Origin of the sequence: Pseudomonas bananamidigenes, assembly GCF_001679645.1 — a bacterium.
Taxonomy (GTDB): domain Bacteria; phylum Pseudomonadota; class Gammaproteobacteria; order Pseudomonadales; family Pseudomonadaceae; genus Aquipseudomonas; species Aquipseudomonas bananamidigenes.
Genome location: NZ_LRUN01000086.1, coordinates 1 through 41,065 on the forward strand (window position 1 = coordinate 1; position 41,065 = coordinate 41,065).

General features: G+C 60.3%; 32 protein-coding genes and 2 pseudogenes. 14 read left to right on the forward strand and 20 right to left on the reverse strand.

The window, feature by feature from the left end:
• Positions 1-421: 421 nt before the first annotated feature.
• Positions 422-793: a DUF6124 family protein gene (locus BBF94_RS25020; RefSeq protein ID WP_065261613.1), complete on the forward strand. Its 372-nt coding sequence runs from the start codon at positions 422-424 to the stop codon at positions 791-793.
• Positions 794-895: 102 nt separating this feature from the next.
• On the opposite strand, the gene BBF94_RS25025 is transcribed toward BBF94_RS25020, so the two are convergent.
• A complete protein-coding gene (locus BBF94_RS25025; RefSeq protein ID WP_065261614.1) occupies positions 896-2,206 on the reverse strand; it encodes an MFS transporter in 1,311 nt (436 codons plus the stop codon).
• Positions 2,207-2,376: 170 nt separating this feature from the next.
• Here BBF94_RS25025 and BBF94_RS25030 point away from each other — a divergent pair, with 170 nt between their 5' ends.
• From BBF94_RS25030 to BBF94_RS25045, 4 genes and pseudogenes are all read left to right on the forward strand, one after another.
• Positions 2,377-3,489, forward strand: coding sequence for a sugar diacid recognition domain-containing protein (locus tag BBF94_RS25030; RefSeq protein WP_065261615.1), 1,113 nt, complete (start codon positions 2,377-2,379; stop codon positions 3,487-3,489).
• A gap of 229 nt (positions 3,490-3,718) precedes the next feature.
• Positions 3,719-4,857: pseudogene (locus tag BBF94_RS25035) on the forward strand (glycerate kinase).
• Between the two features lie 224 nt (positions 4,858-5,081).
• On the forward strand, positions 5,082-6,707 hold the full coding sequence (locus tag BBF94_RS25040; protein ID WP_065261616.1) for a methyl-accepting chemotaxis protein: 1,626 nt from the start codon (positions 5,082-5,084) through the stop codon (positions 6,705-6,707).
• Positions 6,708-6,748: 41 nt separating this feature from the next.
• Positions 6,749-7,936 (forward strand): pyridoxal phosphate-dependent aminotransferase, encoded by a 1,188-nt coding sequence (locus BBF94_RS25045; RefSeq protein ID WP_065261617.1) that lies wholly within the window; start codon positions 6,749-6,751, stop codon positions 7,934-7,936.
• Positions 7,937-8,067: 131 nt separating this feature from the next.
• Here BBF94_RS25045 and BBF94_RS25050 read toward each other — a convergent pair whose 3' ends face one another.
• From BBF94_RS25050 to BBF94_RS25070, 5 genes are all read right to left on the reverse strand, one after another.
• On the reverse strand, positions 8,068-9,027 hold the full coding sequence (locus tag BBF94_RS25050; protein WP_065261643.1) for a 2-hydroxyacid dehydrogenase: 960 nt from the start codon (positions 9,025-9,027) through the stop codon (positions 8,068-8,070).
• Between the two features lie 21 nt (positions 9,028-9,048).
• Positions 9,049-10,347: an MFS transporter gene (locus tag BBF94_RS25055; protein ID WP_065261618.1), complete on the reverse strand. Its 1,299-nt coding sequence runs from the start codon at positions 10,345-10,347 to the stop codon at positions 9,049-9,051.
• Positions 10,348-10,405: 58 nt separating this feature from the next.
• Positions 10,406-11,428, reverse strand: a complete 1,023-nt coding sequence (locus tag BBF94_RS25060; protein WP_065261619.1) for a sugar kinase — start codon at positions 11,426-11,428, stop codon at positions 10,406-10,408.
• A complete protein-coding gene (locus BBF94_RS25065) occupies positions 11,421-12,203 on the reverse strand; it encodes a sugar phosphate isomerase/epimerase family protein (protein ID WP_065261620.1) in 783 nt (260 codons plus the stop codon). Before BBF94_RS25065 ends, BBF94_RS25060 begins: the two co-directional genes overlap by 8 nt.
• Before the next feature lie 64 nt (positions 12,204-12,267).
• Positions 12,268-13,293 (reverse strand): LacI family DNA-binding transcriptional regulator, encoded by a 1,026-nt coding sequence (locus BBF94_RS25070; RefSeq protein ID WP_065261621.1) that lies wholly within the window; start codon positions 13,291-13,293, stop codon positions 12,268-12,270.
• A gap of 277 nt (positions 13,294-13,570) precedes the next feature.
• Here BBF94_RS25070 and BBF94_RS25075 point away from each other — a divergent pair, with 277 nt between their 5' ends.
• Both BBF94_RS25075 and BBF94_RS25080 read left to right on the forward strand, forming a co-directional pair.
• Positions 13,571-16,339: a hypothetical protein gene (locus BBF94_RS25075; protein WP_176704505.1), complete on the forward strand. Its 2,769-nt coding sequence runs from the start codon at positions 13,571-13,573 to the stop codon at positions 16,337-16,339.
• A gap of 215 nt (positions 16,340-16,554) precedes the next feature.
• Positions 16,555-19,086 (forward strand): autotransporter outer membrane beta-barrel domain-containing protein, encoded by a 2,532-nt coding sequence (locus BBF94_RS25080; RefSeq protein ID WP_065261623.1) that lies wholly within the window; start codon positions 16,555-16,557, stop codon positions 19,084-19,086.
• 53 nt (positions 19,087-19,139) lie between these two features.
• Here BBF94_RS25080 and BBF94_RS25085 read toward each other — a convergent pair whose 3' ends face one another.
• The 3 genes from BBF94_RS25085 to BBF94_RS25095 all read right to left on the reverse strand — a co-directional run bounded on the left by BBF94_RS25085 (position 19,140) and on the right by BBF94_RS25095 (position 24,219).
• Positions 19,140-19,781, reverse strand: coding sequence for a DUF1345 domain-containing protein (locus tag BBF94_RS25085; RefSeq protein WP_065261624.1), 642 nt, complete (start codon positions 19,779-19,781; stop codon positions 19,140-19,142).
• A 166-nt stretch (positions 19,782-19,947) separates the two neighbouring features.
• The gene (locus tag BBF94_RS25090; RefSeq protein WP_065261625.1) at positions 19,948-23,046 is read right to left on the reverse strand and encodes an efflux RND transporter permease subunit; all 3,099 of its coding nucleotides are present in this window, start codon (positions 23,044-23,046) and stop codon (positions 19,948-19,950) included.
• Between the two features lie 15 nt (positions 23,047-23,061).
• The gene (locus BBF94_RS25095) at positions 23,062-24,219 is read right to left on the reverse strand and encodes an efflux RND transporter periplasmic adaptor subunit (protein ID WP_065261626.1); all 1,158 of its coding nucleotides are present in this window, start codon (positions 24,217-24,219) and stop codon (positions 23,062-23,064) included.
• Between the two features lie 274 nt (positions 24,220-24,493).
• Between BBF94_RS25095 and BBF94_RS25100 the strand changes: the two genes are divergently transcribed.
• A complete protein-coding gene (locus BBF94_RS25100) occupies positions 24,494-25,195 on the forward strand; it encodes a response regulator transcription factor (protein ID WP_065261627.1) in 702 nt (233 codons plus the stop codon).
• A 4-nt stretch (positions 25,196-25,199) separates the two neighbouring features.
• Positions 25,200-26,501, forward strand: coding sequence for an ATP-binding protein (locus BBF94_RS25105; protein WP_065261628.1), 1,302 nt, complete (start codon positions 25,200-25,202; stop codon positions 26,499-26,501).
• Positions 26,502-26,622: 121 nt separating this feature from the next.
• Here BBF94_RS25105 and pncA read toward each other — a convergent pair whose 3' ends face one another.
• From pncA to BBF94_RS25125, 4 genes are all read right to left on the reverse strand, one after another.
• Positions 26,623-27,249 carry a bifunctional nicotinamidase/pyrazinamidase gene (gene pncA, locus BBF94_RS25110; protein WP_065261629.1) on the reverse strand — a complete coding sequence of 209 codons (627 nt, stop codon included), beginning with the start codon at positions 27,247-27,249 and terminating at the stop codon, positions 26,623-26,625.
• A gap of 51 nt (positions 27,250-27,300) precedes the next feature.
• Entirely contained in the window at positions 27,301-28,059 is a 759-nt protein-coding gene (locus BBF94_RS25115; RefSeq protein ID WP_065261630.1) for an anti-sigma factor family protein, read from the reverse strand.
• Positions 28,056-28,541, reverse strand: coding sequence for an RNA polymerase sigma factor (locus BBF94_RS25120; RefSeq protein ID WP_082302464.1), 486 nt, complete (start codon positions 28,539-28,541; stop codon positions 28,056-28,058). The genes BBF94_RS25115 and BBF94_RS25120 overlap by 4 nt, the downstream gene beginning before the upstream one ends.
• A gap of 62 nt (positions 28,542-28,603) precedes the next feature.
• Positions 28,604-29,137 (reverse strand): tetratricopeptide repeat protein, encoded by a 534-nt coding sequence (locus BBF94_RS25125; RefSeq protein WP_065261631.1) that lies wholly within the window; start codon positions 29,135-29,137, stop codon positions 28,604-28,606.
• Between the two features lie 157 nt (positions 29,138-29,294).
• Between BBF94_RS25125 and BBF94_RS25130 the strand changes: the two genes are divergently transcribed.
• From BBF94_RS25130 to nudC, 3 genes are all read left to right on the forward strand, one after another.
• On the forward strand, positions 29,295-30,068 hold the full coding sequence (locus BBF94_RS25130; protein WP_065261632.1) for a class I SAM-dependent methyltransferase: 774 nt from the start codon (positions 29,295-29,297) through the stop codon (positions 30,066-30,068).
• Positions 30,069-30,150: 82 nt separating this feature from the next.
• Positions 30,151-30,963 (forward strand): crotonase/enoyl-CoA hydratase family protein, encoded by an 813-nt coding sequence (locus tag BBF94_RS25135; RefSeq protein WP_065261633.1) that lies wholly within the window; start codon positions 30,151-30,153, stop codon positions 30,961-30,963.
• Between the two features lie 6 nt (positions 30,964-30,969).
• Positions 30,970-31,800 (forward strand): NAD(+) diphosphatase, encoded by an 831-nt coding sequence (nudC, locus tag BBF94_RS25140; protein ID WP_065261634.1) that lies wholly within the window; start codon positions 30,970-30,972, stop codon positions 31,798-31,800.
• On the opposite strand, the gene BBF94_RS25145 is transcribed toward nudC, so the two are convergent.
• The 3 genes from BBF94_RS25145 to BBF94_RS25155 form a co-directional block, all read right to left on the reverse strand.
• On the reverse strand, positions 31,768-32,547 hold the full coding sequence (locus tag BBF94_RS25145; RefSeq protein WP_065261635.1) for a TSUP family transporter: 780 nt from the start codon (positions 32,545-32,547) through the stop codon (positions 31,768-31,770). The genes nudC and BBF94_RS25145 overlap by 33 nt on opposite strands.
• A 177-nt stretch (positions 32,548-32,724) precedes the next feature.
• Positions 32,725-33,204, reverse strand: coding sequence for a nuclear transport factor 2 family protein (locus BBF94_RS25150; RefSeq protein WP_065261636.1), 480 nt, complete (start codon positions 33,202-33,204; stop codon positions 32,725-32,727).
• 52 nt (positions 33,205-33,256) lie between these two features.
• A complete protein-coding gene (locus BBF94_RS25155) occupies positions 33,257-33,823 on the reverse strand; it encodes a TetR/AcrR family transcriptional regulator (RefSeq protein ID WP_065261637.1) in 567 nt (188 codons plus the stop codon).
• A gap of 246 nt (positions 33,824-34,069) precedes the next feature.
• Here BBF94_RS25155 and pssA point away from each other — a divergent pair, with 246 nt between their 5' ends.
• Positions 34,070-35,413 (forward strand): CDP-diacylglycerol--serine O-phosphatidyltransferase, encoded by a 1,344-nt coding sequence (gene pssA / locus BBF94_RS25160; RefSeq protein ID WP_065261638.1) that lies wholly within the window; start codon positions 34,070-34,072, stop codon positions 35,411-35,413.
• A gap of 150 nt (positions 35,414-35,563) precedes the next feature.
• On the opposite strand, the gene efeO (BBF94_RS25165) is transcribed toward pssA, so the two are convergent.
• The 4 genes and pseudogenes from efeO (BBF94_RS25165) to efeU all read right to left on the reverse strand — a co-directional run bounded on the left by efeO (BBF94_RS25165) (position 35,564) and on the right by efeU (position 39,781).
• Complete coding sequence (gene efeO / locus BBF94_RS25165) at positions 35,564-36,388, reverse strand: iron uptake system protein EfeO (RefSeq protein ID WP_065261639.1); 825 nt, start codon at positions 36,386-36,388, stop codon at positions 35,564-35,566.
• A 21-nt stretch (positions 36,389-36,409) separates the two neighbouring features.
• Positions 36,410-37,708, reverse strand: a complete 1,299-nt coding sequence (gene efeB, locus BBF94_RS25170; RefSeq protein WP_065261640.1) for an iron uptake transporter deferrochelatase/peroxidase subunit — start codon at positions 37,706-37,708, stop codon at positions 36,410-36,412.
• Between the two features lie 17 nt (positions 37,709-37,725).
• Positions 37,726-38,925 (reverse strand): iron uptake system protein EfeO, encoded by a 1,200-nt coding sequence (gene efeO / locus BBF94_RS25175; protein ID WP_065261641.1) that lies wholly within the window; start codon positions 38,923-38,925, stop codon positions 37,726-37,728.
• 8 nt (positions 38,926-38,933) lie between these two features.
• Positions 38,934-39,781: pseudogene (efeU, locus tag BBF94_RS25180) on the reverse strand (iron uptake transporter permease EfeU).
• 221 nt (positions 39,782-40,002) lie between these two features.
• Here efeU and BBF94_RS25185 point away from each other — a divergent pair.
• Positions 40,003-41,019: an AraC family transcriptional regulator gene (locus tag BBF94_RS25185; RefSeq protein WP_065261642.1), complete on the forward strand. Its 1,017-nt coding sequence runs from the start codon at positions 40,003-40,005 to the stop codon at positions 41,017-41,019.
• Positions 41,020-41,065 lie beyond the last annotated feature (46 nt).

Sequence of the window (41,065 nt, forward strand, 5' to 3'; positions counted from 1 at the left end):
CGGCTCCCTTTCCCCCTCGCCCCCTGGGGGAGAGGGCTGGGGTGAGGGGGTAGGTTCTCAAGCACACCGCAGTGTTTAAGCCATGCGTTTAAAGGACACTTCCAGACACGCACCCCAGGCTACACAACCTTGCGCCGCTGCCTACGACTGCGCCAGAATCCGCCGGCTTGTGCGCTTATAGACCGGGTTTTATCGTTGTTCCGTCGCTGAAAAACAGCGATCGGGTTTGGTAGCCCGGGTCTTTAAATGCAGAGTGCTCCATTTTGTAGAGACTTTTTGTCTCTGTTTTATGGTGGTCATTCGCAGGGCACCTTCGGGTGCGCCGTTTCTCCTAAGGCCCGGTCTACCAACCTGCGTCTGGCCACCACCATCGTTTGGTAGCGAGAGTGGTGGCTCCAATAAGCGCCTTAGGAGTTTTGCCATGATCAAACCAACACCCAACCCACCCGAAGCCGATTCAACGTCCCCCTACGAAACCCTCGACTCCAAGAAATTCCACGAAGCCGCCGAACGCGCCCTCGATCACTACCTCAATCCGTTCCACCCCAGAAAACCGCTGCTCAAACCCGGCACCCGCTACCTTATCGCTCCCGGCATCGCGAACGAAGAACTGCTGGCCGACGCCTGCGAGACCCTGACCTCGGCCAAAACCATGGCCAGCGATTTCGCCGGGATGATCGATACGCCGCAGCGGCATGTGCTGCTGGGCATCGGGCAGTTGATCATGCTGGGGGAACTGGCGGTGAATCGGGTGCTGGATAATCTGGAGATGAAGGCCGAGGCGCCGCTCTAGCCAGATCGTTCCCACGTCGAGGCGTCGAACCGTCTGCGTGGGAACGATCCAGCGCCAATAAAAAACGGCCCGAAATGGGCGTTTTTGTGTGTCTGCCAAAAATCAGGCCCGCAACGTCCGCGTCATCCGCAACGCCAGAAGACTCCCGCCAACGATCACACCCGCCAGCAGATACAGCGCCGCATCGGTCGACCCGGTGCTGTCCTTCACCCAGCCGACGAGGTAAGGGCTGAGGAACCCGGCCATCTGCCCCATGGAGTTGATCAACGCCAGACCACCCGCCGCAGCGCCCGCGCTCAACATCGCTGTCGGCACCGGCCAGAACATCGGCAAACCGGTCAACGCGCCCATGGTCGCGATGGTCAGGCCGAGAATCGCAATCGCCGGATTCGCTGCAAAATTCACCGCGATCAGCAGGCCGATGGCGCCCATCAACATCGGCACCACCAGGTGCCAGCGACGCTCTTTACGCAAGTCCGCCGAGCGACCGACCACCAGCATGAAAACCGCCGCCAGCAGATACGGAATCGCGCTCAACCAGCCAATCACCAGGTTATCGCTGAAACCGAGGTTCTTGATGATCGACGGCAGCCAGAAGTTGATCGCGTAGACGCCGCTCTGGATGCAGAAGTAGATCAGTCCGAAGGCCCAGATCGCCGGGTTCTTGAACACAGCGATCAGCGAATCGGAAGTGGTTTTCGGTTTGTTCGCCAGGTCTTCCGCCTGATCGGCTTCCAGCACCGAACGCTCGTGCGGGGTCAGCCATTTGGCAGCGGCGAAGTTGTCGCTCAACAGGAAGTAGGCGAGTGCGCCGAGGACTACAGTCGGAATGCCTTGCAGCAGGAACATCCACTGCCAGCCGGCCAGACCGCCCTGGCCCGCAGCGAAATGATTGAGGATCCAGCCGGAAAACGGGCTGCCGAGCAGGCCGGACACCGGGATCGCTGACATGAACAGCGCCATGATCCGGCCACGGCGGAAGGTCGGGAACCACTGCGAGAGATACAGCACAACGCCCGGGAAGAACCCGGCCTCGGCTGCGCCGGTGAACAGGCGCAAGGTGTAGAACTGGGTCGGCGTGGTGACGAACAGCAGGCAGGTCGACAACGTGCCCCAGGTGATCATCATCAGCGCAATCCAGCGCCGTGGGCCGAATTTGGTCAGCGCCAGGTTGCTCGGTACGCCGCACAGCACGTAGCCGATGAAGAAGATACCGGCACCGAGGCCGTACACGGTTTCGCTGAATTTCAGCGCGTCAAGCATCTGCAGTTTGGCGAATCCGACGTTGACCCGGTCGAGGTAGTTGAACAGGTAGCAGATGAAGATGAAGGGGATCAAACGCAGGGTGATGCGTTTGTAGACGGCGTTTTTACCGTCGTCGATGGTCTGGGCGGCAGCGGCGCTCTGCGACATGGCGGCTCTCTCTTTATTATGATTTTTTGCGATGCAAAGGGTAACGTTGATCGCCCTGAGAGTCTCGGTCACCTTTGGCCGGATTGTCTTTGTGCCTGAGCACAGGGTTTGCCGGCAGACCCTGTGCGGGTGAACAACCGTCCGTGCCTGTTTTCAAGGATTTTCCCCTTATGTTCGAACTCGATCACGACCTCGCCCAGGACATCGTCGACCGGGCCATGGCCATATTGCCGTACAACGTCAACGTCATGGACAGCCAAGGCTTGATTCTCGGCAGTGGCGAGCCGGAGCGCATCAACACCCGCCACGAAGGCGCGCAACTGGTGCTGGCCAACGGGCGGGTGGTGGAGATCGACGCGCAGACGGCGGTGCATCTGAAGGGCGTGCAGCCTGGGATCAATTTGCCGTTGTTGCTTGATCAGCGCTTGATCGGGGTGCTCGGCATCACCGGCGAGCCGGAGCAACTGCGCACTTACGCCGAGCTGGTGCGCATGACCGCTGAAATGCTGGTCGGTCAGCGCAACCAGCAATCCGAGCAGCAATGGCGGCGGCAACGTTGCGACGACTTGCTGGCGCTGCTGTTGAGTGAATCAGGGGATTCGCCAAGGCTGGTCGACGAAGCTCAACAGCTCGGGCTGAAACCGCAATTGACGCGGGTGCCGTATCTGTTCGAACTGGGTCTGGAACATGGTCCGGGGCAAACCGTCGAGGCGCTGAGTGCCTGGCTGATGTCGCGTTATCCGGACAGTTGGTGCGTGAGTTCGGCCAAGTCCTCGCTGCTGTGGTGCCGTCCGGCGAGCCAGAATGTCGAGCATGATCGCCTGCTGGAAAAACTCGGTGGCCTGGGCTGGAACATCTTGCGCATCGCCGTCGGCGGGCAGGCCGATGGACTGGCCGGACTGCGCCGTTGTTATCGGCGGGTCGGCGACTTGCTCGCCTATGGCCGCGAGGTGTTGCCGCGCTCACGGCTGCTGACCCTCAATCGCTATCGCTTGCCGGTGATGCTCTGGCGCCATCGCAACGACGATGCGCTGGATGAATTGCTCAAGCCGTTGCGCAAGGTCATCGCCAAGGACAGCAACGGCCAGTTGCTCGCGACCTTGCGCAGCTGGTGCGATCACGACGGGCAGAGCCAGGCCTGCGCCGATGCGTTGGGGATTCATCGCAACAGCTTGCGTTATCGAATGGAGCGGATTGCCGAGTTGAGCGGGGTCGATCCGCTGAAGCTCGACGGCATGCTGGCGCTGTATCTCGGGGTGCAATTGCTGCCGCAGACTGACTGAAGTTTATTCGGCGCCTCGGATAATGCTATCGCGAGCAGGCTCGCTCCCACATTGAGATTCCATTTCCCTGAGGGAGCGAGCCTGCTCGCGAAAGGGGCGGGACATTCAACATCAACTTCAGAGCCTTTGTGAAAATGAACAATAAACGCCAATCCAACTTGTGCAGCGGACAGGCGTCAACGTTACAAGCGACTGGCAGCATGAGGGGCATTGGAACTGGAGAATTCGCATGAAAATCGTCATCGCCCCCGATTCGTTCAAGGACAGCCTGAGTGCCAAGGGCGTCGCAGAGGCCATTGCGCTGGGTCTGGCGCAGGTCTGGCCACAGGCGACGCTGGTCAAGTGCCCGATGGCCGACGGTGGTGAAGGGACGGTGGAGTCGATTCTCGATGCCTGCGAAGGGAACTGCGCCGCACCCGTGTGCGCGGTCCGCTGGGCGCAACGGTCGAAGCCGCGTGGGGCTGGCTGCCGCACAACCACACCGCGATCATCGAAATGGCCGAGGCCAGCGGTTTGCAGCTTGTACCGCCGGGTCAGCGGGATGCGTGCATCAGCAGCACGTTCGGCACCGGTGAGCTGATCCGCGCCGCGCTGGATGCCGGCGCACAACGGGTGATTCTGGCCATCGGCGGCAGTGCCACCAACGACGGCGGTGCCGGTGCGATGCAGGCGCTGGGCGTGAAACTGCTGGATGCTCAAGGCCAACCATTGGTGCCGGGCGGTCTGGCGCTGGCGCAACTTGCACGACTGGACTTGAGCGAACTCGACCCACGTCTGGCACAGGTGCGTTTCGACATCGCCGCCGACGTCGACAATCCGCTGTGTGGCCCCCACGGCGCCTCGGCGATTTTCGGTCCGCAGAAAGGCGCCTCCCCGGAGCAAGTGCAGCAACTGGATCACGCCCTCGGCCACTTCGCCGAACTCTGTGCGCAAGCGCTGGGCAAGGATGTTCGGGACGAACCGGGCAGCGGTGCGGCGGGTGGACTGGGCTTTGCCGCCAAGGCGTTTCTCGGCGCACGGTTCCAGGCCGGGGTTGAAGTGGTCGCGGAACTGGTCGGTCTGGCGCAAGCCGTGAAAGGCGCCGATCTGGTGATCACCGGAGAAGGGCGCTTCGATGCCCAGACCCTGCGCGGCAAAACCCCGTTTGGCGTTGCACGGGTCGCCAGACAACACGGCGTGCCGGTCATTGTCATCGCAGGCACGTTGGGCGAGGGCTATCAGGCACTCTACGAACACGGCATCGATGCGGCTTTCGCCCTCACCGGCGGCCCGATGACCCTCGAACAAGCCTGCGCCGAAGCCCCGCGTCTGTTGCGCGAGCGCGCCACCGATATTGCCCGCGTCTGGCGCATGGCGGCCTCGGGCTGACCTGTCACCCATTATCTGAAGCGTCGAGTGTTTCAACTGGGAAACACTCGCAATCATTTGAAAAATATTTACTCTTGACCTGAAAAATTCCTCAAGCCTGGCCGATATAAGGATCAGGCGCGCACAAGACTTCCACCATCAGTGACGCCGGACTGAAGCCCGCCATCGCGGGTCAGTGATTACGGCATGGATGCTCTTAGCTTCGACTACCCGAGAGCCTTCCTATGTCTTTGCGTAATCTGAACATCGCGCCCCGTGCCTTCCTCGGTTTTGCCTTTATCGCCCTGTTGGTGATCGTGCTCGGCGTCTTTGCCGTCAACCGCATGTCGGTCATCCGCCAGGCGTCTGTCGAGATGCAGACCAATCAGTTGCCCAGCGTCGCCTACCTTGGCGTAGTGACGGAAAACGTCCTGCGCCTGCGGATCCTCTCGTTCCGCATTCTGGTCAACCGTGACGCCGCCGGCCTGCAGGAGGCACAGACCCGCATCGGGGTTCTTGTCGACAAGGTGCGCACTGCCCAGGCCGCTTACGCCGCATTGCCGGCAGAGAGTGAAGAACGCGCGCAATATCAGGCATTCGCCACGACACTGGACAACTACCTGCAAGCGCAGAACCAGATGATGGAGCTGTCGCGTCAGGACAAGGTCGATGAGATGCGCACCCTGATCAACACGAAGATCAAGGACGGCACCGACCAGATGGGCGAACAGCTCAACAAACTGATTGCGATCAATGCCGCCGGTGCCAAGGAAGCTTCCCTTCAGGCCGGAGAGCATTACGACAGCGCCATCACCGGCGTGGTGATCGTGGCGGTCATCGCTGCTGTGGCTACGGTGCTGCTGGCCTTGTTGTTGACCCGCAGTATCGTCACCCCGCTGAACCGTGCCGTGGCCGCCGCGCAAACCATCGCCGGTGGCAACCTGACCAAACCCATCGAAGTCGACGGCAAGGACGAACCGGCGCGTCTGCTCGAGGCGCTCGCCGCGATGCAGGCCAACCTGCGCAAGACCATCGAGCAGATTGCCGGCTCCGCCACGCAGTTGGGCGCTGCTGCCGAAGAACTCAGCGCCGTGACCGAAGAAGCCTCCCGTGGCCTGCAACAGCAGAATGACGAAATCGAACAGGCCGCCACCGCCGTCAACGAAATGACCGCTGCGGTGGAAGAGGTGGCACGCAACGCGGTGTCGACCTCTGAAGCGTCGAATCAGTCGACCCACGCAGCCCGAGAAGGTCGCGATCAAGTGGTGAAAACCGTCGATGCGATCCAGACCATGACTCAGGACGTGCAGAACACCGCACAAATGATCGAAGGCCTGGCTGCGCAGGGCCGCGACATCGGCAAGGTGCTGGACGTGATCCGTGCCATCGCCGAACAGACCAACCTGCTGGCGCTCAACGCAGCCATCGAAGCGGCCCGCGCCGGTGAGGCCGGACGTGGCTTCGCCGTGGTGGCGGACGAAGTCCGTGCGCTGGCCCACCGTACCGCGCAATCGACCCAGGAAATCGAAAAAATGGTCGCCGGCATCCAGAACGGCACCGGCGAAGCGGTGGAATCGATGCAACAAAGCAACCAGCGCACCCAGACCACACTGGAAATGGCCCGCGCCGCCGGCGTCGCGCTGGAGCAGATCACCCAATCGATTCACCAGATCAACGAGCGCAACCTGGTGATCGCCAGTGCATCCGAAGAGCAGGCACAAGTGTCCCGCGAGGTGGATCGCAACCTGGTGAATATTCGTGACCTGGCCACGCAATCGGCCGCCGGGGCCAACCAGACCAGCGCCGCGACCCATGAGTTGTCGCGCCTGGCGGTGGATTTGAATGCGATGGTGGCGCGGTTTGTGATTTGACCTAGGGTGAAGGCTGGACACCGCGCAATCAGGAGACGTACATGCGCTATTCAGCCTTGACCCAACGAATCGCCGGGGAGGGAGCAGCGGCCTGGCGGATTCACGACCGAGCGCTGGAACTGCGCGCCGAAGGGGTCGATGTGTTGCTGCTGTCGGTGGGTGATCCGGATTTCGACACGCCGCTGCCGATCATTCACGGCGCCATCGACAGCCTGCTGGCGGGCGATACCCATTATTCCGAAGTGCGCGGCCGGCTGGAGCTGCGCACGCGGATCGCCGAACGCCATCGGCGCAATAGCGGCCAGCCAGTGGACGCTGACCATGTGATCGTGCTGCCCGGCGCGCAATGCGCCGTGTATTCGGTGGCGCAATGTCTGCTCGATCCGGGCGATGAAGTGATCGTTGCCGAGCCGATGTACGTCACTTATGAAGGTGTTTTTGGTGCCTGTGGTGCGACGGTCGTACCGGTGCCCGTTCGCCCGGAGAACGGCTTTCGTGTCGATCCGGCGGATGTCGAAGCGCGAATCACACCCAAGACTCGGGCCATGCTGCTCAACAGCCCCAACAATCCGTCCGGCGCCAGTCTGTCATTGCTGATCTGGCAGGAGCTTGCGGCGCTTTGCATTCGACATGACCTGTGGCTGATCAGCGATGAGGTCTACAGCGAATTGTTGTATGAAGGCCGGCACGTCAGCCCGGCGAGCCTGCCGGGCATGGCCGAGCGTACGGCGACCATCAACAGCCTGTCGAAATCCCACGCGATGACCGGCTGGCGCATCGGCTGGATGATCGGACCCAAACCCTTGGCCGGGCATTTGGTGAATCTGTCGCTGAGCATGCTGTTCGGTCTGCCGGACTTCGTGCAGAAAGCCGCGCAGGTTGCACTGGAGAAGGATTTGCCGGAAGTGACACAGATGCGCGAGGAATACCGGTTACGCCGGGATCTGGTGTGCGAGCGCTTGCGCGGCTGTCCGGGGTTGTACCCGATCAGGCCGGATGGCGGGATGTTCGTGATGGTCGACGTGCGCCAGACCGGGTTCGGTGCACAAGCGTTTGCCGAGCGCCTGCTGGAAGGCTATGGGGTTTCAGTGCTGGCGGGGGAGGCGTTCGGGCCGAGCGCGGCGGGGCATATCCGCATCGGACTGGTGGTGGATCGGGTGAAGCTGGCGGACGCGTGTTCGCGGATTGCCCTTTGTGCTGCGCAGCTTCTCCAGGTGCGCAGCGCTTGAAGGTTTTGTGTTGTCGTTGCTGGCCCTTTCGCGAGCAGGCTCGCTCCCACAGTGCTACGCGGTGTGTGGGAGCGAGCCTGCTCGCGAAGACGGCCTGACAGGCGTTGAATATTTCAGCCTTGCCAGGCTGATTAATTCACCAGATTCTTCGGCTTCTCCCCACCCAGCGCCGCCAACAGATTCTCCACCGCACACCGTGCCATCGCTTCGCGCGTCTCATGGGTTGCCGAACCCATGTGCGGCGTCGCCACCACGTTGTTCAACTGCAGCAATGGTGAGTCGTGATTGAGCGGCTCGCGCTCGAACACATCCAGCCCCGCCGCGCGAATCCGGTTATGGCGCAAGGTGTCGATCATCGCCGCCTCGTCCACCACCTTGCCTCGGGAAATATTGATGAAGATGCTCTCCGGGCGCATCAACGCGAACTGTTCGGCGCCAATCAAACCTTCGGTCTGCGCGGTCAACGGCAACGTCAGACAGATGAAATCCGCCTGCTGCAACAAATCCTCCAGGCTTCTGTACTGCGCATCGAAACGTGCCTCGACCGCCGGTTTGCGTGATTGACTGTGATAGATCACCGGCATCCCGAATCCGAAATGCCCGCGCTGGGCCAACGCTTCGCCGATCCGCCCCATGCCGATGATGCCCAGCGTCTTGCCATGCACGTCGGTGCCGAAATGCGCCGGGCCGATGCTGCGGTGCCAGTGACCGCCGCGCACCATGTTCGCCAGTTCCACCACCCTTCGAGCGGTGGCCAGGATCAGCGCGAAACCGGTGTCGGCAGTGGTTTCGGTCAGTACGTCCGGGGTGTTGGTCAGCAGGATCCGGCGGCGGGTCAGGTAGTCGATGTCGTAGTTGTCCACGCCTACCGAAACGCTGGATATCGCTTCGAGCTTCGGTGCGAGATCGAGCAGCGTCGCATCCAGCTTCAAACTCGCGCCAAGCAATCCGTGGGCAGCCGGCAGGGCGTCACGCAGTTTCATCAGACCGTCGGCGTCGAGGCTTTCGATCAACGTCACATCGACCTGATCCTCAAGGCGCGCCATCAACGTCGGCGACAGTTTCTTGTACAGCACAACCTGCTTTTTCATCGCAGTCATCTCTCTATCAATTCAGGAATGCGCCGGCAGCGGACGTGGTGCGACGCGCTTGGCGTTCACCCGGTCGCTGGCGCCGGGCTTGAGAAAAATCGTCAGCACCACCGACAGCAGCAACGCGCCGCTCATCAACAGGTACGAAGCGCCGGGTGAGCCGGTGGAACTGTTCAGGTAACCGACCAGATAGGAACCGCCGAACGAGCCGAGGGCGCCCATGCTGTTGATCAGCGCCATGGCACCGCCGGCAACGTTGGCCGGCAGGATCTCCGGGACGATGGCAAAGAACGGCCCGTAAGGCGCGTACATGCAGGCGCCGGCAATCACCAGCAGCGTGTACGACCACCAGAAATGCTCCGCGCCCAAGGCGTACGAGCCGTAGAACGCCACCGAGGCGATCAGCAGCGGAGGCCAGACGAAGCGTTTGCGCTTTTGCAGTTTGTCCGAGCCCCACGACACCAGCAGCATGCCGATCACCGCCGCCAGATACGGCAACGCCGACAGCCACCCGGCCTCGATCATGTCCATTTGCGCGCCGGCCTTGAGGATCGACGGCAGCCACAGCACGAAGCCGTAGACGCCGATGCTCCAGCAGAAGAATTGCAGCGCCAGAATGATCACCTTCGGCGAGCGGAAGGCTTCGGCGTAGTTCTTCACCGCTTTGATCCCGACCTGTTCGGCAGCGAGAGCGCTTTGCAGATCGTGCTTTTCCCGGTCGCTGAGCCACTTGGCCTGGGCCGGGCGATCATCCGCCAGCTTCCACCAGATAAATGCCCAGAGCACCGCTGGCAGACCTTCGATGATGAACATCCAGCGCCAGCTGAAATGCTGCACCAGATAGCCCGAAACCACCGACATCCACAGCATGGTCACCGGGTTGCCGAGGATCAGGAAGGTGTTGGCCCGGGAGCGTTCGGCGCGGGTGAACCAGTGGCACAGGTACACCAGCATTGCCGGCATCACCGCCGCTTCGACCACGCCGAGCATGAATCGGATGACGATCAGCCAATAGGCGTTGGAGACCACGCCGGTCAGCGTGGCGAGCCCGCCCCAGAAAATCAGGCTGACGAAGATCAGTTTCTTCACGCTGTGCTTTTGCGCATAGATCGCGCCGGGCACCTGAAAGAAAAAGTAACCGAGAAAGAACAGCGCGCCGAGCAGCGAGGACAGGCCCGGAGTGATCATCAGGTCGGCGGCCATGCCCGAGGCTGCGGCGAAGCCGTAATTGGCCCGGTCCAGGTACGCCAGGCTGTAGGTGATGAACACGATCGGCATGATGTACCACCAGCGGCGGGTGGCGAGGGTTGCGGTTTTCATGGTCTTGCTCCTGAGCTTGTTGTTTTTGTCGCAGCAGGTTCAAAAATTGTTGCGTCTGTTACGCCCCCTTCGCGAGCAAGCTCGCTCCCACAGTGTCCGTGGCGTACACAAGACTTGTGGGAGCGAGCTTGCTCGCGATGGCGGCCTCGAATTCAGCGGTGAGTTCGGATCGGCTCGGCAAACCCTCCATGTCGCCACGGCTCTGCACCGCCCGGCTGCCAATCCAGTTGGCTCGTCTGACGGCTTCGGGAAAACTCAGGTGCTCCAGCAGGGCACTGATCATCCCCACCGCAAATCCGTCCCCGGCACCGACCGTGTCGACCACGGTTTCAACCGGCACCCCGGCAACAAACCCCTGATCCAGATGCGTGCGGTAATACGCACCCTGCGGCCCGAGCTTGATGGCCACGGCTTCGGCACCCTGATCGAGATAGAACGCCGCGATGTCCGCCGGGTCTTCAAACCCGGTGAGCAGCCGACCTTCGCTCAACCCCGGCAACACCCAGTGGGCGAGGGCGGCGAGGTGGTTGATTTCGGTGATCATCTCCCGCTCGCTGGCCCACAGGCTCGGGCGCAGGTTCGGGTCGAACGACACGCTGTGCCCGGCGTTGCGCATGCGGGTCATCAGTTCACGGGACATTTCCCGGGCCGACGCCGACAGCGCCGGCGGAATGCCAGTGGCGTGCAAATGTCGGGCATTCAATAGCGTCGGGGTAATCGACTGCGACGACAGGTGACTGGCCGCCGAGCCACGACGAAAATACTCGACCGTCGGGTCGCTGCCGTCATCGTTGCGCGACTTGAGCTGGAAACCGGTCGGGTGTGCGTTGTCGACTTCGACATGGCTGCAATCGAGACCTTCGCGGGCCAGGGTCTCGACGACAAACCGTCCCAGCGAATCCGCACCGACCCGGCTCAGCCACGCAACGTTGAAACCCAGTCGAGACAAGCCGATGGCCACGTTGCTGTCCGCCCCGGCAATGCGCCTGTGAAATTGATCGACGAAAGCCAGATCACCGCTCTGTTCGGCGACAAACATGGCCATGGTTTCGCCGAACGACAGAATATCGATCTCAGACATGAGCAGGCTCCAGGCGGGATTGGCCGAGACGGGCGAGGGCGGCCACGTGTTCGCGGGTCAGTTGCACCAGGTCATCGCCCTGCAACGGGTATTCGGCGGCACGCATGACACCTTGGGCCATGTGTCGCAGCAGTTGTTCCCACAGATGCAGGTCAGTGGCAGCCGGCGGCACCGCTACCAGTCTGCCGTCGGCGCGACGGGCCACGGCTTTGCAATGCACGTAGCCAACGTGCCGGCCCAGCAAGCGTGCGGCGGTGGCGGCGGACTGGTCCTGCCACTGCCAGTTGCCGATGTCGAAGGTCATCTTGATCGGCAGATTGTGCTGTTCGACAGCGGCGAAGAAACGCTGGAAGGGTTCGACTCGACCGCCGTGCAGGGTCTGGTCGTTCTCAACCAGCAGATGTACCGGGCTTTGTTGAAGGATTGACGCAAGGCGCTGCAAATCGTCGTTGTCGGTGAAAAAACCAAGGGAAACCTTCAGCCACTTCGAGCCGAACGCTTCGGCGTTTTGCAGTGCGGTGACGAGTTTGGGATTCGGTCGCGACTGACCAGCCAGCCACAGTTCGGTGGGCGAGGAATAAATGCTTCGCAGGCCTGTTGCTCGCGTGGCAGCGGCGAGTTGTTCGGGGACTTCGTTGGTCAGCAGCTCTTCGCGCCATTCGATGCGATTGGCGCCCGCAGCGGCCAGCACTTCGATGAACGAGCCTTGTCCTCGACGGCGCACAAGGTCGGCGCCGTAGCTGGAGAGGCTGATGGAAACGGCGGGTTTATTCATTGTTATTTACCTCTGAAACCGGTTTCATTTTTGTTCAAAAAAATTTGGTTGGCCCCGCAGGGCCTTATTCCGCCTGTCTGCGCGTTGAGCCGCGCTCGATCAGCACCGGAGCAAAATCCAATGTTCGCGCCACTTCATCATCCCCCCGCAACCGCTTAAGCAAACACTCAAACGCCCGCTCCCCAATCTCCTCTGTAGGCTGGGCAAGGGCAGTAATCCCGCTGCCCACCAGCGGATACCAGTCCAGATCATCCAGGGCGATCAACCCGACATCCTCGAACAACTGGCAGCCGATCTCGCGCAGCGCCAGGGTGCAAGCCAGCGCCGCCACGCCGTTGGCGCAGAACAGGGCTTTCGGGCCTGAATCAGATGTGTTCAAAAAGGTTTGAAGGTCGTTCGCAAGACTCGAACCGGTTTCCAGCACCGCGCCACGCATGTCTTCGCGCTGGCTAATCTGTTTTTGAAAACTGCCGACCCGCTCGATCCGCGAACTGGTGCCGTCATAGGGTTCGGTCACCATTAGCACATCGCGATAGCTGCGCTGCTGAAGGTGTTCGAGCGCCATTTCGATGGCCTGCGGGTTGTTGAGTCCGACCATGTCGCCGTCGAGCCCGTCGACCTTGCGATCCACCAGCACCAGCGGCATTTCCCGCTTCAACTCATCCAGTTCATCCCGGTGATGGCCGAGGGTGTTCACGATCAGCCCTTCGATGTTGTAGGAGCGCAACAGCGCCAGATGCTGGCGTTCCTGCTCATCGTCGCGATCGGTGTTGCACACCACCAGGCTGTAGCCGTGCCGCCGGCAAGCGGTTTCTACCCCGTGCATTACGGCAATCGAATATGGGTTGCGGATATCGGCCACCAGCATGCCGATCAGACGCGTGCGGCCTCGTTTCAAACCACGGGCCATTTGATTGGGGCGGTAGCCGAGTTCGGCAATCGACTGCTCGATGCGCCGGGCGATGGCATCGGAGAGCAGGGCACGGTCGTCGCCGATAAAGCGCGAGACGCTGGCCTTGGACACGCCTGCGTGTTCTGCAACGTCGAGCATGGTGACGCGGCTGCGCTGGGCGGCGGAGAAATCGTTCACGGTCGGGTCTTCTTATTGTCTGAAACCGGTTTCAGGAAACACCAGTTTCTTTGGTTGCGTCAAGTGAAGACGTGGTCGCTATTGGAGAAAGAGGGTCCCGAATCCGACAGGCGGTATCGACACCTGTCAGATCTGACAGTTGGCGGATGAGTGGGGGAAGCGCCTAATTTGTTCAACGGTTAAGCCTTCAACTTTCCAGACAGAACTCCAATTTACATTGTGGATGGGAATCATGAGCCCGACTGGTATTTTCAGAAGCAGTCCCTCGAGCGGAGTATTGGCTGCACCACTTTCAGTGGAGGGAGTTGATGACAACGATCTGGATGGAAACATCCCAAGAAACATTCTCGTAAGTGGTACTCGTATCGTTATTCCTCGGCCTGCTGACACATTTCCCAATGACCAGGTGATGGTGTTTTGGAACCAGAATTCAGTAGAAACGACTATTTTTGACCAAAGCTACCCTGCGGGGATTGTCGATCCATTTATTTATGTGGAATTGACCCCGCAACAAATGGCAATTGATGGCGTTGCGTACGTTTATTACAAGTTATGGAAAGGGGGTGGAGGTAATCCGGATGATTCTCCACTGCGTAAGCTGACTATTGATCACACACCGCTTTTAACCTTTCCGGAACCCTTGGCCGTACATGCAACACTATGGGGATATTTGAATAACAATACGAATCCTCCGTTGACAAGCGGCGCCACTCTCCGAGTTCGCCCTCTCAATAGTATTGCTCTGCCCGGAGACGTAGCGTGGATTGAATGGAAGGGATATCGGACCCTCAATGGCAGTGGTCCAGAAGTGACGGAAGCATATGGTCGTTGGGATAAAACACTTTCCAGCACGGATATAACAAATGGCTTCAATTATGTGGTGCCGTTTCAAAGGCATATAAGCTCATTGATTGACAATGATTCTGCTGTGTTTGTTGCTCAGTTGTTTCGCAATGGCCGGATCATTGCCGAATCGGCAAAAGGATTGGTAAAGATTGATCGGGTAACACCGGGTACACCTGGGCCTACTGGCCTTAACGCGCAAGGAGAAACGAAGATGGCAATTAAGTTTGTTCCAAAAAAACAACGGTCTGTTCGTGTTTCTGCCGCAGACTCTGGGGTTCTTGCAGATATTGCGATTAATACACTGACAGATGGCTATATTGCGAAAAGCGTATTGGATACAGGTAGTTTGACTTTCAATTTTACCCGTACGCCCGACGAACTCGATGGCGACAATCTTGATGTCTATTTCGGGGTAAAAGGGCAGGCTTTACAGCCATATAGCCAGACTATCGAACTTGGCCCGGTTGCTGATCGGCCCGCAGGCGTTATTCCAATTCCCGTGCCCTCCAGTCTCTTTCCGGAGGAACGTACACCTGCGGCTCCGACTGTTTACGAGCTCATGATTGAGCTTTTCAAAGGCGGTGGTGGTAACAACGAGCCTTCCAATACTTTGGAGTTCGTAATCGACAGAACCGCGCCGTTCAATGAAAAAAATCCTCCCAGGAAGGTAAAGCCAACGCCGCCTCCTACTTTCGACAACGCCCCGACTGGCGCACAACGAGTTGCTGATGAAACGTGGCTGGCAGCGAACGCGAATGCAAGTTTCACGGCAACTGTCAGTTACCCACAGCGACGCCTTGACGATGTACTGCACGCCTGGCTTCAAGTTGGCGCGCAGAGGGTTGAGGTCTTCAACAACACCGTACCGGCTACCGGTGTATTCAGTTTTGCTACGAGCATGCTTCGTCAATTTCCCAATGGACGAATCAATCTTGTTTTTCAGTGGGAAGATCATGCAGGGAACCTGGGTGAGGAGTCCGCACCTGTCGCCATTCTGACCCTTGCGCAGGCGCAACCACCCCTTGTAAAAAAAGCACCTTTGGTGCCAAAAACCGATCCGAATTACAGTACCGCACTTTATCTTGAAGACTTTGTGGGCGGGATCAAGGCCATTGTCGAGAATGCATTTATCGAGAATGCAGAGACTGGAGACGAAGTCTTTGTGGTGCTTGAAGATCCTGCCGATGTGACCAATTTTGTTGAGATTGGCCCATTGGCTTGGGCTAACGCCGATCTGACTTTTGATCTTGATTACGCGTCGCTTGCGAAGATTTTCGGCAGTGCTAGCGAGCCCATGGATGCATCGATACGATCTGTAATCAAGCGTACAGGGACACCTGACGCAGAATCACCTTCCGAAATCATTTCTTTGGCATTCGATATTGTAGGAACGCCACTTCCGAATCCCCCTGATCTGGAAAACGCCGATATGCAATTGCCTGTTGTTACAGGGGCCTCCAATACGCCGAACAGTCTGTTGCCAACCGATCGCGACAAGCCCGGGAAATTCAAAGTAACACTTGCTATTACTGATCCGGAAATTACTCCTGATCAAACGGCCAAGTGCTATTTAAATGACCAGTTCTTCGCAGACTTTATTCCTTTTCAGGATGTATCCGAGTTTGAGGTAGCGATTCCCGCGAGCATCATCGCCGGGCTGCCTACTCCCAGAGTCAAGGCTCGATGGACCCTACAAAAATCCGGGATTGATAAAAACGTCAACAAATCCCTTTCACAGGATGTGCTGGTAGGCGGAGTACCAGTCAATCTGCCGCAACCGACCGTCAGGGTTCGCAACCCTGGTGTTCGCGACTACATTGAATGCTTCGCGATGACCAGTCCTACCAGTGGTTACAGGTTGGGGTTGCTGATTCCTAAAGATCCGCTGTTGCCGCCCGGAAAAGTCATCAAGGCTCATTTCGCAGCTTACCGCGATCAAGCGGGTACACAGTTGATTCCGGGTACGGCAGCAGATGCAGATTACACAATCGCTGCTGCGGATGTACCTGACGTTGCCCCCGTTGGTGGACCTGCATTCTTCAAGGCCGCACAACCGGTACGTGGTGCGGTTGCCTATGGAAAGTACTGGTATACAACGGATATTAATGGTCCACAGTCGTCGATACCGGTTATCAAACAACTGGATACCATCAATAACAGCTTTGAGTATTGCGATAGAACAGCTGCTCCTTCAGCGTAATTGAATATGCAGGCTTTATTTGTTTCGCAAGAGGGACTTCGTTGTCTCTCTTGCGGCTTCTATTGTCGGCAGGGATAAATCGTCGCGTACATAAGGACTATTCCTACATAAAACATTCGGTTTTCTCATTAGGCTGTCGGACGTTTTTTAGGTGGCCGCTTTCAACACTGCCAAAAAAACAGGTTTTGTAATCGTGCAGATTTGAGGAAGTACCCATGTCCATTAATTTTCGTTCCAATCTTCCGAACACCATCGGACTGGTGATGGCGGCGTTGATCGCCGCGCCCGAGGCTTACAGCCGAACGCTGTTGCCGGGCGAAAGTGAAGTGGTCACCAATCCACCTGCGCCGGAAGCCTGGGTGGTGTCCCAGGGGGGAACACTGACTGTCAACAACGCAACAGCGCTGACCATCAGTTCACAAAGTGCCAATGTCGTTTTCAACGGTGGCCAGAGCCAGCGTATCGATGCCAACACTTCCTCATTGAAAATGTCCGGCGCTACGGTCAACAGCGCGTCGGGTCGTGGAGCCATTCAACTGATCGACAGCAATGCAACGATCGACAATTCGACGATTACAAGCACCAACAGCTTCGGGCTTTTGCTGGGTCGTAACATCAATACCCCTGCATCATCCTCTGCCACCGTTACGGGTAACAGCGTCATCACAGGCCTGATCGGCGGCGCACAAGCGGTAGGTTTTGCCGTGCTGAACCTTACAGACTCCACTGTCGTCGGCACGGGCGCTACCAGTTACGGCGTGCAACTGGGCGGCGCAACACTTTCAGCGACGGGCAGCACGATCACTGGCGCGAAGGACGGGTTGCAAATCGTGACTGACTCGGTAGGCGTCAACGCCAGTACTGTGACGCTTGACAATACTCGCGTAAACGGTGGAACAGGGTCAGCTATCGTGCTGGGTTCCTCCGCCAGGGCCGGGACTGTCGCCAACATCAATGTCAGTGGCAACTCTGAACTGATCGGCGGCAATGGCTCGGTGTTAAAGGCGATCAACCGCTCCACCGCCAACTTCAATGTCGATGGCAGTACCCTGACAGGTGATGTGATTGCCGAAACCGGCAGCACGGTTGCACTGCTGATGCAGAACGGCGCTACGCTCAACGGCAATTTGCAGAATGTCACTCAGTCCCGATTCGACACCGGCGCTGCCTTGAACGGCAACGTAGAAGCCGTCGCAGGAACGGCGGCCACTGTCAGCCTGGACAATGGCTCAGCCATCAACGGCAACGTCGACAATGTCGCCAATCTGTCGCTGAACAATGGCAGCAAGTTCACTGGTAACGTCACCAGCGATGCCAACGGCAGCGTGTTGCTGGACAACGGTTCGGTGCTTACCGGTCAGATCAATAACTCAGGAAACCTGACGATCAACAATGCTGCGCGATGGGTCATGACCGGTGACAGCACGGTGCAACAATTGGGCATGAACAATGGTGTCGTGCAGATGGGCACCAATGAGCAGTTCCAGCGACTGAACGTCGGCAATCTCACGGGTAACGGCACCTTTGTGATGGGCACCGACCTGGGAACAGGCAGTACCGACTTTCTGAACGTAACCGGCAACGCAAGCGGTCAGCATCACTTGCTGGTTTCTGCCACGGGCACGACGCCGGTTACCGCAGAACCGGTGCAAGTCGGCAACATCGCTGCCGGCACCGCCGCTTTTGCGCTGGCCAACAAGGACACAGTGGATGCCGGTACATTCGTTTACCGATTGAAGCAGGAGGGGCAGGGCTTGTATCTCACCCCGGACAAGGGAACTGTCAGTACCTCGACCAACACCGCCCTGGCCTTGGCCGGCAGTGCCCGCAGCGTACTGAACGCGGAGATGAACATGCTCAGCGACCAGATCGGTGATCGTGGTCTGAGCATCCGGCCCGATGCTGCGCTTCGCGCTGCAAACGACAGTGATACCACCAAGCTGAGCAACAGCGTCTGGGTACGCACATACGGCAATCAGTACAACGTCAAAAATGCCTACGGCGACGGCTACACCCAGAACCAGAGCGGCATCACCGGTGGTGCCGATACGACGGTGGACATCGCCGGTCGCGCCTGGGTTGTCGGTGGTTTCGTGGGCGCCAGCCGAACCAATATGGACCTCAGGTACGGCTCCAGCGCGACGGTCGACAGTCTGAACGCTGGCGTCTACGGCAGTACCTACGATGTTGAAAGTGGTGTGTTCGTCAACGTCATGGCCAAGGTCAATCAGTTCGACAACAAGGCCAAGGTCACCATGAGCGACGGCACTCGGGCCAAGGGCGATTACAAGGCATTGGGCGCCAGCGGTTCGGTGGCGGTGGGCAAGCATATCCGCCTGAAGGACAACTGGTTTGTCGAGCCACAGGTTCGAGTATCGACCGGCGCGACCCAGAGTGAAAGCTATCGTCTGGACAATGGTCTCAAGGTCAAGGCCGACACCATGCACTCGGTCCAGGGCAACGTCGGGGTGAGGGGCGGGCGAGTCATTGCACTCGATAACGGCAGTCTGCTGGAGCCGAGCCTGTCGTTGGGTGCCAACCACGAGTTCGTCAAAGCCAACCGGGTCAAGATCAACGACGACAGTTTCGATGACGATCGCGCCAGCAGCGGGGTCGAATATGGCGCAGGCCTGAAGTGGACACCGGCACAACGCAACTGGCAGGTTTCGGGCCAGGTCGGCGGCAGCAAAGGTAACACCGTCAATCAGGACTGGAGCGGCAGCCTGCGAGTCAGTTACTTCTTTTGATGCGCTGATACAACAACGCCCCGTGCAGCAATGCCGGGGCGTTTTTTATGTGCTCAGCCGAAGAGCCCGGCGGCGATATTGATCGAGAAACCCAGAATCGCCGTATTGAACACAAACCCGATCAACGACTGTGCCAGTACGATCTTGCGAATCTCCCGCGTCGCCACACCGACATCCGCCGTCTGCACAGCCACGCCGATGGTGAACGAGAAGTACAGAAAGTCCCAATAGTTGGGCGTCGTCAGACCTTCGGCAAAACGTAGCGCCGGTTCCTTGCCGTCCCAGGTGTAAAACAGCCGGGCGTAGTGGACGCAGAAAATCACCCCGATCAGCAGCCACGAACCGATCACGGTCAACGCGGTAAAACCGTAGTGCAGGAGTTTGCGGGTGGTTTCCAGGTCCTTGCTTCCGGCCAGTTCGACGGTAATGGTGGCAAGGCTGGCCAACGCGGCGATACAGACGACAAACAGCACCAGCCCGGCATTTTCATCCTCGACTTCGGCGATACGTTTGACGTCCGGCGCTTTGGCGCGGATGGTCAGCCACAGCATCAGGATCAGGTAAGTCCAGACCCCGGCGTTCCAGCCGATGAGGATCTTGCTGATGAGCGATTGCGCCGGGACCAGCAGGCCGACGGCAAGGCCGAACAGTGCGGCGGCGGAGAGGCGAGGGTGGGTGCGTGCAAGGAAGCGCATGGGGACTCGATGGGCCAGGGTGTGCAGACACCTTAGCCCAGCGCTGGCAGGTATGGCCACAACACTGGATGTTTGCAACGCCCCGCTCACGAAGGCGACCGGCCAGCCAACATCAACGTTGAATGTGCCGACGCTTTCGCGAGCAGGCTCGCTCCCGCTATCGGGATCAGTGGTGTCTGGTGGTTTTGCGCACAAGCTTGATTACGACAACGAAGAACACCGGCACAAAAATCACCGCCAATGTCGCGGTAATCATCCCGCCGATCACCCCGGTACCGATGGCTTGCTGGCTCGCCGAGCTCGCGCCCGTGGCGATCGCCAACGGTACGACACCCAAAATGAACGCCAGCGACGTCATGACGATCGGCCGCAAGCGCATGCGTGCCGCTTGCAACGTGGCGTCAATCAGGTCGTGACCTTCGTCATACAGGCTCTTGGCAAACTCGATGATCAGGATCGCGTTCTTCGCCGACAGGCCGATGATGGTGATCAAACCGACCTTGAAGAACACATCGTTGGGCATCCCGCGCAGCGTGACCGCCAGCACTGCGCCAAGCACGCCCAGCGGTACGACAAGCAGCACCGAAGTCGGAATTGACCAGCTCTCGTACAGCGCCGCCAGGCACAGGAACACGATCAGCAGCGACAGCCCGAGCAGAATCGGCGCCTGACTGCCGGACAAGCGCTCCTGCAGCGACAGACCGGTCCATTCCTGACCCAGACCTTGCGGGCCCTGAGCTACCAGCCGCTCGATTTCGGCCATGGCTTCACCGGTGGTATGTCCGGGTGAGGGTTCGCCGGAAATCGCGATGGCCGGGTAGCCGTTGTATCGGGTCAACTGCGTCGGACCCTGAGTCCAGGTCGCCTTGACGAACGCCGACAGCGGCACCATTTTCCCGGCGTCATTGCGTACATGCATTTTGAGCAGATCATCAACCTGGCTGCGGCGGTCACCTTCGGCCTGCACGACCACCCGTTGCATGCGCCCTTGATTGGGGAAGTCGTTGACATAGGAGGAACCGACGGCCGTGGACAGCACGTTGCTGATATCGGCGAACGATACCCCCAGCGCATTGGCCTGCTTGCGGTCCACTTCCAGCTGCACCTGCGGCGCTTCGGCCAACGCGCTTTCACGTACATTCATCAGGATCGGACTTTCTTCGGCGTCATGCAGCAGTTCGGTTCTGGCCTGCATCAGCGCGGCATGACCGAGGCCTCCGCGGTCTTGCAGACGGAACTCGAAGCCACTTGAAGTGCCGAGACCGTCCACTGGCGGCGGCAGTACCGAGAACGCCATCGCATCCTTGATCTGGCTCAGGGCGATGTTGGCGCGGTCGGCAATCGAGCTGGCCGAGTCGTCGCTGCCGCGATGCGACCAGTCCTTGAGCGTGGTGAATGCCAGTGCGGCGTTCTGCCCGCTGCCGGAGAAGCTGAAGCCGAGAATCACTACGCTGTCGCTGATACCCGGTTCGCCGTTGTTGTGCGCTTCGAGTTGTTCGGCGACCTGCACAGTACGGTTCTTGGTCGCGCCCGGCGGCAGTTGAATGTCGGTTATGGTGTAACCCTGGTCCTCGACCGGCAGGAACGAGGAGGGCAGACGTGCGAAGCACAGGCCCAGACCGACCAACAGCACAACGTAAATCAGTAAATAACGACCGGTACGTTTCAGCGCGTAACCGACCCAGCCCTGGTAACGATCACTCAGTCGTTCAAAGCGGCGGTTGAACCAGCCGAAGAACCCGGTTTTCTCGTGATGTTCGCCCTTGGCCACCGGTTTGAGCAGCGTGGCGCACAGTGCCGGGGTCAAGGTCAGGGCGAGGAAGGCCGAGAACAGAATGGAGGTGGCCATGGACAGCGAAAACTGCCGGTAGATCACCCCGACCGAACCCTGCATGAACGCCATCGGAATGAACACCGCAACCAGCACCAGCGTGATACCGATGATCGCTCCGGTGATCTGCCGCATCGCCTTGCGTGTCGCCTCTTTCGGTGACAGGCCTTCAGTGGCCATGATCCGCTCGACGTTCTCCACCACCACGATGGCGTCATCCACCAGAATGCCGATGGCCAGCACCATGCCGAACATGGTCAGCACGTTGATCGAGAAGCCCAGCGCGAGCATGGTCGCGAAGGTGCCCATCAGCGCCACCGGTACCACCAGCGTCGGGATCAGCGTGTAGCGGATGTTCTGCAGGAACAGGAACATCACCGCGAACACCAGCAGCATCGCTTCGCCGAGGGTGTAGACCACTTTGGTGATCGAGACCTTCACGAACGGCGAGGTGTCGTAAGGGATCTTGTATTCCACGCCCTTCGGAAAGTAACGCGACAGCTCATCCATTTTTGCCCGGATCAGCGTTGCGGTACTCAGCGCGTTGGCGCCCGGCGAGAGCTGCACGCCGACGGCGGTGGACGGCTTGCCGTTCAAGCGGGTGCCGAACTGGTATTCCTGGCTGCCGATTTCCACCCGTGCCACATCCTTGATGCGCACGGTGGAACCGTCCGGGTTGGCCTTGAGCACGATGTCGGCGAACTCTTCCGGCGTCGACAATTGCCCCTTGACCAGAACCGTCGCGGTGATTTCCTGTGTGCCGGGGTTCGGCAGGTCGCCGATGCTGCCCGCCGAGACCTGGGCATTCTGCGCGACGATGGCGGCATTGACGTCGGCCGGTGTCAGGTTGAAACCGATCAGCTTCTGCGGATCGACCCAGATCCGCATCGCCCGCTCGGCACCATACAACTGGGCCTTGCCGACACCGTCGATGCGTTTGATTTCGTTCATCACGTTGCGCGCCAGGTAATCGCTGAGCGCCACGTCATCGAGCTTGCCGTCGCTGGACGTGAGACTGATCAACAAGAGGAAGCCGGCGGAGACCTTCTCCACCTGCAAGCCTTGCTGATTGACCGCCTGCGGCAGACGCGACTCGACGGCCTTCAGTCGGTTCTGCACATCGACCTGCGCCAGTTCCGGGTTGGTGCCGGGCTGGAACGTCGCCTTGATCGTGGCGCTGCCGAGGCTGCTTTGCGATTCGAAATACAGCAAGTGATCGGCGCCGTTGAGCTCTTCCTCGATCAGGCTGACCACGCTTTCGTCGACGGTCTGCGCCGAGGCGCCCGGGTACACGGCATAGATTTCGATCTGCGGCGGTGCGACGTCCGGGTATTGCGCCACCGGCAACTGCGGGATGGCCAGCGCGCCGGCCAACAGGATGAACAACGCGACGACCCAGGCGAATACCGGGCGGTCGATAAAAAATTGCGGCATGGAAGAGCGTCCTGCTTACTGACCAGAGGTCTGGGCAAGTGGAAGAGGGGTGTCGTCGATCTGCACGGTTTCACCGGGGCGGGCGTGCTGCAAGCCTTCGATGACCACGCGGTCGCCGGCCTTCAGGCCGCCGGTGACGATCCAGCGATCATTTTGTACGGCGCCCAGCTGAACCGGTTGCAGGGCGACGCGCATCTGATCGTCGACGGTCAGCACCTGGGCCACGCCGGCGCTGTCACGTTGAACGGCACGTTGCGGCACAGTGAGGCCATGCTGGATCACGCCTTGTTCCAGTCGCACGCGCACGTAGCTGCCGGGCAGCAAGTCGAGGTCCGGGTTGGGGAACTCGCTGCGCAAAACGATCTGCCCGGTGCCCGGATCGACCGTGATGTCGCTGAACAGCAATTTGCCTGGCAATGGATAGAGGCTGCCGTCGTCCTGGATCAGCGTGGCCTTGACCTGATCCTGGCCCACCTGCTGCAACTGGCCGGAGCGGAAGGCCCGGCGCAGCTCATTCAATTCACGGGTGGACTGGGTGAGGTCGGCGTGGATCGGGTTCAGTTGCTGGATCAGTGCCATTGGCGTGGTTTCGTTCTGGCCGACCAATGCGCCTTCGGTCACCAGAGCGCGGCCGACGCGGCCGGAAATCGGCGCGGTGACGGTGGCGTAACCGAGGTTCAGCTTCGCCCGCTCGACGGCGGCCTTGTTGGCGGCAACCTCGGCGGCGGTCTGCCGTGCGGTGGCGCGGGCGTTGTCGTAGTCCTGAGCGCTGATGGCCTTGTCGTCGATCAATTGGGCGTAGCGTTGCTCCTGCAACTTCGCCTGAAAGGTGTTGGCCTCGGCCTTGCGCAGGGCGGCTTCGGCGCTGTCCAGGTCGGCCTTGAACGGCGCCGGGTCGATGCGGAACAGCACGTCGCCCTTTTTCACGTCGCTGCCTTCGCGATAGGTGCGTTGCAGCACCACGCCAGCCACTCGGGCGCGGACTTCGGCGATGCGTGGCGCGGCAATGCGCCCGCTCAGTTCACTGGTGATCGAGAGGGGGCGTGCCTCAAGGGTTTCGACCCGCACGGTGGCCGGCGGCGTCTGTTCCTCGGCGTCAGAGGATTTATCACACGCACTCAGCGTCAGCGCCAATGCGATCAGGCCGAGCCCGGCCAGCAGATTCTTCGACATGTACAACCCCCAATATTGATCTGCGCATCCTACGGGCAGGCACCGAGGGTAGCGGTGAAGCTTTGTAGGCGCTGTGTGAAATTGTGTAAGGGTTTTGCTCAGGGACGATTGCGGGCGTATATCCTTTACGCCTTGAATTATTTCGTGACTGTTGAACCGCTTTCGCGAGCAGGCTCGCTCCCACAGGTTTTGTTTACGACGCAAATCCGATGTGGGAGCGAGCCTGCTCGCGAAGGGGGCCTGACAAACACCACCGCGATATCTGGACACCTCAATGCCCAACATCCTCCTGGTCGAAGACGACACCGCCCTCGCCGAACTGATTTCCAGCTACCTGGAGCGCAACGGTTATTCCGTCAGCGTGATCGGGCGTGGCGACCATGTGCGCGAACGGGCGCGGCTCAATCCGCCGGATCTGGTGATTCTCGACCTGATGCTGCCGGGCCTCGACGGCTTGCAGGTCTGCCGACTGCTGCGCGCCGACTCCGCGACGCTGCCGATCCTGATGCTCACCGCACGCGATGACAGCCACGACCAGGTGCTGGGCCTGGAAATGGGCGCTGACGACTATGTCACCAAACCCTGCGAACCACGGGTTCTGCTGGCGCGAGTGCGGACTTTGCTGCGCCGCAGTAGCCTCGGCGAGCCGATGACCGCCAACGATCGGATCCTGATGGGTAATCTGTGCATTGACCTGTCCGAGCGCACCGTGACGTGGCGTGATCAACCGGTGGAGCTGTCCAGCGGCGAATACAATCTGTTGGTGGTGCTGGCCCGGCATGCCGGTGAGGTATTGAGTCGCGATCAGATCCTGCAACGCCTGCGCGGTATCGAATTCAACGGCACTGACCGTTCGGTGGACGTGGCGATTTCCAAGTTGCGGCGCAAGTTCGACGACCACGCGGGCGAAGCGCGCAAGATCAAGACCGTGTGGGGCAAGGGGTATCTGTTCAGCCGTTCCGAGTGGGAATGCTGAGTCGATGTTCAGAATCCTGTTTCGCCTGTATCTGGTGACGATCATTTCCTACAGCGCGGCGATCTATCTGGTGCCGGATCTGGTGGTGATGGCGTTCAGGGATCGTTTCGTCACCTATAACCTCGACTATTCCCGTGGCCTGCAATCGCTGATCACCAAGCAGTTTCGCGCCGTGCCGCAGGATCAGTGGCCGGCGGTTGCCGCAGCAATGGACAAGGATTTCCAGCCGCTGCACATTGTCCTGGCCCGTATCGACAACGCCGATTTCACCCCGATCGAACAAGAGCGTCTGCGCCGCGGCGAAAACGTGGTGCGTATCGGAGACTGGGGCTGGCGCACGCTGGCGGTGACACCGTTGAACGGGGAAATCGCCGTGCAAATGGTGGTGCCACCGGATCCGATGGACGTGAATTTGCTGTACTGGAGCATCAACGTACTGATCGGCGCGAGCCTGCTGGCATGCCTGTTGCTCTGGCTGCGCCCGCACTGGCGGGATCTGGAGCGACTCAAGGGCACCGCCGAACGTTTCGGCAAGGGGCATTTGAGCGAGCGTACGCAAATCGCTCCAAGTTCGAACATCGGCAGTCTGGCAAGCGTGTTCGACACCATGGCCGGCGACATCGAAAACCTGCTCAATCAGCAGCGCGACCTGCTCAATGCGGTGTCCCACGAACTGCGCACACCGCTGACCCGTCTGGACTTCGGCCTGGCGCTGGCGCTGTCCGATGACTTGCCGCAAACCAGTCGTGAGCGCCTGCAAGGTCTGGTCGCGCACATTCGCGAACTCGATGAACTGGTGCTGGAGTTGCTGTCCTACAGCCGCCTGCAGAATCCGGCGCGTTTGCCGGAGCAGGTCGAGGTGGCGCTGGACGAATTCATCGACAGCATTCTGGGCAGCGTCGACGAAGAACTGGAATCGCCGGACATCGTCATCGATGTGCTGCTGCACAACCAGCTGGAACGCTTTTCTCTCGATCCGCGTCTGACCGCCCGGGCGATTCAGAACCTGCTGCGCAACGCCATGCGCTACTGCGAAAAGCGCATTCAGATCGGCGTGCAGGTCTGCCCCAAGGGTTGCGAGATCTGGGTGGATGACGACGGGATCGGCATTCCGGAGGATGAGCGGGAGCGGATTTTCGAGCCGTTCTATCGACTCGATCGCAGCCGTGACCGGGCGACCGGCGGGTTTGGCCTGGGACTGGCGATCAGCCGGCGGGCGCTGGAAGCGCAGGGCGGGACGTTGACGGTGGAAGGCTCGCCGTTGGGTGGGGCACGGTTCAGGCTTTGGCTACCGACCCCGACCTGATATTGGCGCGAAACCCGTGGCGAGGGAGCTTGCTCCCGCCGGGCTGCGAAGCAGGCCTCTACTAAAGGGCCGCCGCGTGTCCTTGGCGGGAGCAAGCTCCCTCGCCACAAATCGACATCGCTCAGAGCAATTCAGTGGACTGAATCAACCCGACCCCGGCCACCTGCATCCGCTCGATCGCCGAGGCCAGCGAGCCGTTCATGTCGATTGCCCGGCACGCATCCAGCACCACAAATGTATTGAATCCTGCCGCCCGCGCGTCCAGTGCGGAAAACATCACGCAAAAATCCAGCGCCAGCCCGACCATGTACACCGTGTCGATCCCGCGCTCTTTCAGATAACCGGCCAGCCCGGTGGTGGTCGCCCGATCCGCCTCCAGAAACGCCGAATAACTGTCGATGTCCGGGTTGCAGCCCTTGCGGATGATCAGTTGCGCGTGGGGCAGTTTGAGTCCGGAGTGAAAATCGGCGCCGTGTGAGCCCTGAATGCAGTGATCCGGCCAGAGCGTCTGTTCGCCGTATGGCAGTTGAATCACGTCGTACGGCTGGCGACCCGGATGGCTGGAGGCAAAGGAAGCATGGCCCGCCGGGTGCCAGTCCTGAGCGATGACCACTTGCTTGAACTGCCCGGCCAGGCTATTGATCAGCGGGACGATCAGATCACCTTCGGGCACGGCCAGTCGGCCACCGGGAGTGAAATCGTTCTGGACATCGATGACCAGCAATGCGGTGCGCGGTGAAATCGGCATGTAAGGGTTCCTCCCTGGATAATCACTCGCCAAGCATAGTGACAGGCAGGCTCATGTGCTCAGCCGCTCTTTAAACATTTTCGCCAGATCTTCCAGCTCGGCGATCGGGTTATGGCCGATCAGCATCCAGGCGTGCTCGCGTTCAGTCCAGTACACCACGTTCATCCCGTGCCGCCGTTCGTGGGCCAGTGCCTGACTGCCGCTGTTGGAACGCGTGACGCACAGCGCCAGCGGGCCGTGTGTGGCGTCGAGCCAGGTCATTTGTGCAATGGGCACACCGTCGTATTCAAGTAGCTGCGCACGTTTGAACTGCGCGCTGGGCAGTTTCAGTTTTGCTGGCGACAGGCTCAGGCCCAACCGCGTATCGACGGTACGCAACTGCGCCAGTTGCGAGGCTTCGTCGGTGGTCAGGTGTTCAAGGGTTTGCGGCACGTACATCGCCATGTAATCGCCCACCCGTTCTCGCCAGTCGTTCGATTGCTGCGCTTGCCAGCCCAGGAACAAACGGTCGGCCGCCACCCCCGCGAGCGCCATGCCCGCTGCCGCCGCGCCGATGAACCAGCGCCGGCTGAATCCGGGCCGTTGCGGGGAGGGCGCGGCATCAAGCCGGGCTTGCAGGCGATCAAGCGGCGCCTGTCGGGCGAGTTCGTCATAAGCATCGCGATAGGGCAGATTGCTGCGACTCAGCCACTGCACCCGAAGATTGAGCAGCGGATCATCGGCGACAAGACTGTCGAGCTGACTGCGCTGTTCGCAGTCCAGTTCCTCGTCCAGATACGCTACCAGTTGTTCGTCGGAAGGCGTATTCATTGCCGGTCTCCTGCGGGGCTGTCCGGTACCGCATGCAGCGGCGGGTATTCGGCGAGTTTCAGGCGTGCGGTGGCCAGACGGCTCATCACCGTGCCGATCGGCACTTGCAGGATCTCGGCGACTTCGCGGTATGACAGGCCTTCGACGTACGCCAGATACACGGTTTCACGCTGGGTTTCGGGCAACGCATCGACACGGCGGATCACCTGAGTCGCCATCACATGGGTGTGCGCGGCGTATTCGCCGTCGACGGTCAGCTGGCCGTCGGCGTCCACGGTGCCCTGGCCCTGACGCACGCGACGGGCGCGCACTTCGTTGAGCCAGATCGAATGCAGAATGCTCAGCAGCCAGCGGTCCATGCGCGTGCCGGCCACGTACTGGCCCGAACGCTCCAGCGCCCGTACACAGGTGGCCTGCACCAGATCCTCGGCCACATGCCGATTTCGCGACAGCAGCAAGCCGTAGCGCCACAGGCGCGCCAGGTGTTGTCCGAGTTCGGCTCTGAATGCCTGATCGCTGAAAATGATCGCCTCCGCGTGTCGTGTCAGGTTTTCGATGAATCGTTGATGGCCTCGGCCAGGTCCCGGTATTCCTCGCAGGTAGTGCCGCAAATCTTGCGGATGTGCTGCAACTGCTCCTGCGCCAGATCGATGCGGCCCTTGATGACGTAAGCCTCGCCCAAATACTCGCGCACCTGCGCGTACTGTGGATCGAGCCTGACCGATTGCAGGTAATAACCGATGCCTTCGTCGGTACGTCCCAGCTTGCGCGTGGCGTAACCGCGATAGTTCAGCGCCTTGGCGGTGTTGGGCTGTTTCAGGGTGTCGAGCAAGGCCAGGGCTTCTTCATATCGGCCATCCTTCGCCAGGCGATAGGCATAGTCGGTGCGATCCGAGTCCGGTAACAGGCTGCTGGTCTGCATCACGCATTTCTGTGATTTGCTGTCGTAGACCTGACCTTTCGGGCAGTTGGGTTTCTGCACCGGCTCGTCTTCATCACCGTGGGCCAGGGCCAAAGGGCTGGACAACATCGCGGCCATCAGCAACGGGGCGGCGAACATAACGGAACGGATAGTCATGGGCAAGGCTCCATAGTGGGTCATGTCTGAGGTTGAACACCGCAAGGTGAAGTTTTATTCATTGCTTTGTCAGCCGCCATTCAAGGAAAGCCCGGACCCGAGCGCTATGCTCCAGACGTCTGTCGTCGATCCGTCGTTCCACATTGGGAGTCGCGCCATGAAAGATCAGGTTCACCACAGCGCTGCCGCCGGTTACAAAACTGCCGCCGAAACCTACGTCAAAGGCCGGCCGGACTATCCGCCGGCGGTGACCGACTGGCTGACGGCAACCCTGGATCTGGACACCCGCAAGACCGTTATCGACCTTGGCGCCGGCACCGGCAAGTTCACCGGACGGCTGGTGGCGACCGGTGCGCAGGTGATCGCCGTGGAACCGGTGTCACAAATGCTGGAGAAACTGTCCGCCAACTGGCCCGACGTATTGGCCGTGAGCGCCATGGCGACGGATCTGCCGCTGCCCGACGCCTCGGTGGACGTGGTGGTCTGCGCACAGGCCTTTCACTGGTTCGCCAGCACCGAGGCGCTGGATGAAATCGCCCGGGTGCTGAAACCGGGCGGCAAGCTCGGGCTGATCTGGAACCTGCGCGATACCCGGGTCGGCTGGGTGCCCAAGCTCGATGCCATCGTCAATGCCCGGGAAGGCGACACGCCGCGCTACTACACCGGCGCCTGGCGCAAAGTGTTTCCGCATCCGGCGTTCGGGCCATTGCAGGCTCAGCACTTTCATCATGGCCATACCGGCTCGCCGGAAGACGTGATTTTCAACCGGGTGCGTTCCACCAGTTTCATCGCGGCACTGCCTGATGCAGAGCGGGCAAGAGTCGATGAGCAGCTACGCGAGTTGATCGCGTCCGATCCCGAGCTGCGGGGCAGGGATGTGATGACCGTGCCGTACGAGACCGCGGCGTTCGTGGCCGTAAGGGGCGGTTAGAGTCCTGCATTTGGCCGAACCGCCGTTCTGCGGCCTTGATATAGTTCAGGCCTCATTTTCAGACCGGTAAAGGATTTCTGCCATGACTCAATACACCGCCTTCAGCGTCGAACTGGCCGACAACATCGCTCATGTGCAGATCAACCGGCCGGAAAAGATCAACGCGATGAATGCCGCGTTCTGGAGCGAAATCGTCGAGGTGTTCCAGTGGATCGACGATACCGACGAAGTGCGGGTGGTGGTGCTCAGCGGAGCCGGCAAACATTTCTCTTCGGGCATCGACCTGATGATGCTGGCCGGCGTGGCCAATGAGCTGGGCAAGGATGTCGGCCGCAACGCGCGCCTGCTGCGCAAAAAGATCCTCACGCTGCAAGCCTCTTTCAATGCCGTCGACAATTGCCGCAAACCGGTGCTCGCGGCGATTCAGGGTTACTGCCTGGGAGGCGCGATCGATCTGATCGCGGCCTGCGACATGCGCTACGCCGCCGAAGACGCACAATTCTCCATCAAGGAAATCGATATCGGCATGGCGGCCGACGTCGGTACGTTGCAACGGTTGCCACGAATCATCGGTGACGGCATGCTGCGTGAGCTGGCCTACACCGGTCGTACCTTTGGCGCCGATGAAGCGCGCAGCATTGGTCTGGTCAATCGCGTCTACAGCGACAAGGACAGCCTGATCGAAGGCGTGATGGACATTGCACGGGACATCGCCGGCAAGTCGCCGATCGCGGTCACCGGCACCAAGGAAATGATCAGCTACATGCGCGACCATCGCATCGACGATGGTCTGGAGTACGTTGCCACCTGGAACGCCGCCATGTTGCAATCCAACGACTTGCGCGTGGCCATGGCCGCCCACATGAGCAAACAGAAACCCGAATTTCTGGATTGAAAAACCATGACATCTCGTTGGACCACCGCAGTACTGGACACCGATCAACCCGGCGGCTGGGCCGTCGCGCGCAGCCCCGAGGGCTTTCTGTTCGATGACAACGGCGTGCTGTTCCCCCGGGAATGGCTCAAGCGCCAGGCGTTGTCGGTCCTCGCCGAGCACGGCATCGGCCACCTCGATGGCGAACCGGTGTACCTGCTGGAACTGCACGGCACCAGCGAGGTGCCGGGTTGTAACTGGAAAGGGCTGCGAGCGTTCATGCTCGACGGTGATCACACGATCTACAAGGTGCTGGGTTATGCCGCACAGATCGGCACATGGGCCCGTGAACACCGTTTCTGCGGCAATTGCGGTCAGCCCATGACCCAGATCCCGCGCGAGCGGGCGATGTATTGCCAGCCGTGTGACCTGCGCAGCTACCCGCGGATCTCGCCGAGCATGATCGTGCTGGTAACCCGTGGCGATGAAGTGCTGCTGGCGCGCTCACCGCGCTTCGTGACCGGGGTCTACAGCACGCTGGCCGGTTTCGCCGAGCCTGGGGAATCGGCCGAGGACTGCCTGATTCGCGAAGTGCGCGAAGAAGTCAGCATCGAGGTGAAAAACATTCAGTACATGGGCAGCCAGTGCTGGCCGTTCCCGCATTCGATGATGCTGGGCTTCCATGCCGAATACGCCGGTGGCGAGATTGTCTGTCAGGAAGACGAGATCGAAGACGCCCAGTGGTTCAACGTGCACGATCTGCCGCCGTTGCCGGCGTCGAAATCGATTGCACGTTATTTGATAGACGTTTACGTGGCGCGACGCTTAGGCCACGTTGAACCAGTGTTGCCAGGCTAGACGCACGGTCAGTCCCAGCACCACGGTGATGAATACCGGACGAATGAATTTGGCGCCGCCGCTGATCGCGGTGCGCGCCCCGAAGAATGCGCCGACCATCACCGACAGGCCCATGCACAGGCCGATGATCCAGTCCACCTGACCGGAAAACACGAACACCGACAGCGCCGCAATGTTGCTGACGAAGTTCATGCTGCGCGCCACGCCGCTGGCCTTGACCAGATCGATCGGGTAAAGCAGCAGGCTGCTGACGGTCCAGAATGCGCCAGTGCCCGGACCGGCCACGCCATCGTAGAAACCGAGACTGAAACCCTGACTCGATTGCCACGTCTTCTTGATCGGTGCGTCGCTGTCCAGTGGCGCCTTTGGCGTGCCGCCAAACAACAGATACAGGCCACAGGCGAACACGATCACCGGCAGCATCTTGTTCAGCCATTCCGCCGGGAGATAGTGGGCGACGATGGCGCCGGTCAGCGCACCGACCAGCGTGCCGATGATCGCGTGCATCCACTGCTCTGGATGGAACAACTTGCGCCGGTAGAAGGTGAAACTCGCGGTGGCCGAGCCGAAGGTCGAACTCAATTTGTTGGTGCCCAGCACCAGGTGCGGCGGCAGACCGGCAGTGAGCAACGCCGGCGTGGTCAACAGACCGCCACCGCCGGCGATGGCGTCGATGAATCCGGCAATGAAAGCGACAAGGGCCAGGACGGCCAGGGTGGTGAGGTCAACGCTGAGTTCGAAAGGCATGGAATCGGCTTATTCGGCAGGTTGCAGAGCTGGGCTGCGGGGAGGGCTGTCATGTTACTCATTTCCGGTTGTTGCGGCGACCCATAAGGCCTCATCGCCGGCAAGCCAGCTCCCACCCCCTCTGCGCTAACCCTGTGAAAGCCGGCAAGCCCGCTCTCACAGGGTGTCACTGTGTTGTCAGAGCCCCAGTTCGGACAACCCTGGATGATCATCCGGGCGTCGGCCCAGCGGCCAGTGGAACTTGCGCTCGCTTTCCTTGATCGGCATGTCATTGATGCAGGCATAACGCTGGAACATCAGGCCGTTCTCGTCGAACTCCCAGTTTTCGTTGCCATAGGAACGGAACCAGTTACCCGAATCGTCGTGCCATTCGTAGGCGTAGCGCACGGCGATGCGGGTATCGGAAAACGCCCAGAGTTCCTTGATCAGCCGGTAATCCAGCTCCTTCGCCCATTTGCGGGTCAGGAAGGCCTTGGCTTCCTCGCGATTGTTGGCGAATTCGGCGCGGTTGCGCCATTTGGTGTCCAGGGTATAGGCCAGCGATACCCGCTGGGGATCGCGGGAGTTCCAGCCATCCTCGGCCAGACGAACTTTTTCGATGGCCGATTCACGGTTGAAGGGTGGCAATGGCGGACGCACTTCGGCTGCAGTAGACATGTTTGTCTCCCGATCAAATTAACGATTTAACAACTTGTCGCTTATTGAGGCATTACAGGTCCAATAACTTTCGCGCCATGCATTGCGCATTATCGGCGGCACTGTGATCACCCATCACAAGCGCTACGGTAATGGCGCCGTCAATCAGGATCAGCAACTGTCTGGCCAGCAGTTGCGGGTCCTCGGCACCATGTTCGGTACACAGCTCGCACAGGTAGTCGAGCAGCTTCTGTTTGTGGTCTTTGGCGACCTGGCGCACAGGATCCTGCGGATCGCCGGTCTCGCCGCTGGTATTGATGAAGGCGCAGCCCCGGAAGCCTTCCGAGGCGAACCAGGCCTTGAGCACGGTAAACAGATTGAGCAGGCGATCGGCCGGAGTCTCGGCCTGATCGACGGCGCTTCTGTACCAATGCATCCAGCGCACGTCGCGGCGTTGCAGAGCGGCGACGGTCAGCTCCTCCTTGTTGGCGAAGTAGCGGTAGATACTCTTTCTGGAAACACCGGCGGTTTTCACCAGAAGATCCATGCCGGTGGCCGCGATGCCACTCTTGTAGATCAACTTTTCGGTGACATCCAGAATGATGTCGCGGGTCGTGTCGTTGCTTGTGATTTCGTTCATGAGGCGTACAGTAGAACGATCGTTCTCCTTGGTCAAGCGCTGATTTTGAAATGGCTTTATTGATCGTTCCCACGCAGAGCGTGGGAATGCCTCAAGGGACGCTCTGCGTTCCAGCTCTGGAAGGGACGCGGAGCGTCCCGGGACGCAGAGCGTGGGAACGATCAGTCATTGCAGACACTCACAAGACCCGAACGGGTTGATGGTGTAAGCTCTCGGGTTCTTCGGATTCGACCCATTGCGAGCCCTATGCCGTTGCTTTTCAAACGCTCTCTGCTGCCCAAGCTGCGCAGCTTTCCGCTGACCGCCGAGGCCGTGACCATCCTGTCCGGCGCCGCCGAGTTTCGTCGTTGCCTGCTGGAGAACATCGCCCAGGCGACCCGGCGCATCTATCTCGTCGCGCTTTATCTGCAAAACGACGAAGCCGGTCAGGAAATTCTCGAAGCCTTGCACGCCGCCAAACTCAAGCGCCCCGAGCTTGAGGTCGTGGTGGTGGTCGACTGGCTGCGCGCCCAGCGCGGCTTGATCGGAGCCGGCAAGCAGCCGGGCAATGCGGCCTGGTATCAGGAAATGACTCGCACCCACCAGAGCGTGGTGCCGGTCTACGGCGTGCCGGTGCAGACTCGCGAGCTGTTCGGTGTGCTGCATCTCAAAGGCTTCGTGATCGATGATCGAGTGGTCTACAGCGGTGCCAGCCTGAACAACGTTTACCTGTACAAGTTCGACAAGTACCGCTTCGACCGTTATCACGTGCTGCAGAGCCGTGAGCTGGCGGACTCGATGCATCATCTGGTCAAGCACGGCCTGATCGAATCGAAAGCGGTGCATCGTCTCGATCTGCCGAAACTGCCGACCACCCGCAGCTTGCGCAACGACATTGGTGACCTGCGCAGTCGCCTCAAATACGCCGCTTACGACACCAGTGCCGGCAGCACCGCGCAGACCGGCCTGTCAGTCAGCCCGTTGCTCGGTGTCGGCAAGAACAATCCGCTGAACCGGGTAATCCTGGAGCTGATCGCCAGCGCCCAGAAACAACTGACCATCTGCACGCCGTACTTCAACCTGCCGCTGGGGGTGATCCGCGAGATCAACCGGGCGCTGGCGCGCGGGGTGACGATCGACATCGTGGTTGGCGACAAGACTGCCAACGACTTCTACATTCCGCCGAGCGAGCCGTTCAAGGTGATCGCGGCGCTGCCGTACCTTTACGAGATCAGCCTGCGCCGTTTTGCCAAGCGTCATCAGCGCCACATCGACAGCGGCCAGTTGAACCTGCATCTGTGGCGTGAGGGTGATAACAGCTATCACCTCAAGGGCATGTGGATCGACCAGCGCTACACGCTGCTGACCGGCAACAACCTCAACCCGCGGGCGTTTCGTCTCGATCTGGAAAACGCCTTGCTGATCGACGACCCGAAAGGCGAGTGGCTGGAGCCGCGACGGCTGGAGCTGGAAAACATCTTCGAACACACCACGCGGATCGAGCGATTCCAGGACCTGGAAGCCTTGCCGGATTACCCGGCCGGGGTGGCCAAGTTCCTCAAGCGTGTGAGCCGGGTGCGGGTGGAGCGGTTGCTCTATCGCATTCTCTAAGGCACAGAGTTTTCAGCGCCTCTAAAAATGCCTTCGCGAGCAAGCTCGCTCCCACATTGGACCTTCGCTGAGCACAATTTTTGTGTTCAACAAAGACCTCGTGTGGGAGCGAGCTTGCTCGCGAAATGGGTAGAACAGGCGCTACAAGTCTCAGTTCAGACCGAGCTTGCCACGCAAAGTCGACAGGTCTTCAGCCAACGTATTGACCGGACCGACCAGCGCCTTGCGGTCGTTGTCCTTCACTTTGTCATACGTCTCGAAACCACCATCCTTGGTCTTGTACTTGGCCAGGATCCTGTCCACGGTGGCGAAGTTCTTGTCGACTTTGGCCACGAAGGCCTTGTCCTGCTTCTCGATCTGCGGGCGGAACAGGTCGACGATTTTCTTCGCGCCGTCGATGTTGCCCTGGAAGTCATAGAGGTCGGTGTGACTGTAGCGGTCTTCCTCACCGGAGACCTTGGTGGCAGCGACTTCTTCCAGCAGGGCGGCGGCACCGCCCACGACTTTTTCAGGCGGGAACGTCAGGCCGGCGACGCGGGTCTGCAGGTCCTGGACGTCTTTATCCAGCTTATCGGCCAGATCATTCAGACCCTGGGTGCTTTTCTCCGAGAACAGCGAATATTCGAGGCGGTGGAAACCGGTGAAGTCTTCGGCCTTCACACCTTTTTCGTGGTCGTCGACGCGGGAGTCGATGGACGCGTCGAGGTCACTGAACAGCTCGGCAATCGGCTCGATCGACTCGTAGTAGACGCGGGTCGGTGCATAGAGTTTCTGCGCGGTGGCCAGGTCTCCCTTTTTCACGGCGTCGGTGAATTGCTTGGTGTGGGTGCCCAGTTGGTCCAGTTGCTCGGTGACGTAGATCTTGTAGTCCGAAACCGGCCCGACCAGATCCAGCGGTGCGGTCGCCGCGAACGCCGACAGCGGTGTGTTGAGTAAACCCAGGGTCAGCAATAACGCGATGGGCGTCTTTTTCATCGGGGCGGCTCCTGTTGAGTGCTATGCAGTTGTTTTTGGTAGGGTAGCGTCGAGCAGTGAGCGACCGATGAAATCCTTGTCGCCCGTGACACCCGGCAGGGTGAAGAAGTAACCGCCGCCGACCGGCTTGAGGTATTCCTCCAGCGGTTCGCCGTTGAGGCGGGTCTGTACGGTGATGAAGCCTTTTTCCAGGTCGGCCTGGTAGCAGATGAACAGCAGGCCCATGTCGAGCTGGCCGTTCTTGTTCACGCCGTTGGAATAGTTGAAGGGCCGGCGCAGGATCAGGTTGGCCTGGCTTTCGGCGGTACGCGGGTTGGCCAGGCGGATGTGTGCGTCTAGCCTGGTCAGCTTGCCTTCCGGGTCCTTGCTGTAGTCCGGGACTTCGGTCTCGTGGCTGGCGCCTATCGGCGCGCCGGTGGTTTTCACCCGGCCGATGATGCTTTCCTGTTCCTGCAATGGCGTGCGGTCCCAGCGTTCGACGAAGTTGCGGATGATCCGCACCGCCTGATAACTGCCGTGAGCAGCCCAGGCCGGTTCGTCGCTGCCCGGTTGCACCCAGACAATGCGGTCCATGGCCTTGGCGTCGTTGGAATCCGGGTTGGCCGAGCCGTCACGGAATCCGAGGAAATTACGCGCCGACTGCGCCGGAACACCGGGTTTGGCCGGGGCTTGCGGCGGCACGCTGCCTTCCTGTTTCCAGCGCACCAGCAACAGGTCCGGCAGGTTTTTCACGATGTCGCGCAGGGCATGGATATTGGTGTCGGCAGTGTTGGAACAGAACTGCAGGCTCAAATCGCCGTGGCAGCAATCGGCTTCCAGCGCATCGTTGGGGAACCCGACCATGCGCACCAGGCGCTTGGGTTTGGCGGCGGCGAGCCCGAAGCGCTCGTCGAACAACGACTCACCCACCGACACGGTGATGGTCAGGTTGTCCGGGGTGACCACCGGGCCGAGGATGCCGGAATCCGGCGGCGGCAGTTTCGGGTCGATCTGCGCCACCGGGCCGCCCTTCATCAGGAACGCGATGCGCTCGTTGAGGGTGCGGAACAGGCGTTCGAGGTCTTCGCGGTCGCTGGCCAGTACATCGAACGACACCAGCATGCCGGATGCCGGGCGCGGAGTGACGATGCCGGTCTGGTGCACGCCATGAAAATCGTGGTGATCCTGGGTCTTGTCGCTGCTCGGCGCTTCGGTGACTTGTGCAGGGGCGGCGGCCATGGCCGGGCAGCTCAGGGCGGTGCCGGCCAGCGCGACGCCGGCTGCGCCCATGCCCATCAGTACACGGCGGCGTTGCAGGTTGAAGTGTTCGCAATCGTTCATCGGTAGTCGTCTTCTGCTTACAGGCCGGAGAGGCCGAGGGCGGGATCAATGGCGTCGAGGGCGTCGGCCAGCGCCTTGGCCTTGTCGGCAATCTGTTTGCGTTGTTCACCGCTGACGGTGTCGTAACTCGCGTAGCCGTCCTTGACCTTGAAGCCGTTCAGGGTGTTGTCAAAATCGCCCAGCGCGCTGTCGATCTTCGGCAGCAGGTCGGCGGCGGATTTCGTCAGCAGGGGGCGCAGCAGTTCGACGACTTTGTGCGCCGTCTCCAGATTGGCCGCGAAGCCGTTGAGGTCGCCGTGGCTGTAGCGTTCCTCTTCGCCGCTGGCGGCGCGCACGTCGGCCAGGGTGTTGAGGTTGCGCACAAGGATTTCCACCAGTTGCTCCGGCGGCAGCGACTTGGCCAGCAACTGCTGCTTGAGCGTATTGACGTCGCCCAGCAGCCGCTCGGCAACCGGCGACAAACCGTCGAGGTTGCGTTGCTGAAACAGCGCGTACTCGATGCGATGGAAGCCGACGAAGGCCGGGTCCTGCTCGCGTTTTTCGAAGTAATCGGCGCGGGCGTTGATGCTGTTGTCCAGCTCGGCCAGGCGTTGTGCGGCTGGTGCCAGGTGCTGATACGCGGTGCGTGCCGGCAGGTACGCCGCCTGGGCCTGGGCCAGGTCACCGCTGTTGATCGCCTGATTGAGCGTCGTGACCGCTCTGATCAGCGCGCTGCTCTGAGTGGCCAGATACACGCGGAACTCCGACAGTGGCCCGACAAACGCGACCATCGACGGCTTGGCCTTGGCGGCAGCGTCCGAAGCCGCCGTCGGCGTGACATGCAGCACACCGCGCGGATTGCTCAGCAGGCCGCAGGTGATGGCGTAGTCGCCGGGTTGCAGGTTGGCGTTGATTACCTGGCTCAGGCCCGGCGCGATGTTTTCGCGTTCTTCGATCACCAGCACGCCGTCGAGGATTTCCCATTCCACCGCTCGCTCGGAGCGGTTGACGATGCGGAAACTGGCGTGCCCGGCGGGTACGCTCAGTTCGTTGGGCTCGCAACTGCCAGGGTGAATGTTGACCACCACTTCGTCATGGTTGTGCTGACGTTTGGCGGCAGCCATTTTCGAGGCGTAGTAGAACAGGCCGCCGGCGGCGATCATCACGACCACCGAACCGGCCACCGCCCAGCGCAAGGCACGGGGAGGCGAGGCCTGAGAATTATTAGGCTTTGACATGGAGGCCCTTATTGACTGGAAGCGGAATTCGAGGCGGCGGCTTTGGGCGCCGGGGCGGGAGCCGGATAGAAGAACATCACCAGCGCCACCACCAGATAGATCAGGTACGCACCGAGGGTGCTGACGGTCGGTGCATCCTGGTAACCGAACATGCCGGCCAGTACCGAGCCCATCGGGCCGTCCATCGGCAGCGTTGCGCTGAAGTCGAAGAGTACGGTTTGCAGGTGGTTCCAGACCCCGGCTTCATGCAGTGCCTGTACCGAGTTGGAGAGAATTCCGGCAGCGACCACTAGGATGAACAACCCGGTCCAGCGGAAGAACGCCGACAGATTCAGGCGCATGCTGCCGCTGTAGATCAGGAAACCGACGACGATCGCCAGGATCAGGCCGAGCAGGGCGCCGATCGGCGCGCCCGGGCCCTCGCTCTGCTGGAATACGGCGAGCAGGAAGAACACCGTTTCCAGACCTTCCCGTGCGACGGCGAAAAACACCATGGCGATCAGCGCGATGACCTGATGCTTCGACGCGGTCAGCGCATGGTCCAGGGAGGCCTGCAGTGAATGCTTGATCGAGCGCGCGACCTTGCGCATCCAGAACACCATGGAGCTGAGGATGCGACGGCGACGAGGCCGACCACACCTTCGAACAGTTCCTGTTGCTTCTGCGGGAATTCAGCGCTGACCAGTTCCAGGCCTCCGCCGACCAGCAAGGCCAGCGCGGCGGCGAGAAATACGCCGATCCAAACCGCCGGCATCCATTGGCCGCGGCCGGTCTGTTGCAGGTAGCTGGCGATGATGCCAACGATCAGCGCGGCTTCAATGCCTTCGCGCAGCATGATCAGAAAGGGAACGAGCATTCGGCATCCACTGTGTCACGAAATGAGGTTACAAGTTGTAACATAATGACATTCATTCTCACATGAAATTAATTGACATTTACCTGAACGAAAGCTGAACGGTCTTGAAGATCAACCATTCTCAAATGCATGGGGGGATTATCCGGATGGAGCGAGCCTTGCCCCGCGCAGCTGCGTTAAGATGCCCGCCACTCGTACAACAACAGGATTTGCCTGGATCCATGTCGGAAAAAGACACCATCGCCATTCAGCTGGTGCGTGAAGCACTGCAGCAAAGCTGTGCTCCGGGCGTGGCCACGGAAGAAGTCTTGAACAAGGTCGGCATCGATCCGGCGCTGCTGTCCACAGAAGATGCGCGGGTCCCGGCGAGTCAGTACGCACGGTTGTGGCGGCTGCTGGCCCGGCGGGGTGATGACGAGTTCTTTGGCATGGACCCGCGCAAGCTGAAATCCGGCAGCCTGGAATTCCTCTGCCGCAGCGCCATGGCCCAGCCAAATCTGGCTGCGGGATTGAGTACCGGTCTGAATTTCCTGTCGCTGATGCTTGAGCGCATGCCGGCGCAACTGGTTCACCAGCAAAGTCTGGCGGAGATCGTGCTGCTGGAGGACGACCCCGAGCCGCGCCGCGCCTTTACCTATTTCACTTACTGGATGATCGTCCACGGCGTGGCGTGCTGGCTGGCGGGACGGCGAATCCCGATCCTGGCCATCGAGCTGCGCTGCCCGGCGCCGGCGTTCTGCGACGACTACCGGGTGATGTTCTCGGAGAACCTGCGCTTCGACCGCCCGCGCACACGGATGATTTTTGCCGCCGACGTGCTGGATCTGCCGATCAAGCGCAGTGCCGAGGAATTGAAACGCTTTCTGGCCCATGCGCCGGCCAACATTCTGGTGAAGTACCGCGACCCGGAAAGCCTTGCCAGCCGGATCAAGCAGGATCTGCGACAGTTGCCCGCCGAACAGTGGCCGGAAACCGAAGCCCTGGCCCAACAGTTGTGCATGTCGGCTTCGACCCTGCGTCGGCGTCTGGCCGAAGAAGGGCAGACGTATCAAGGCCTCAAGGACAGCGTGCGCAAGGAGCTGGCGATCACCTGGCTGGCGGAGCCTGCAATCAGTTTCGCCGACATCGCCACACGCCTGGGATTTGCCGATGCGAGCTCGTTCTACAAGGCGTTTCGCAAATGGTCAGGGACCAATCCGGGCCATTACCGCAGCCTGATCCTCAACGAAGCGGTCTGATCCGTCACCAACATCCCCGCCACCCGCTGACCCAACGCCAACTCTC

Coding starts and splice junctions, on each gene's coding strand:
- BBF94_RS25020 (WP_065261613.1), top strand. CDS start 422: ATGATCAAACCAACACCCAACCCACCCGAAGCCGATTCAACGTCCCCC.
- BBF94_RS25025 (WP_065261614.1), bottom strand. CDS start 2,206: ATGTCGCAGAGCGCCGCTGCCGCCCAGACCATCGACGACGGTAAAAAC.
- BBF94_RS25030 (WP_065261615.1), top strand. CDS start 2,377: ATGTTCGAACTCGATCACGACCTCGCCCAGGACATCGTCGACCGGGCC.
- BBF94_RS25040 (WP_065261616.1), top strand. CDS start 5,082: ATGTCTTTGCGTAATCTGAACATCGCGCCCCGTGCCTTCCTCGGTTTT.
- BBF94_RS25045 (WP_065261617.1), top strand. CDS start 6,749: ATGCGCTATTCAGCCTTGACCCAACGAATCGCCGGGGAGGGAGCAGCG.
- BBF94_RS25050 (WP_065261643.1), bottom strand. CDS start 9,027: ATGAAAAAGCAGGTTGTGCTGTACAAGAAACTGTCGCCGACGTTGATG.
- BBF94_RS25055 (WP_065261618.1), bottom strand. CDS start 10,347: ATGAAAACCGCAACCCTCGCCACCCGCCGCTGGTGGTACATCATGCCG.
- BBF94_RS25060 (WP_065261619.1), bottom strand. CDS start 11,428: ATGTCTGAGATCGATATTCTGTCGTTCGGCGAAACCATGGCCATGTTT.
- BBF94_RS25065 (WP_065261620.1), bottom strand. CDS start 12,203: ATGAATAAACCCGCCGTTTCCATCAGCCTCTCCAGCTACGGCGCCGAC.
- BBF94_RS25080 (WP_065261623.1), top strand. CDS start 16,555: ATGTCCATTAATTTTCGTTCCAATCTTCCGAACACCATCGGACTGGTG.
- BBF94_RS25085 (WP_065261624.1), bottom strand. CDS start 19,781: ATGCGCTTCCTTGCACGCACCCACCCTCGCCTCTCCGCCGCCGCACTG.
- BBF94_RS25090 (WP_065261625.1), bottom strand. CDS start 23,046: ATGCCGCAATTTTTTATCGACCGCCCGGTATTCGCCTGGGTCGTCGCG.
- BBF94_RS25095 (WP_065261626.1), bottom strand. CDS start 24,219: ATGTCGAAGAATCTGCTGGCCGGGCTCGGCCTGATCGCATTGGCGCTG.
- BBF94_RS25100 (WP_065261627.1), top strand. CDS start 24,494: ATGCCCAACATCCTCCTGGTCGAAGACGACACCGCCCTCGCCGAACTG.
- BBF94_RS25105 (WP_065261628.1), top strand. CDS start 25,200: ATGTTCAGAATCCTGTTTCGCCTGTATCTGGTGACGATCATTTCCTAC.
- pncA (WP_065261629.1), bottom strand. CDS start 27,249: ATGCCGATTTCACCGCGCACCGCATTGCTGGTCATCGATGTCCAGAAC.
- BBF94_RS25115 (WP_065261630.1), bottom strand. CDS start 28,059: ATGAATACGCCTTCCGACGAACAACTGGTAGCGTATCTGGACGAGGAA.
- BBF94_RS25125 (WP_065261631.1), bottom strand. CDS start 29,137: ATGACTATCCGTTCCGTTATGTTCGCCGCCCCGTTGCTGATGGCCGCG.
- BBF94_RS25130 (WP_065261632.1), top strand. CDS start 29,295: ATGAAAGATCAGGTTCACCACAGCGCTGCCGCCGGTTACAAAACTGCC.
- BBF94_RS25135 (WP_065261633.1), top strand. CDS start 30,151: ATGACTCAATACACCGCCTTCAGCGTCGAACTGGCCGACAACATCGCT.
- nudC (WP_065261634.1), top strand. CDS start 30,970: ATGACATCTCGTTGGACCACCGCAGTACTGGACACCGATCAACCCGGC.
- BBF94_RS25145 (WP_065261635.1), bottom strand. CDS start 32,547: ATGCCTTTCGAACTCAGCGTTGACCTCACCACCCTGGCCGTCCTGGCC.
- BBF94_RS25150 (WP_065261636.1), bottom strand. CDS start 33,204: ATGTCTACTGCAGCCGAAGTGCGTCCGCCATTGCCACCCTTCAACCGT.
- BBF94_RS25155 (WP_065261637.1), bottom strand. CDS start 33,823: ATGAACGAAATCACAAGCAACGACACGACCCGCGACATCATTCTGGAT.
- pssA (WP_065261638.1), top strand. CDS start 34,070: ATGCCGTTGCTTTTCAAACGCTCTCTGCTGCCCAAGCTGCGCAGCTTT.
- efeO (WP_065261639.1), bottom strand. CDS start 36,388: ATGAAAAAGACGCCCATCGCGTTATTGCTGACCCTGGGTTTACTCAAC.
- efeB (WP_065261640.1), bottom strand. CDS start 37,708: ATGAACGATTGCGAACACTTCAACCTGCAACGCCGCCGTGTACTGATG.
- efeO (WP_065261641.1), bottom strand. CDS start 38,925: ATGTCAAAGCCTAATAATTCTCAGGCCTCGCCTCCCCGTGCCTTGCGC.
- BBF94_RS25185 (WP_065261642.1), top strand. CDS start 40,003: ATGTCGGAAAAAGACACCATCGCCATTCAGCTGGTGCGTGAAGCACTG.